The 57502-nt window shown below is 51.3% G+C and carries 57 protein-coding genes and 1 pseudogene (2 of these 58 only partly in view); 21 read left to right on the top strand and 37 right to left on the bottom strand.

The features are described from left to right. A protein-coding gene (locus tag Ga0123461_RS08215; RefSeq protein ID WP_100277890.1) for a POTRA domain-containing protein crosses the window boundary here: on the top strand, positions 1–1264 show its 3' portion. It extends 140 nt beyond the left edge of the window; 1264 of the gene's 1404 nt are visible here — the last part of the coding sequence; its start codon lies beyond the left edge, outside the window; its stop codon occupies positions 1262–1264. 24 nt (positions 1265–1288) lie between these two features. On the opposite strand, the gene Ga0123461_RS08220 is transcribed toward Ga0123461_RS08215, so the two are convergent. Beyond that, positions 1289–1831: an NAD(P)H-dependent oxidoreductase gene (locus tag Ga0123461_RS08220; RefSeq protein ID WP_100277891.1), complete on the bottom strand. Its 543-nt coding sequence runs from the start codon at positions 1829–1831 to the stop codon at positions 1289–1291. Between the two features lie 138 nt (positions 1832–1969). On the opposite strand from Ga0123461_RS08220, the gene acnA reads away from it, so the two are divergent. The 8 genes from acnA to Ga0123461_RS08260 all read left to right on the top strand — a co-directional run bounded on the left by acnA (position 1970) and on the right by Ga0123461_RS08260 (position 12730). After that, entirely contained in the window at positions 1970–4621 is a 2652-nt protein-coding gene (gene acnA, locus Ga0123461_RS08225; RefSeq protein ID WP_100277892.1) for an aconitate hydratase AcnA, read from the top strand. A 199-nt stretch (positions 4622–4820) separates the two neighbouring features. Further along, positions 4821–5264, top strand: a complete 444-nt coding sequence (locus Ga0123461_RS08230) for a FecR family protein (protein WP_100277893.1) — start codon at positions 4821–4823, stop codon at positions 5262–5264. A 2-nt stretch (positions 5265–5266) separates the two neighbouring features. Continuing rightward, positions 5267–6118: an OmpA family protein gene (locus tag Ga0123461_RS08235; protein WP_100277894.1), complete on the top strand. Its 852-nt coding sequence runs from the start codon at positions 5267–5269 to the stop codon at positions 6116–6118. Positions 6119–6202: 84 nt separating this feature from the next. Beyond that, complete coding sequence (locus Ga0123461_RS08240) at positions 6203–8137, top strand: CHASE2 domain-containing protein (protein WP_257790601.1); 1935 nt, start codon at positions 6203–6205, stop codon at positions 8135–8137. A 69-nt stretch (positions 8138–8206) separates the two neighbouring features. Then, positions 8207–10954: a DNA polymerase I gene (gene polA, locus Ga0123461_RS08245; protein WP_100277896.1), complete on the top strand. Its 2748-nt coding sequence runs from the start codon at positions 8207–8209 to the stop codon at positions 10952–10954. 11 nt (positions 10955–10965) lie between these two features. Next, the gene (locus Ga0123461_RS08250; RefSeq protein ID WP_157819288.1) at positions 10966–11604 is read left to right on the top strand and encodes a PDDEXK family nuclease; all 639 of its coding nucleotides are present in this window, start codon (positions 10966–10968) and stop codon (positions 11602–11604) included. 4 nt (positions 11605–11608) lie between these two features. Then, positions 11609–11953: a cupin domain-containing protein gene (locus Ga0123461_RS08255; protein ID WP_100277898.1), complete on the top strand. Its 345-nt coding sequence runs from the start codon at positions 11609–11611 to the stop codon at positions 11951–11953. An 87-nt stretch (positions 11954–12040) separates the two neighbouring features. Next, positions 12041–12730, top strand: a complete 690-nt coding sequence (locus Ga0123461_RS08260) for a histidine phosphatase family protein (RefSeq protein ID WP_100277899.1) — start codon at positions 12041–12043, stop codon at positions 12728–12730. Between the two features lie 138 nt (positions 12731–12868). Here Ga0123461_RS08260 and Ga0123461_RS12815 read toward each other — a convergent pair. The 4 genes and pseudogenes from Ga0123461_RS12815 to Ga0123461_RS08280 form a co-directional block, all read right to left on the bottom strand. Beyond that, positions 12869–13165: pseudogene (locus Ga0123461_RS12815) on the bottom strand (helix-turn-helix domain-containing protein); the annotation flags it as partial. A 90-nt stretch (positions 13166–13255) separates the two neighbouring features. Further along, positions 13256–14617, bottom strand: a complete 1362-nt coding sequence (locus tag Ga0123461_RS08270; protein WP_100277901.1) for an MFS transporter — start codon at positions 14615–14617, stop codon at positions 13256–13258. A gap of 18 nt (positions 14618–14635) precedes the next feature. Then, a complete protein-coding gene (locus Ga0123461_RS08275; protein WP_100277902.1) occupies positions 14636–15679 on the bottom strand; it encodes a COX15/CtaA family protein in 1044 nt (347 codons plus the stop codon). Beyond that, positions 15676–17052 (bottom strand): cbb3-type cytochrome c oxidase subunit I, encoded by a 1377-nt coding sequence (locus tag Ga0123461_RS08280; protein WP_100277903.1) that lies wholly within the window; start codon positions 17050–17052, stop codon positions 15676–15678. The genes Ga0123461_RS08275 and Ga0123461_RS08280 overlap by 4 nt, the downstream gene beginning before the upstream one ends. A 156-nt stretch (positions 17053–17208) precedes the next feature. On the opposite strand from Ga0123461_RS08280, the gene Ga0123461_RS08285 reads away from it, so the two are divergent. Together Ga0123461_RS08285 and Ga0123461_RS08290 are read left to right on the top strand one after the other, a co-directional pair. Further along, a complete protein-coding gene (locus Ga0123461_RS08285) occupies positions 17209–17796 on the top strand; it encodes a cytochrome b/b6 domain-containing protein (RefSeq protein ID WP_100277904.1) in 588 nt (195 codons plus the stop codon). A 56-nt stretch (positions 17797–17852) separates the two neighbouring features. Then, complete coding sequence (locus tag Ga0123461_RS08290; protein ID WP_100277905.1) at positions 17853–18893, top strand: PAS domain S-box protein; 1041 nt, start codon at positions 17853–17855, stop codon at positions 18891–18893. Here Ga0123461_RS08290 and Ga0123461_RS08295 read toward each other — a convergent pair. Then, positions 18890–19675: a cyclic nucleotide-binding domain-containing protein gene (locus Ga0123461_RS08295; RefSeq protein WP_157819289.1), complete on the bottom strand. Its 786-nt coding sequence runs from the start codon at positions 19673–19675 to the stop codon at positions 18890–18892. The genes Ga0123461_RS08290 and Ga0123461_RS08295 overlap by 4 nt on opposite strands. Before the next feature lie 58 nt (positions 19676–19733). Then, on the bottom strand, positions 19734–20288 hold the full coding sequence (locus Ga0123461_RS08300) for a cupredoxin domain-containing protein (protein ID WP_100277907.1): 555 nt from the start codon (positions 20286–20288) through the stop codon (positions 19734–19736). A gap of 157 nt (positions 20289–20445) precedes the next feature. Here Ga0123461_RS08300 and Ga0123461_RS08305 point away from each other — a divergent pair, with 157 nt between their 5' ends. Next, entirely contained in the window at positions 20446–21009 is a 564-nt protein-coding gene (locus Ga0123461_RS08305; protein ID WP_100277908.1) for a GyrI-like domain-containing protein, read from the top strand. A gap of 198 nt (positions 21010–21207) precedes the next feature. Here the strand turns inward: Ga0123461_RS08305 and Ga0123461_RS12695 are convergent, their stop codons facing one another. The 13 genes from Ga0123461_RS12695 to Ga0123461_RS08365 form a co-directional block, all read right to left on the bottom strand. Beyond that, positions 21208–21330: a hypothetical protein gene (locus tag Ga0123461_RS12695; protein ID WP_257790593.1), complete on the bottom strand. Its 123-nt coding sequence runs from the start codon at positions 21328–21330 to the stop codon at positions 21208–21210. 41 nt (positions 21331–21371) lie between these two features. Next, on the bottom strand, positions 21372–21932 hold the full coding sequence (locus tag Ga0123461_RS08310; RefSeq protein ID WP_100277909.1) for a tetratricopeptide repeat protein: 561 nt from the start codon (positions 21930–21932) through the stop codon (positions 21372–21374). 37 nt (positions 21933–21969) lie between these two features. Then, complete coding sequence (locus tag Ga0123461_RS08315; protein WP_157819290.1) at positions 21970–22557, bottom strand: SCO family protein; 588 nt, start codon at positions 22555–22557, stop codon at positions 21970–21972. A 69-nt stretch (positions 22558–22626) separates the two neighbouring features. After that, positions 22627–23517 (bottom strand): heme o synthase, encoded by an 891-nt coding sequence (gene cyoE, locus Ga0123461_RS08320; RefSeq protein WP_100277911.1) that lies wholly within the window; start codon positions 23515–23517, stop codon positions 22627–22629. A gap of 121 nt (positions 23518–23638) precedes the next feature. After that, positions 23639–25321, bottom strand: a complete 1683-nt coding sequence (locus Ga0123461_RS08325; RefSeq protein WP_100277912.1) for a cytochrome c oxidase subunit I — start codon at positions 25319–25321, stop codon at positions 23639–23641. Positions 25322–25348: 27 nt separating this feature from the next. Continuing rightward, positions 25349–26131 carry a cytochrome c oxidase subunit II gene (locus Ga0123461_RS08330; RefSeq protein ID WP_100277913.1) on the bottom strand — a complete coding sequence of 261 codons (783 nt, stop codon included), beginning with the start codon at positions 26129–26131 and terminating at the stop codon, positions 25349–25351. Continuing rightward, a complete protein-coding gene (locus Ga0123461_RS08335) occupies positions 26121–26996 on the bottom strand; it encodes an SCO family protein (protein ID WP_100277914.1) in 876 nt (291 codons plus the stop codon). The genes Ga0123461_RS08330 and Ga0123461_RS08335 overlap by 11 nt, the downstream gene beginning before the upstream one ends. Positions 26997–27023: 27 nt before the next feature. Continuing rightward, positions 27024–27782: a cytochrome c oxidase subunit 3 gene (locus Ga0123461_RS08340; protein WP_100277915.1), complete on the bottom strand. Its 759-nt coding sequence runs from the start codon at positions 27780–27782 to the stop codon at positions 27024–27026. Positions 27783–28135: 353 nt separating this feature from the next. After that, positions 28136–28507: a response regulator gene (locus tag Ga0123461_RS08345; RefSeq protein ID WP_157819291.1), complete on the bottom strand. Its 372-nt coding sequence runs from the start codon at positions 28505–28507 to the stop codon at positions 28136–28138. 122 nt (positions 28508–28629) lie between these two features. Beyond that, positions 28630–29151, bottom strand: coding sequence for an N-acetyltransferase (locus Ga0123461_RS08350; protein WP_100277917.1), 522 nt, complete (start codon positions 29149–29151; stop codon positions 28630–28632). Beyond that, the gene (locus tag Ga0123461_RS08355) at positions 29148–30818 is read right to left on the bottom strand and encodes a DNA repair protein RecN (protein ID WP_100277918.1); all 1671 of its coding nucleotides are present in this window, start codon (positions 30816–30818) and stop codon (positions 29148–29150) included. The genes Ga0123461_RS08350 and Ga0123461_RS08355 overlap by 4 nt, the downstream gene beginning before the upstream one ends. Next, the gene (locus tag Ga0123461_RS08360) at positions 30818–31687 is read right to left on the bottom strand and encodes an NAD(+)/NADH kinase (protein WP_100277919.1); all 870 of its coding nucleotides are present in this window, start codon (positions 31685–31687) and stop codon (positions 30818–30820) included. The genes Ga0123461_RS08355 and Ga0123461_RS08360 overlap by 1 nt, the downstream gene beginning before the upstream one ends. Next, positions 31684–31968, bottom strand: a complete 285-nt coding sequence (locus tag Ga0123461_RS08365) for a hypothetical protein (RefSeq protein ID WP_100277920.1) — start codon at positions 31966–31968, stop codon at positions 31684–31686. Before Ga0123461_RS08365 ends, Ga0123461_RS08360 begins: the two co-directional genes overlap by 4 nt. Positions 31969–32230: 262 nt before the next feature. Here Ga0123461_RS08365 and Ga0123461_RS12480 point away from each other — a divergent pair, with 262 nt between their 5' ends. The 3 genes from Ga0123461_RS12480 (at position 32231) to Ga0123461_RS08375 (ending at position 35167) form a co-directional block, all read left to right on the top strand. Beyond that, positions 32231–32404: a hypothetical protein gene (locus Ga0123461_RS12480; RefSeq protein WP_198507037.1), complete on the top strand. Its 174-nt coding sequence runs from the start codon at positions 32231–32233 to the stop codon at positions 32402–32404. Positions 32405–32585: 181 nt separating this feature from the next. Beyond that, the gene (locus Ga0123461_RS08370; protein WP_100277921.1) at positions 32586–33167 is read left to right on the top strand and encodes a urate hydroxylase PuuD; all 582 of its coding nucleotides are present in this window, start codon (positions 32586–32588) and stop codon (positions 33165–33167) included. Positions 33168–33517: 350 nt separating this feature from the next. Then, positions 33518–35167, top strand: a complete 1650-nt coding sequence (locus Ga0123461_RS08375) for a sensor domain-containing protein (RefSeq protein ID WP_232710100.1) — start codon at positions 33518–33520, stop codon at positions 35165–35167. Here Ga0123461_RS08375 and Ga0123461_RS08380 read toward each other — a convergent pair. Beyond that, on the bottom strand, positions 35156–35599 hold the full coding sequence (locus Ga0123461_RS08380) for a hypothetical protein (protein WP_100277922.1): 444 nt from the start codon (positions 35597–35599) through the stop codon (positions 35156–35158). The genes Ga0123461_RS08375 and Ga0123461_RS08380 overlap by 12 nt on opposite strands. Positions 35600–35881: 282 nt before the next feature. Between Ga0123461_RS08380 and Ga0123461_RS08385 the strand changes: the two genes are divergently transcribed. From Ga0123461_RS08385 to Ga0123461_RS08395, 3 genes are all read left to right on the top strand, one after another. Beyond that, the gene (locus Ga0123461_RS08385; protein WP_232710101.1) at positions 35882–37258 is read left to right on the top strand and encodes a YihY family inner membrane protein; all 1377 of its coding nucleotides are present in this window, start codon (positions 35882–35884) and stop codon (positions 37256–37258) included. Then, positions 37255–38382 (top strand): M24 family metallopeptidase, encoded by a 1128-nt coding sequence (locus tag Ga0123461_RS08390; protein WP_100277923.1) that lies wholly within the window; start codon positions 37255–37257, stop codon positions 38380–38382. Before Ga0123461_RS08385 ends, Ga0123461_RS08390 begins: the two co-directional genes overlap by 4 nt. A 326-nt stretch (positions 38383–38708) precedes the next feature. Continuing rightward, on the top strand, positions 38709–39182 hold the full coding sequence (locus Ga0123461_RS08395) for a PilZ domain-containing protein (RefSeq protein ID WP_100277924.1): 474 nt from the start codon (positions 38709–38711) through the stop codon (positions 39180–39182). A 91-nt stretch (positions 39183–39273) separates the two neighbouring features. Here the strand turns inward: Ga0123461_RS08395 and Ga0123461_RS08400 are convergent, their stop codons facing one another. From Ga0123461_RS08400 to dnaX, 9 genes are read right to left on the bottom strand one after another with little or no spacing between them, the layout of a single operon-like run. Further along, positions 39274–40200 carry a lysylphosphatidylglycerol synthase transmembrane domain-containing protein gene (locus Ga0123461_RS08400; protein ID WP_100277925.1) on the bottom strand — a complete coding sequence of 309 codons (927 nt, stop codon included), beginning with the start codon at positions 40198–40200 and terminating at the stop codon, positions 39274–39276. A 32-nt stretch (positions 40201–40232) separates the two neighbouring features. After that, positions 40233–41180 carry a glycosyltransferase family 2 protein gene (locus Ga0123461_RS08405; protein WP_198507038.1) on the bottom strand — a complete coding sequence of 316 codons (948 nt, stop codon included), beginning with the start codon at positions 41178–41180 and terminating at the stop codon, positions 40233–40235. Next, positions 41168–42838 carry an ArnT family glycosyltransferase gene (locus tag Ga0123461_RS08410; protein WP_100277926.1) on the bottom strand — a complete coding sequence of 557 codons (1671 nt, stop codon included), beginning with the start codon at positions 42836–42838 and terminating at the stop codon, positions 41168–41170. Before Ga0123461_RS08410 ends, Ga0123461_RS08405 begins: the two co-directional genes overlap by 13 nt. A gap of 6 nt (positions 42839–42844) precedes the next feature. After that, on the bottom strand, positions 42845–43150 hold the full coding sequence (locus tag Ga0123461_RS08415) for a YggT family protein (protein WP_100277927.1): 306 nt from the start codon (positions 43148–43150) through the stop codon (positions 42845–42847). After that, complete coding sequence (gene proC, locus Ga0123461_RS08420; RefSeq protein ID WP_100278756.1) at positions 43150–43953, bottom strand: pyrroline-5-carboxylate reductase; 804 nt, start codon at positions 43951–43953, stop codon at positions 43150–43152. The genes Ga0123461_RS08415 and proC overlap by 1 nt, the downstream gene beginning before the upstream one ends. A 25-nt stretch (positions 43954–43978) precedes the next feature. After that, on the bottom strand, positions 43979–44608 hold the full coding sequence (locus tag Ga0123461_RS08425; protein ID WP_100277928.1) for a YggS family pyridoxal phosphate-dependent enzyme: 630 nt from the start codon (positions 44606–44608) through the stop codon (positions 43979–43981). Between the two features lie 3 nt (positions 44609–44611). Beyond that, complete coding sequence (gene recR, locus Ga0123461_RS08430; protein WP_232710102.1) at positions 44612–45214, bottom strand: recombination mediator RecR; 603 nt, start codon at positions 45212–45214, stop codon at positions 44612–44614. 40 nt (positions 45215–45254) lie between these two features. After that, positions 45255–45569 carry a YbaB/EbfC family nucleoid-associated protein gene (locus Ga0123461_RS08435; RefSeq protein ID WP_100277929.1) on the bottom strand — a complete coding sequence of 105 codons (315 nt, stop codon included), beginning with the start codon at positions 45567–45569 and terminating at the stop codon, positions 45255–45257. Positions 45570–45620: 51 nt separating this feature from the next. Continuing rightward, positions 45621–47312, bottom strand: coding sequence for a DNA polymerase III subunit gamma/tau (gene dnaX / locus Ga0123461_RS08440; RefSeq protein ID WP_100277930.1), 1692 nt, complete (start codon positions 47310–47312; stop codon positions 45621–45623). Between the two features lie 155 nt (positions 47313–47467). On the opposite strand from dnaX, the gene Ga0123461_RS08445 reads away from it, so the two are divergent. After that, on the top strand, positions 47468–47974 hold the full coding sequence (locus Ga0123461_RS08445; protein WP_198507039.1) for an FKBP-type peptidyl-prolyl cis-trans isomerase: 507 nt from the start codon (positions 47468–47470) through the stop codon (positions 47972–47974). Positions 47975–48049: 75 nt separating this feature from the next. Here Ga0123461_RS08445 and dksA read toward each other — a convergent pair whose 3' ends face one another. Then, entirely contained in the window at positions 48050–48421 is a 372-nt protein-coding gene (dksA, locus tag Ga0123461_RS08450) for an RNA polymerase-binding protein DksA (RefSeq protein WP_100277932.1), read from the bottom strand. Between the two features lie 207 nt (positions 48422–48628). On the opposite strand from dksA, the gene Ga0123461_RS08455 reads away from it, so the two are divergent. Then, positions 48629–49693 (top strand): NAD(P)/FAD-dependent oxidoreductase, encoded by a 1065-nt coding sequence (locus Ga0123461_RS08455; protein WP_157819292.1) that lies wholly within the window; start codon positions 48629–48631, stop codon positions 49691–49693. Next, positions 49686–50261 carry a tRNA 5-(aminomethyl)-2-thiouridylate-methyltransferase MnmM gene (mnmM, locus tag Ga0123461_RS08460; protein WP_100277934.1) on the top strand — a complete coding sequence of 192 codons (576 nt, stop codon included), beginning with the start codon at positions 49686–49688 and terminating at the stop codon, positions 50259–50261. Before Ga0123461_RS08455 ends, mnmM begins: the two co-directional genes overlap by 8 nt. Before the next feature lie 84 nt (positions 50262–50345). Here the strand turns inward: mnmM and galU are convergent, their stop codons facing one another. The 6 genes from galU to lipB all read right to left on the bottom strand — a co-directional run. Continuing rightward, positions 50346–51170, bottom strand: coding sequence for a UTP--glucose-1-phosphate uridylyltransferase GalU (gene galU, locus Ga0123461_RS08465; protein WP_100277935.1), 825 nt, complete (start codon positions 51168–51170; stop codon positions 50346–50348). Positions 51171–51191: 21 nt separating this feature from the next. Continuing rightward, positions 51192–53147, bottom strand: coding sequence for an amylosucrase (locus tag Ga0123461_RS08470; protein ID WP_100277936.1), 1956 nt, complete (start codon positions 53145–53147; stop codon positions 51192–51194). Further along, on the bottom strand, positions 53140–54048 hold the full coding sequence (locus Ga0123461_RS08475; RefSeq protein ID WP_100277937.1) for a PfkB family carbohydrate kinase: 909 nt from the start codon (positions 54046–54048) through the stop codon (positions 53140–53142). Before Ga0123461_RS08475 ends, Ga0123461_RS08470 begins: the two co-directional genes overlap by 8 nt. Then, positions 54041–54871 carry an HAD-IIB family hydrolase gene (locus tag Ga0123461_RS08480; protein ID WP_198507040.1) on the bottom strand — a complete coding sequence of 277 codons (831 nt, stop codon included), beginning with the start codon at positions 54869–54871 and terminating at the stop codon, positions 54041–54043. The genes Ga0123461_RS08475 and Ga0123461_RS08480 overlap by 8 nt, the downstream gene beginning before the upstream one ends. Beyond that, positions 54868–57018, bottom strand: a complete 2151-nt coding sequence (locus tag Ga0123461_RS08485) for an HAD-IIB family hydrolase (protein WP_100277939.1) — start codon at positions 57016–57018, stop codon at positions 54868–54870. Before Ga0123461_RS08485 ends, Ga0123461_RS08480 begins: the two co-directional genes overlap by 4 nt. Before the next feature lie 250 nt (positions 57019–57268). Next, on the bottom strand, positions 57269–57502 hold the 3' end of the coding sequence (gene lipB / locus Ga0123461_RS08495; RefSeq protein ID WP_100277941.1) for a lipoyl(octanoyl) transferase LipB. The gene runs 378 nt beyond the window's last position; only the last 234 of its 612 coding nucleotides appear in the window; its start codon lies beyond the right edge, outside the window — the gene reads right to left on this strand; it ends in the stop codon at positions 57269–57271.

Genomic DNA, 57502 nt, shown 5'->3' on the forward strand with positions numbered 1-57502 from the left:
CAGTGCATCGATATCCGAAGCTGCCGCTGATGAGACTGCTTCGACAGATACTCCAGTAACAGAAGAGAGCCAGCCGGCCACTGATGTGCCACAAAACGAAGTAGTGGTAGCACCAGCAGCTGAAAACGAGGCTGCTGCTGTTGTAGAAGAAGCGAAAAACGATGGCACCTTCAGCATCGCAACATATGAGATCGAAGGTAACCTGCTGGTTCCAACCGAGACGATTGAGAAAAAACTGCAGCAATATATTGGTGAAAATAAAAGCCGTAATGACCTGTTCAGAATCAGGAATGCGGTTATCAAAATCTATCGTAAAGCCAGGCTGAAGGGGGTTTCGGTCTCTATACCCACCGCTGCTGAAGGGGGCGTGGTTCTTGTGAAGATCTTCGAGGATGATATTCCCGGCGTCTATCCCCAGCAGAGCAAAAAACCTGCAAAGGTGGATCCTGCAACTGCAGGCTCGGCAGATGTAGCGCTAGACTCCACAACCGCTCCTGCTCAGGCACCAGAAAGCGCTTCTCTCGAAGCTGAGGCGCAACTGCCTGAGATTGCAAAAACGGAAGTCGCAGAGGAGGCCCCAGCAAAGACAGTCGCTGTGCAAGCGCCTGATGTCGCAACCACCTTGCAACAGGACGAAACGGCAGAAGCAACTGCTCAAACTGAAAGCAAGCCTATTCAGCCCGAAACTGTTGCAAGCAATACAGAGTCCGCCACAGCGGAAGCGCCCGTCCGGAAGGCAGCAGAGCAGAAACCAACAACCCCTGTCGCGCCTAAGAAGGCAGAAAAACGCATCAAAAAAGCAGCCAAACCAACAGTGAAAGAAGCAGCAGTCGCGACCAAAAAGCCAACCATTGCGAAAGTTACTGCGAAAGAAAAGAAATCTGTTGCCAAAAAACATGCTGAGCAGGCATCAGCAAAACATGTGAGCCCCCCCAAGAAGGCTGTAAAGGCCAAACAGAAGGCGCCAGTTGAAACGGCAAAGGCATCTGCCTCTACTCAAGCTATAGATACAACAGAAGGAGCGTTTAATATCGAAAGCTTTGAGGTATACGGCAACTCTCTGGTCACAACAGCGGAGATCCAGAAGCTGCTCGCTGCCTATACCGGAAGCGATAAATCCTACGCCGACCTGATCAGCGCCAAACAGGGCATTACAAAGCTCTATCGTGCCAAAGGATACAAAATGGTGGCTGTTGGCATGCCTGCCAGAGTCTTCGGAGAGACAATCCCCGTGCGCATCTACGAGGCGAAGGGAAAGCGTTAAACGTTCCGCCTTCCGGCGAAAAAATTAATCGATCAGTTTACCAGCGATCTCTGCCAGATGCGCACCGTAGCTGCGCGCTGCAGCAAGTGCTCCCTCGGAGACCGAGCCCGGCATACCCTCGTGATTACCACTACGCCCGTATGGCCCCCACTGCAGTCCACCATCGGCATAACCGGGCAGTGACTTGGGGAATCCGACCGTAACAAGCCCCTGCTCAAGAAAATGCGAATGCAGAGAAATCATCGTGGTTTCAACGCCGCCACCTGCGCCACCAAAACCGCCGCCGGTCGCAAAAACGCCGCCCACCTTGCCTTCCAGACCACCCTCCATCCAGAGTTTTCCGGCCTGGTCGATCAGCTGTTTCATCTGCCATGCCATCGACCCCATGTGCACAGGTGTGCCGAACACGATCACATCAGCAGCAAGCAGATCATCCAGTGATGTGTTTTCCGCCACCTGCAATTTTACTGAAACAGCAGGGTTGGCAACCTTCAAACCTGCGGCGATGGCATCAGCCATCTTTTTCGTATTCCCGTAATCGGAATGATAGGCAATCAGTACGTCCACGCTCCCCTCCAGCATCTCTGCGATGCGGGCATTGTCACCGATTGCAGCGAAAATACCAATCCACTTTAGAAATTGGTCAACTAAGGCTATATTGCGCCCTCTTTTTCGAGTGACGCGATCAACCTTCAGGAGAGCCCCGTGAGCAATAGCTTTAATGCAAGACAGACACTTCAGGTCGGCGACAAGACCTACACCTACTACCGACTGGATGCCGCAGGCGATGTAAGCCGCCTGCCCTATTCGATGAAAGTACTGCTGGAGAACCAGTTGCGCCGCGAGGATGGCCTGAACGTCACCGCTGATGACATCAACTTTCTGGTCAACTGGGATGAGAAGGCTGAGCCCAATCACGAGATCGCCTACATGCCTGCACGAGTGCTGATGCAGGATTTCACCGGTGTTCCTGCTGTGGTTGACCTTGCTGCGATGCGCGATGCCATGGCTGCCCTTGGTGGCGACACCCGCAAGATTGAGCCCCTTGCTCCTGCCGAACTGGTGATCGATCACTCAGTCCAAGTGGATAATTTTGGCGCTGCGGATTCCGCTGCAAAAAACACCGAGATTGAGTTCCAGCGTAACCGCGAACGTTACAACTTCCTCAAATGGGGACAGAATGCCTTTGAAACATTCAAGGCTGTGCCACCGGGCTGCGGCATTGTACATCAGGTAAACCTCGAGTTCCTAGCACGTACTGTGTTCGTCAATGATGAGGGCGTAGCCTATCCGGACACACTGGTCGGCACCGATTCACATACCACCATGATCAATGGCCTTGGCGTGCTCGGCTGGGGTGTTGGTGGCATCGAAGCCGAAGCGGCCATGCTTGGTCAGCCGGTCTCCATGCTGGTGCCTAAGGTGGTTGGTTTCAAACTGACCGGCCAGCTTCCGGAAGGTGCAACGGCTACCGACCTGGTACTCACCATTGTTGAGATGCTGCGTAAACACGGCGTGGTAGGAAAATTCGTAGAATTCTTCGGTGAAGGGCTTGATAGCCTGCCGCTGGCAGATCGCGCCACCATCGCCAACATGGCGCCTGAATATGGTGCAACCTGCGGCATCTTCCCGATTGATGAAGAGACCCTGAACTACCTGCGCCTCTCCAATCGTCCGGAGGAGAATATCGCACTGGTTAAAGCCTATGCCAAAGCGCAGGGCATGTTCCGCGAAGCAGGTAGCCCAGAAGCAACCTACAGCGAGAGCCTCGGCCTTGATATGTCCACCGTTGTGCCGTCACTGGCAGGCCATAAACGTCCGCAGGATCGTATCGCACTGACCGAATCAAAAGCGATTTACCAGAAGACAGTGGAAGCGGTGAAAGCAGAGGCGGGCATCAGCACCAAAGCTGTAAACACAGTCATTAACGGTAAAGAGGTCACCATCGATGACGGCGCAGTGGTTATTGCCGCCATCACCTCCTGCACCAACACCTCTAATCCATCGGTGATGCTGGGTGCCGGCCTTGTCGCCAGAAAAGCGGTGGCTCTTGGCCTGACTGCAGCACCATGGGTAAAAACCTCTCTCGGCCCCGGCTCGCTCGTAGTCACCGAATATCTCGATAAAGCCGGCCTTTCGGACGACCTGAATGCGCTCGGTTTTAACACCGTCGGCTACGGCTGCACCACCTGCATCGGCAACTCCGGCCCACTGCCTGCAGCGGTTTCCGCAGCCATTGCCGAAGGTGATCTGGCTGTAACCTCGGTACTCTCAGGCAACCGCAACTTCGAAGGCCGGGTACATGCAGAGGTTCGCATGAACTACCTGGCAAGCCCGCCACTGGTGGTGGCCTATGCGATAGCCGGCACAATGAATATCGATCTCTATAACGACCCGATCGGGCAGGACAAGGATGGCAACAACGTCTTCCTGAAAGATATCTGGCCGACCCAGAAGGAGGTGGCCGATGTGGTCGCATCCTGTGTGACCGCAGAGCAGTTCGAGGCCTCTTACGGCAACGTCTATGCAGGTGATGCCAACTGGCAGAACCTTGAAGCCCCGACCGGTGACCGCTTTGCCTGGGATGCTGACTCCACCTACATCCAGCATCCACCCTATTTCGAAGGCATGACCTTCGATCTTGATCCGATCACCGACATCAAGGGTGCACGCGTACTGGCACTGCTGGGCGATTCAGTCACCACCGACCACATCTCACCAGCAGGCGCGATCAAGGCTGACTCTCCGGCCGGTCGATTCCTGCAGGAGCGCGGCGTTGAAGCCAAAGACTTCAACTCCTACGGCTCACGTCGTGGTAACCACGAGATCATGATGCGCGGCACCTTCGCCAACATCCGTCTGCGCAACAAGCTGGCACCTGGAACTGAGGGTGGCGTCACTATCCATCAGCCATCAGGTCTGCAGATGAGTATCTATGACGCAGCCATGATGTATAAGGATGAGGGTGTTGCGAGCATCATTCTGGCAGGTAAAGAGTACGGTTCCGGCTCCTCACGCGACTGGGCAGCCAAAGGGCCGCGTCTGCAGGGTGTTCAGGCTGTGATTGCCGAGACCTACGAGCGCATCCACCGCTCCAACCTGGTCGGCATGGGTATTCTTCCACTGCAGTTTAAAGCGGGTGAATCTGCTGAATCGCTGGGACTGACCGGTCAGGAGTCATATGACTTCTCAGGTCTCGGTGATGGCTCCGCCAAAGAGTTGAGTGTCACGGCAACTGCAACGGATGGTTCGATCAAGTCCTTCACGGTCGATGTCCGCATCGATACACCGAAGGAGGTCGAGTATTACCAGCATGGCGGCATTCTGCAGTACGTGCTGCGCCAGCTCGCCAGCTGATTCGAAACAGCAACCTAGACTGAGCAAGAACCCTGCTGAAAAGCGGGGTTCTTTTGTTTGTGGCTCTATCGCCATCAGCAGGCCTCTGCTCCGGACCGGCAGAACAGCGATCTAAATTGTATCTTCCTGAATAACCATCTATATTAAGAACATGGTCGCGTAATGCTTGGGGAAACGTTCTTAAGCTTGGAGGGGCAGCATGGTAAAAAACGGAATAATGGGATTAATGATGGCAATCATCAGTTTTTCCTGCACTGCAATTGCTCAGGATACCCATGTAGCCATTATCAAAAATGTTTCAGGCAGTGTTGACGTATTGCGCAAAGATGAAAAACTTTCGGCCATCCCCGGCATGCAGCTGGTGCGCTCGGACAAAATCATTTCAGGTCAGGAGTCTCAGGCTGGTATCGTCTTTATAGACGGGACACTGATCACTGTTGGTTCATCCACTGAAATAGAGGTCAGGAAATATCTGTTTGAGCCCAAAAAGGCGAAATATGATTTCGCACTTTATGTTAAGAAGGGAGAGGCAATCTACTCTTCCGGAAAGCTTGGCAAACTGGCACCGGATGCAGTGAACCTGGAAACCCCCAGAGCAACCGTTGGAATCCGAGGCACCCGTTTCATCGTTAAGGTGGATTAATTATGGGTACCTGTTTAAGAGCTCTGGTCGCAATGGCTTCCCTGATGCTGGTAGCCTGTGCCTCTTCGCCGCTTTCAGTTGAAGATGACAAATTCTCTGCAGCACGAACTGCCATAGAACAGGCCAGGATGGCCAAGGCCGAGCGGTGTGCGCCGAAGCTTTTAGCGATGGCCGAGTCCAGACTGTACTGGGCGGCCCACGAACTGAGGGAACCTCAGATTAACCGTAGTCATCAGGCTGAGGTTGCCGCCCTGACAGCTCAGGCAGAGGATTATGCTAGGCAGGCTCGGGAACTGGCTTTTGAGAATTGCAGAGAGATAACAACTGTGATCTTAATACCGGATGAAGATGGAAACGTAGGGGCTATCTCGGTAAATGCAGGCGGCAAATCACAAACCGTCGATCAGGCTTTTCACGCCAGCTCAGTGATGGGCAGCGGATCAGCGCCCGGGCCGGTCATGGCTATGGATGAAGAACAGGTGAAAAAACAGTTTTCGGCGATCCTCAAGGCACAGCCACCAAAGCCTGCTCGCTTTATCCTCTATTTCGTTTCCGGAACCAGTGAGCTGACTGAAGAGTCCATAGCCCTGATTCCGCAGGTGCTCAAAGCATCAAAAGAGCGCGAGCCTGCTGAGGTAAGTATAGTCGGCCACTCGGACTCCACAGGTTCGGAAAAATTAAACTTGCGAATCTCATCAGCACGGGCAAAGGCTGTGGAGGCGCTGTTAAGGGCGTCCGACTCAGCTCCTGGTTCGATCTATCTGAGATTTCACGGTGAGAATGATCCGCTTATCCCTACCCCTGATAATGTTCCGGAGCCCAGAAACCGACGGGTCGAGATCATGGTTCTCTAGGTTACGGGCAAAGCTTTGCACGCACTCTCCTTTATAAACAAGCTCTCGATAAAATGGATAGCCCTGATTCTGCTGACCGGGATTTTGGTCTCATCCGCAATAGGCGCTCTTGGCTATTCAGGCTTCTCGATCATCAATCATGTTAACAACATGTTTTATGATGCCTATCAGAAAAACTCAAGCTCGGGCGCGGCATCATCAAAAACAGTTATTGTTGATATCGATGATGTCAGTCTGGAGGCTGTCGGGCAGTGGCCATGGCCCCGCTACAGGGTGGCTTCACTAATCCATGCCGTTGCCCAAATGCAACCTGCGGCGATTGGCTTGGATATCATCTTCGCCGAGCCTGATCGAACGGCTTTAATAAACATCCAGAAAGCCTTTATGGATGACTTCAATCTGGACATCAGCCTTGCCGGCGTGCCTGCCGCGCTGACCGACAACGATGGGTACCTTGGCTCTGTCCTGTCGGAAACAGGTGTGGTCGGGGCGAAATATTTTTATTTTGATCATAGCAGCAGCGTTGAGATATCCGGCAGCTCTGCATTTGAGATCATCGGAAAGACCGATCTGTTAACACTGCACGATGCGCCAGGCATGCTGGACAACACATACAAAATAGCCTCGCAGTTGAAATATGCAGGTTTCCTCAACAATCAGCCTGACAATGACGGCATGCTAAGAAAGCTGCCCCTTTTGATTCAGTATAAAGGCATCATCTACCCCCACCTGTCGCTGGCTACATTTATGCGGTCGCAGGGAGAAAACAGCGCAACTATTGAAGAGGGTGAATACGGCCCGGTGATCCGAGTCGGGAGGCATTACATCCCTGTTTCAAAAAAAGGGTTTGCGCAGTTGCGATTTAACGGGCCATCCCACCTCTATCATTCTGTTTCTGCCGTAGATATTTTAAACGGCACGGTCAGCGAAGATAACATTCGTGATAAGGTGGTCTTTGTAGGTTCATCGGCAGCGGGGCTGAAGGACCTCTACCATACGGTTTTTGATGCCCAGTTTCCCGGTGTAAAAACGCATGCTGTGATGGTCGAAAACATCAATGATGGCAATGTCATCATCGATCCGACATGGGGCAGAACCACTATCTTTGCCCTCTGCGTATTGACAGGTATTTTCATCTCTCTGCTGTTTATTTTCGTGCACAGCGCTTTTCTTGTCTTTGCCATTACGACGCTGTGGATTGCCTTTATGCTGATCGGAAGTTTTATCGCATTTGAATATACCGGCATATTTCTGGCTACCGGCACCCCTGCTGCTATTGCACTCATACTCTTCTCGATATTTGTGATCACACGCTTTGCGATTGAAAAAAGGCACTCCCACATCTGGTTCCGGCAGCTGGCTAATGCTCGGCAGGTAACCATGGAGTCCATGGCCGCAGTAGCAGAGTCACGCGACCCCGAGACCGGAGCACATATCAAACGCACACAGCATTATGTTAAGGCCATTGCCGATGAGCTAGTGCAGTCCGGTTTTTTCTCGGAAACCCTGACGCCTGACTTTATTGACCTTCTTTTTGTTTCCGCACCGCTGCATGACCTTGGCAAGGTTGGTGTCCCTGATAACATCCTGATGAAAGCGGGCAAACTGACCGATGAAGAGTTTGTGTTGATGAAAAAACATGCGGAGTACGGCAAAAAGATTATTTACAGCACGGCAGAAAAGATTGAAGGCAATAATTTCCTCATGCTTGCAGGAGAGATTGCTTCAACGCATCATGAAAAATGGGATGGCAGCGGTTACCCTAATGGACTGGCCGCTGAAGATATTCCGCTCTCAGGCAGGATCATGGCTGTTGCCGATGTATACGATGCCCTGATCAGCAAACGCTGCTACAAACCCCCTTTCTCACATGAGAAAGCATGCGGAATTTTGCGCGAGGGAAGAGGTAGCTCCTTTGATACCGTTGTACTCGATGCATTTTTCAACATAGAGGAGCGTATCAAAGAGATCGCTGCCAGCTTTTCCGATGATAATGAAATGGTACTTGGTGACAGGTGATGGATGCTCGGGGAAGGTTATAAGCAAAACACAAATTGACCGTAGCAATTTGAAAGGCAGGCTGTGTGGATGCCCCATTTAGTTCTGATCGACGGACCCAATTACGTATTCCGCGCCTTTCATGCGGTGCGCCATAACCTTACCAACTCCAAAGGTGAACCGACCAATGCCGTATTCGGTTATGTGCAGATGCTGCGCAGCATCCTTAAGGACCTTGGCCCCACCCATGTAGCGGTCGCTTTCGACCCCAAGGGCGGCACCTTCCGCAATGAGATGTACAAGGAGTACAAAGCACACCGGCCACCGATGCCTGAGGAACTGGCCTCTCAATGGCCGTGGGTTCACGATGTTACCGATGCCTTCAAACTTAACCGTATCTGCATCCAGAATTACGAGGCGGATGATGTGATTGCCACGCTGGCCAAACAGGCGGAGACCAGAGGCTGGGATGTCACCATTGTATCCACAGACAAGGATCTGATGCAGCTGGTCAGCGATAAGGTGTGGATGCTTGATACCATGAAGCGGGTGGAGTACGGCGCTGATGAGGTGAAGGAGAAATGGGGCGTTGGCCCTGATCGCATTCAGGACCTGCTGGCACTGGCCGGTGACTCGGCAGATAACATTCCGGGCATTCCGGGCATAGGCCCGAAAACAGCAGTGCAACTGCTGGAAGCATACGGGGACCTGGAAGGTGTGCTCACCCATGCGCCTGAAATAAAACAGAACAAACGTCGTGAAAACCTGATCGAATTTGCAGAGGATGCGCGTCTCTCTTACCGGCTGGTCGCACTCGATTATGAAACACCAGTTGGCGTGGAGCTGGATGACCTGGAAGTGGATGGGCCTGATCGAGAACGCCTTAATGAGCTATTCACCCGACTTGAATTCCGCCGCCTTATCGCTGAATTCAGTGATGATGAACAGGCACCTGCTGCCACAGCGCCACAAGCTGCAGCTGTGGAAGAGGCAAGACCGGAAGTCGACAACAGTCCGCGCGAAGATCGTCTGGTTAATGACGAGGCATCCCTGACTGCGCTGTTAGAGGCACTGAACAGTGCCAAATTGATCGCCATGGACACAGAAACCACATCCCTTGCCACCCACGATGCCGAACTTGTCGGCCTCTCGTTTGCCGTCAGAGCAGGGGAAGCGTGGTATCTGCCGGTCGGCCACCGTGCAGCAGACCTGCTGGAGCCGGCACCGGTCCAGCTGTCACTGGATCTGGCACTTAAAACCCTGAGGCCGATTCTTGAGGATGCCAGCAAAGCCAAATGCGGCCATAACCTGAAATACGACGCGCAGGTGCTGCGCCGGGCAGGCATTGAGCTGGCTGGCATCAAGGCCGATTCGATGCTGCTCGCCTACTGCCTCTACCCTGCCAAATACCCGCCGAAGATGGATAGTGTCGCAGAGGATTATCTGGGACACACCTGTATCAGTTACGCGGATGTTGTAGGAAAAGGAGCCAAACAGGTCTGCTTTGATCAGGTGCCATTGGCAACAGCCATTCCCTATGCCTGCGAAGATGCCGAGATCGCATTCAGGCTAACCGGGCTACTGAGAGAGCGGCTGGAAAAAGAGTCGCGCCTGAACCGACATGATGAGATTGAATTGCCGCTCTCGTTTGCGCTGGCAGATATGGAGTGGCGTGGCACACGCATCGATGCGGTCAAACTTGCCGAACTCTCGACCCGTTTCGGAGATCGCATCAACGAACTGCAAACTGAAATCCATGCCGCTGCAGGCGAGGAATTCAACATCCAGTCACCCAAACAGCTGGGTGAACTTCTGTTCGACAAACTCGGCATTGCCGGTGGCAAGAAAACCAAGTCGGGCCAGTGGGCCACAGGTCAGGAGGTGCTGGAAGGACTTGCTGACGAACATGAGGTGCCGCGCCTGATTCTTGAAGTGCGCCAGCTCTCCAAACTCAAATCGACTTACTCCGATGCCCTGCCAAAACTGATACATCGTGATACGGGCCGTGTTCACACCTCATTTAATCAGGCGATCACTACCACAGGCCGCCTCTCCTCTTCCGATCCGAATCTACAGAATATCCCCATCCGCAGTAGTGAGGGGCGTGAAATTCGCAAAGCCTTTATTGCTGAGGCTGGCAACGTGCTGATTGCGGCCGACTACTCACAGATCGAACTCAGGCTGATGGCCCACTACTCCGAAGATGTAGCCCTGTGCCAAGCTTTTGAAAACGGCGAAGATATCCATGCAGCAACCGCAGCTGCTGTGAATGGTGTTGATCTGGATGAGGTAACCGGTGAGATGCGCAGGCGCGCCAAGGTGATCAACTTCGGTATCCTCTATGGCATGAGCGCCTTTGGCCTGGCTAAACAGCTTGGCATCAGCCGTAGCGAGTCCCAAGCCTTCATTGAAACCTATTTTGAGCGTTACCCAACCGTACGTGCCTTTATGGATAACACATTGGAGCGGGCACGTGAGCTGGGCTATGTCGAGACGCTGCTCGGCCACCGTGTCTATGTGCCTGAAATTACGAGCAAAAATGGCATGCGTCGTGCCTATGCGGAACGCACAGCGATCAATGCACCACTGCAGGGCTCGGCCGCTGACATTATCAAGGTAGCGATGATTCACCTGCATCGGCGCCTGCATGAAGAGCTGCCGCAAGCAACGATTACGCTGCAGGTTCATGATGAGTTGATTGTTGAGGCACCAGCTGCGCAGGCTGAAAAAGCGGCGATAATCATGAAAGAGACAATGGAGTCTGCCGTCCAGCTGCATGTGCCGCTGATTGTGGATATTGGCATGGGCAGCAACTGGTTCGATGCCCATCAACTTTAAGGAGTGATATTTTGCTAAGCCCTCTAGCCTGGATCGCCATCATCCTCACGCTGATTGTCGCCGTCGTGGTGATCAAACTACTGGAAAAGCGGCGCAAAGTGGCACCCCAGGATGAACAGCCCATCATTCAGCCTACCGTGGTTCAGCTCAGCATTGTTGAACAGTGCTGTCTGCAGACCCTGCAGCAGGTGGCAGGAGCCGAGTTTGATATCCGTAATAAGGTTGCGCTTAACAGACTCTCAAGCAGTGATGCAGGAAACAGCAATCAGGTATTGGATTTTGCCCTGTTCAGCAAAAAGAGCGGCAAACCAGCATGCGTGATTCAACTCAAATCGCCTGCAGGTAATGAAGCAAGCGCCATGGAGCAGGCTCTTGAACAGGCCAATATCGCTCTGTACCGGCTACCACGCAGAAGCAGCTACTCCATTACCGACATGCGTGACCTACTTCATGCACACATTGAAGCACCACCGCCATCGCCAGACGAAATGCTTGCCACGCTCTCAATGAGAGCCTTCCGCCTGTGTAAGAAGTGCCATTCAGAAATGGCACTGAAACGGGCCAACAACGGCCCGCACAAGGGGATGCTATTCTGGGTGTGTGAGGGGTATCCCGATAAATGCTCCGGTGTCGAGCTCTACAGCGAGTAACGTAATGAGAAGGGACAACATCTTTTCGACCATTCCTACCGGACTTACCGGGGAGCTAACCGAGCTCATCGCCCATAACAGAAGCGTTCGAATCGAGCGCATCATTTCAAAGGGGCACAAGTCCGCAGATGGATTCTGGTACGATCAGAACGAAGATGAGTGGGTGACCATTCTCAAAGGGGCAGCACGGCTGCAGCTTGAGAATAATGCCGAAGAGGTAGCCCTATCACCCGGCGATCACATGCTGATCCCGGCACACACAAAGCACCGTGTCCGCTGGACCGCCCCCGATGAGGAGACAATCTGGCTGGCCATCTTTTCATCAGAACCGCTATCCGATGGGGAGTAGTGAGGAAAATTTGCACTTTTTTTGCAGAGCTGGTTTCAGCAGGGTAACCTTACTGAAAAAGTAACGACGGCAGATTGAGGAGAACCGATGATTTCCAGAATAGCTATCATGATTGTGCTTATCAGCAGCCTCTTCTCCATTCCGGCTTATGCCGGGGATTTCTCTCCGCTGAATATCTATTTCGCCCGCCACGGTGAAACGCTGGGTAATCTCACCCACAAACACACCCACTTCAATGACCGCACATTCTCTGATGATGGGGTCCGGCAGGTTGAAGAGCTGACCGCCAAGCTAGGTGAGATCAAGTTCGATCATATTCTGGTTAGCCCGGTATACCGGGCCATGAACACTGTTTTTCCCTATCTCAGAAAGCACAATCTGAAAGCGGAGATCTGGCCCGAACTGGCCGAATGCTGCTGGCAGAAAGAGCGGAACGGCAAGGCATCACACCTCTCCAGAGGAAGCAGCATCAAGGTGGAGGCGGATATGCAGCCCTACTTCATCTTTGCTGACAAATCTGACTCTCGTGAGTTCAAGGCACGCGATTATGCCGATGGTATATTTATGGTCACCACTGCCTTTGAACGGGTTGTAAAAAATTACAGCGGTAGCGGTAAAGCCATCCTGATAGTCGGCCACTACCACTCCGGCGGACGCCTGATTGAGCTATTGCAGCGCCTCTATCCAGAAGGGAACAACAAATTATCGAACGGAAAAATCACCCAGCTTCAGGAAAACCCGGATGGCAGCTTCAACCTGATCGCCAGCAATTACTGAGTCAGTCATGGGTGAAGCCACAGCGCTAAAACTGCTGCTAGCCTGCAGCATCTGTCTGGGTTTAATTACCGGCGCTGTTTTTTTATTCCAGTGGCTCGCTCGACTGGCACGATAGGAATTCAAGCCACCGTTACGCTAAATCTCTCGGCAGATGGTCGAGGGTGGACGGTCTAAGCGAGATGCAATCCAGCGCATCGATTGCTTGGCAGCAATGCCTCTAGATATTTCTTCTCGTTCAGAAAGGCTTAGAGCTATAGTTGCTCGTCGCCGTGGTGTAGGTCGAATACCGCCTGTCGGTGACAGTTGCCCATAAATTGAGGAAGAGCCTCTATCAAAGACTTGGCCGATAGCTTTTAATGACTCCCCACGCTTCCAGCGATCCCATATCTCGGACTTCTGTTCAGGGGTATATTTTATTCTGGTTCTGTAACTCATATCCAACACTCCATCTGTTCATTCTAGACTAAGTGTTGCATCCACCGGTTGAGATCACCGCCGGAGGCGGACATTCGAAATCTGGTATTATTAGTTAGATCCCCCTCCAACTAAGGCCATCAACTGCTGTTGATCGAACTTCTTTTTATCCACTTTAAGGTAGGCCACGCCATCTTCCAGAATCACTTTGGCTTCGTGTACGCCATCGAGCTGTTTGATCTTCTCTGCAAGCTGATCTGCTTCAGCTTCATCAGCCACATTCACCTGCATCATGAATGAGGAGAGGTAGGCAGGAACCTTCATACCCAGTGAAAGCAGCAGCCAGCCAAGGGCCGCGATAGCGCAGGCGTAAAATACGGCCTGAATACCGAATTCGCCGGAGAGCCAGCCACCCCCTGCCCCGCCGACAAAAGCACCGAGGAATTGGGAGGTTGAGTAGACACCCATGGCTGTACCCTTACTCTCTACAGGAGCCATGCGCGAGATCAGGGAGGGTAGGCTCGCCTCCAGCACATTGAAGGCGATGAAGAAGAGCAGCAGGCCAATACCCACTGCTATAAGCGAACGCTGATCAGTTCCCAGCATCACCTCGGAAACCATCATCAGAAGAATTGAACCGATGAATACCTGCTTCATCTTCTGCTTCTTCTCGGCAATCATCACCAGTGGTGCCATGCCAAGCACGGATAACATCAATACAGGCAGATAGAACCACGCATGCTCATCCGTCGGCAGTCCAAGCTTGTCCCTGAGAACGAAGGGAAGTGCGCTGAACATCGCCATCATGATGCCGTGTTGAATCAAAATTCCGACATCGAGCCGGAACAGCTGGGCATCGAAAAATATCTGTTTGAGCTGGGCGGGAACGGTCTCCACCTCGCGGTGAAAATTCAGGTGTAGAGGGTCGGGAACGAGAAGATAGAGGATAGCAATACCGGCTGCTGCCAGCACAGCTGTCATCCAGAAGATGCCATCGACACCAATGCCGGCGTTGAGAAGCGGACCGATCATCAGTGCCAGCGTGAACGACATGCCGATGGAGACACCCATGATAGCCATCGCCTTGGTGCGCTCCTCCTCCTTAGTCAGGTCAGCCATCAGCGCCATCATTGCCGCGGCGATGGCACCTGAGCCCTGAATGGCTCGGCCGATGATCACGCCCCATATTGAGTCTGACATCGCAGCAATCACACTGCCGATGGCAAACAGTAACAATCCAAGGGTAATGATCGGCTTGCGACCAAAACGATCGGAGAGCATGCCGAAGGGAATCTGGAAGATCGCCATGGTCAGCCCGTAAACACCAAGGGCCAGACCAATCAGCATCGGGGTTACCCCTTCCAGTCCTTCCGCATATAGCGAAAAAACCGGCAGGATCATAAACAGTCCCAGCATGCGCAGGCCATAGATACCTGCCAGCGAAAAAACGCTGCGACGCTCGAAGCTATTCATGAACAGGGCTGGCTGAAGCTATTTGTTTTCAGTGGTCTGCAGCATTCGCAGGGTAAACAGCGTGAAGGCGAAGAGCAGCATCGCACCACCCTGATGTGCAACACCGAGATGCAGCTGTACCACGGAAAGCAAGGTTGCCACACCGAGGCAGAACTGGATCACAACCATGCCCAGCATCAGGTGCATGCCAAGCTTCGCAGGCCCGACCAGCTCAAACCTTCTGGAGTAGAGAAATGTACCGATCACCAGCAGCAGTACTGTTTCAGCCAGCATACGGTGGTTGAACTGAACCGCTGCAATATTCTCAAACCAGTTCAGGTAATAGGGCTGCAACATGCCGTAACCTTCAGGTATAAAGCTACCGCCCATCAATGGGAAGGTGTTGTAGGCAAAACCAGCCTTCAGGCCCGCCACAAAGCCTCCTGCAGCCACTGTAATGGCAATCAGCAGGGTAATCCCAGCTACAATCTTAAATAGCGGTCTAACGTCATATAGCGAAGGTTCACGCTTGGGAAAGAGGAGCCCCGCAGCCACCCAGAGGATATAGGCAAAGATCGCGAATGCCGCCATCAGATGCGCAGTCAGGCGATACTGGCTCACATGCGTCTGATCGAAACCACTGCTCACCATGTACCAGCCCAGCACGCCCTGCATACCACCAAGCAGGAACATGATGACCAGTTGCGGGCGAAGCGGTTTGCTGATCTTTCCTGCAAACAGGAAGTAGAGGAATGGCAACAGGAAGAAGATGCCGATCATCCGGCCCCATACACGGTGGATGTACTCAAGCATGAAGATGCCCTTATATCCTTCCAGATCCATATCCGGATTCAGTTCGGTAAACTCAGGGATAAGCTTGTAGTGCTTGAACGACTCCAGCCAGGCGGATTCGCTCATCGGTGGAATCCAGCCCATCAGTGGATCCCATGTCATCATGGAGAGCCCAGAGTGGGTCAATCTTGTTGCACCACCAATCACCAGCATAATGAAAATCGCAGCGCAGACGAAAAGTAGCCAGTAGGCGATCTGTCTGTCGTACTTTACCTGATCGACTGTACTCATGACTGCTCCGCTCCATTAACAAGTTTATTGCGCCCTTTGAGCATCACAGGCAGCACAACGATGGCAAACAGAAGGCCACTAAGAACAGCAATCACGCCACCAATACCCACCAGATCCTGTGGCGTAATCATAGTCTGCAAGCCGATATCCTGAGTGGTTCCAACCACCTTACGTTTCATGCCGTGACCACCCCCCCAGGCAAGGCCGACGATATGCATGATCTGACCCACAGCATAGGCATAAACCTGAATTCGGGCCCATTTCAGGTTTGGCGTAGCAAAACCAAATTGCGGCAGCCAGTAATAGGTCATCGCCATAAAGGCCATGGTTACAGCCACAATGGAACCATGGTAATGCGCGGTAATCAGGGTGCTGCTTTCACCAATAAAAAGCCCCAGCACACCACCCATGCCAAACAGGATGATAGAGAAGATAAGTGCAGCATAGAGGTGGCGTGACTCCTTATCCGCAGCAGGCTGGGTAAGCAGTGCCCAGACTACAGGCAGACCGATCAGTAGTGGCGCAACACCATTACCATCACGCATCAGCCATACATACCAGTTCATGAATTCCGGGCCACCGACATCAAAACTCAAAAAAGGCCAGGGCATCATCAATACCGGAGCAATACCGACAGCAAATGCAGCCATAAGATAGGCTGGTTTAGCATTGATCTTCAGTCCACAGGCCTGAGCGACCCAGAGCCAGCTTACGCAAAGCAGTGCGGTATGGGCAAACTGAAGAACATGGCCGCCTGCCCAGTAGAGACTCTCGTAATAAGAGCGACCACCACTGGTAAGCGGACTGTCAAGAAAAGTCCAGACCAGTGCAATCAGTGCAATCAGGGTGGCAATTGCTGCGGTAAGCGTACCGAAACGAATTGTACCTTCTCCAGTTGCCTGTCGCGATTTAGTACATTCAAGCGACCAGAGGCTGCGCAGCACCAGCAGAAGAACACCACCACCAAAAACTATCATTCCCTTGATAAACATACGATTTTCAAGCATCGGAACATAGTTGTTGGTTAAAGGATTGGCATCACCGGTCAGCGGAGAGACCCCAATCACAATACCACCAAATACAACCAGGATCAGAGAGAGCCAACCGGTCATGACCTGTCTGTTACTGGTGTTTAACGTCCAGAAGACACCGGCAATGGCAATCAGCCACCACAACACGGTGAAATCCACATGCAGCACCAGTGCAGTATAAAAGAAGTCCTTCCAGGGCATCTCATAGGTGGTCCTAGCCAGCGCCAGAAGCAGCGGATAGATGCCGGATGCCAGTAGAAAACCAACCGCAACATAGAGCCAGCCAACGGCCAGCTTACTCTGGTCAGATTCAGTAATGGGAAGGGAGAACTTAGTCGTCATTGGGAATCCTGTTCAACTTTATTGACTACAGTACATTTTTGGGCGCGGATCCTAACACTGGGGGCCATCGGGCGCAGCAGATTTATCGGTTCATGGCGAAGTAAAACCACATTATTTATCGCTTTGCAATTGTCCCGGATAATGTAAAGAGTTGGGATGATGAAACATGAAAAAAGCATACGTATTATCCACCTTCTCCTGATGTTCACCGTGCTTGGCCAGCTACTGACTGAGCAGTTCATGAAGGTTCCAAAACCGGGGGAACAGTTTGAAGCATTTGCCCTCTTTCTTTTCTCAATTCATCAGCTTATTGGCTTTGCTGTCATGATTATAGCCATCACCTACCTGATGGTGGTTATGGACAATCTGGCACACCGGAATCGTCTATTCCCGTGGCTGGACGGGACATTGCGAGCCTCCCTGATATCAGAGGCCAAACGGGATATCCCGGGGTGGTTCAAAGGCAATCTCCCGCCCCCTGACCAGGCTCACCTGATTGCCGGTACAGTGCATGGGCTGGGGCTGATGCTGGCGACAGGAATGGGAATGACCGGCGTGATCATCTATCTCGGCATGAAACATGATGGAAGCATGGGTGCAGGGATTCACACCCTCAGGGAGATCCACGAACTTCTCGGAACAGTGATGTGGATATTTGTCATCGGCCATATTCTCATGGCAATCATGCACCAGACCAAAGGCCACCGTGTTCTGCAGGATATGTTTACCAGCAGCAGAGAATAAAGCCCGGTTAACTTTTGACTCTTTGAAAGCTATCATGCATTGATAAAGGAGCATCAATGAGAAAACTATTTTCCAACTGGATGAATCTGGGCAGCCATGCAGGAGCCATGCTGATGGCTCCCTCTATTCTGGCCATTGGCATCATGGCCTTCAGTTATTTCTCATGGAACAGGCAGATGATTGAAGAGGCACCCATGCTTGATGTGGTCATGGAGATCAAGGTGGAGCTGGAACGCACCCATATGCATCTTCATGAATTCGAACGTGGCCTGATCATCATGCGTGACATCAAAGATCCGGTTGCCCTTGATGAAGTCCATGACCAGGTCATTTTCAATGTTGACCACACCATCGAATCACTAGGTAACCTGAACACCCATATTGGCCAGCTGCTTTCTGGCACAAGCAGCATGGGTGATGTGACCCTCAGCCACCTCCAGGTGAAAAAGAGTAGCGATGCAGAACTGAATTGGCGCCTTGAAGCCCTGCAGGCAGCGATTATAACACTTAGCGATTATATGCTTCCCAGAATAAAAGGTGATAACTACCAGACGTTCATCTATGACTCGGAAAACGACATGATGTTTGATGTTGCTCTGGAGTTTGCGCAAGCCGCTGATGACCGCGTGCATGAAATCATTGGGGAAAGACTGACGATGCAGCGCAGGGTTTTCCTGCTCTCTATGGTTTTCTTTGCCCTGATGACCGTATTCTTCTTTACGAAATGGAAAAAACTGAAAGACAGACATAACAGCTCATTGGCCAACCTCTACCTGACACTGCAAGCCACCGAACAATCAGATGATGTCGTCATTATTGCCGATTCCAATGGCGTAATCGACTATGTAAACCAGCGTTTTGTTGAAATAACAGGGTATAGCAGTGATGAAATCATGTCACAAAAGCTATCTGTGCTGGATGATGGGACCATAATGGGTGATGGCCTGCCAGATATTCAGCTGAAGAAAAAGTGGCAACGTGAGATCAGTTGCAAAGACAAGCATGGCAAGAACTACCGTTCACTCACGACAATTTCTGCGATTGTGGATCGCTCTGACAACGTTGCATTCTGTGAAGTCAGGCAGAAGGTTCTTTAATCTTCCTTTTCATACTTGCTGGCGATCTGCATACCGATTTCACGCAGCTGCTCGGCAAACTTCGGGTATGCCTCAGCCGTTTCTGAAATCAAATCAATCGGAAAAGCAAAAGCCAGCACATCACTTTTTGCAATCACATCGGCAACGGGCAGGCTTAAACCAGCAGCAGACACCTCACCAAAGATATTGCCTGCCTGTAGCTTTTCGATGAATTCACCATTCCTGATCACTTCCACTTCACCCTTGGCCAGAAGAAACAGGTAGTAGTTAAACTCGCCATGTTTAATCAATGCAGCTCCGGGTTCGACCTCCATGACAACCGACTTCTCAGCCAGATGTATCCGAGCCTCCTCAGGCAGTGAATGGAAAAACGTATGTCCTGAAACAAGCTTATGCAGTTCATCCATAGAGGTTTCAGCCCGAACAATCCTCATCCATTTTGTGTCTTCAAAGCGCACAAGAGAAGCGCTGTGGGTTGCCCCCTCCATAATAAGGAATACGGCTACAGCAAGGTATAGTGAGTCAATTAACGTACCGAACAGCAGCGCGAATACAAAAATACTAATCCAGCGCAGAATATTGGAATCGGCCTCGTGCTTCAGGTAGGTGAAAAACATGCCGCCAGCCGGAATGAAAATAAGGGCTGCAAATGCCAGCTCCAAATTATAACCGAGGTCATAGGCACCGAGCGCGGTAAAAGCTCCGCTCAAGACCAGCTTGATAAACAGCTTCCAGTCATGCTTGGAGGCACCTGATACATGTTCCTTTGAAAGTAGATCCATCATGGCAACCTAACCTCGCCTGATACAACTGTCATGACAGTGAGCCCTAGCACAACCATTACTGGCCGGGATGAACTGGCACAGCGGGGACTGGAGTATCAACGACAATGATTTTTCCTATCATGGATGCATGTCCACTGCCGCAGAACTCTCCGCAGAGCAGATCAAATGTACCCGCCTTAATTGGCGCGAATTCGATGGTCTTGAATTCACCGACCTTGATCCTGTTCATCAATTTCAGTTCACGAACGACGATTGCATGACGCATATCCAACGTGGCCAGGTGCAGGCGATAGGTAACCCCCTTATCAAGCTCCAGGGTGAACTTGCCCCAATCATAATTCTGGGCCAACAGGTAGATATCTGAGTCTGCCGGTGGATGAACCACAGGCAACTCACCTTCAACACGCACGGTGTACTTCTCCACCATCTGTTTTACCTTGTCCTGAAAGCCGACCAGATCTTCACGGGTGATCTTCTCTTTGGTGACCTTAATGTCCGGCTGCTGGGCCTTCATGTTCATAAATACCGGAACAACAATTGCCACAGCAAATACAACCGTCACCAACAGCAGCTTATAATTAAGACCTTTCTTTACGGGTTGCTCGCTCATTAAAAATCCTTTCGAAATCGCCCATATGGACTATTTAAAACAGTTATGTGATGTAAGAGAAGTACAAACCGATGATTCTTTACCGATGCGTACTTCCTACATAACATACGCAACTCTACAGTGTCTGACCCATATTCAAAACAGGACGTGACTTCGCATGGCAGAAACAACCCAGAACTCTCAAATATCCCCTAAGATGCTGATTCTGGCATTGATTGCCCTGGTAATCACTCTGGGCGGTGGCGCTTCTGTCATGCTCTACCTCGGTGCATTTAAAGACCCTGAAGTCTATCGCTCAGTAACGCAGGAATATCACTTCGCATACATCAACCATAAAGGAGCCTACACCAATATCGACCCAATCCTAGAAGAGGTAGCCAGGAACCTGAAAGAAGCAAACATCGAGACTGTAACTGCATGCGCCCTTTTCATGGATAGTGTGTCGGAGGTTGAGGAGGCCGATCGTCAGAGTAAAATCGGTTATCTGATCAAACGTAATGATTACATCCCCGCGCCTCTGGAACAGATGACTATCCCCTCTCGCGAGGTTGTCGTGGCCACATTTGAAGGTGGAACACTGCTTGGGTCGCATAAGGCATACTCAGCCATGCGGGATTGGTCGCGGGCCAACGGCTATCAGCTCTCACTTCCTGCCTTTGAAATCTACCACCCCGACAGCAAAGTGGAATATCAGCTGCCGATTCACAAGAAGCAGTACTAACTGCTCCCTTATACCCTCATATAAACATCAATCTTGCGTGCAGAGAAGTTCTGCCTCTGCTGAGTCAAAGCTACTCTCATTGACCCACCATCCTCGCCTGTAAGGCACATGAAGAGGTAATTATAGCATCTGATTAGCCAGCACAGGAATCAGCACATAGGAGCCCAGACTGCCTATGTGCGCATGAATTCTCTGCAATCAACCCGGAATATGGGAAATCAGATAGTAGAGGAACCAGCCGAAAACCACAGCTGTCAGTAACAGGCCAGTCAATACCTTCTTCTTCTCTTTGGCCTTCTCTTCTTTACTCAGGTCGTTCATTTTCAAATCTCCTATAAATCACATCATCCTGAAATGGTTACTCAGTGAAGCTGTATGCGTTCAATCTTCATATCATGCGGTATTTTACTGTACAACTCTTGGGAAAGCAGCTTTGCATCACCAATTTCATCCGTTGTCAGGCGGGGTGATACCGCCCTCAGGCGCTTCTCTGCATAGCGTTCACCCAGCGTGGTTGCGACCCAGAACCATGCCATCGCTTTAACATGGTCAACTGCAACCCCATCACCATGAACATACATCTCGCCAAGGTGATACATCGCCTTAGGGTGTCCACCCATGGAGGCTTTTTCCAGCCACTCAAAAGACTTGCCGAAATCCTGTGCCACACCACCTTCGCCGCGTGCGTAATACAGACCAATAAAATATTGAGCAGGCCTGTTTCCCTGTTCAGCAGCCTGCAAGAACAGCTCAGCTGCTTTACTGTGGTCACCAGTGCTTGCCAATTGAAGAGCCTTATCAGCGACGATCTCTGCAGGGTCGCTTATGCCTGTCACTGGCAGGGGTGAATTGCTCGATGGGGCATCAGATCCACATGAAATAAGTCCCACACAGACAAACATGAGTGCAATCTTTTTTAACATAATTTCTCCATGGATCGGTGCAAGATGTCAGAAGCAGTTAATGGGCTACGTCAGAATTAAGCCACTTACGAAGGGCAATAGCAATATCATCAGGCGCAGTATGGTGGCTCATGATATCAAGAAGCTCACCTTCGCTGTTAATCATAAACAGCATACTGGTATGAATCACTTCATAGCGACCAGTCTCAGCATCTCCACCCTGCTTAAAGAACTCCGCATCATAAGCCGCTGTGGTCTGCTTAATCTGGTCAGATGTTCCGGTGAGGCCGATGATGCTGGGATGAAAGAAGGCCACATATTTAGCCAGATGTTCGGCTGTATCTCGATCCGGGTCTACCGTGACAAACAGAACCTGAATTTGATCAGACAGAGAGCCGAGTGACTTCAGAGCCATAGCTACATTGTTCATTGTAGCAGGACAGATATCAGGACAGTGCGTATAGCCGAAGAAGAGCAGCACAGTTTTACCCTTGAAATCATGTAGAGATACAGGGCCAAGTACCGACTGAAGTGTAAAATCTTTCGCATTATGTGGCTCTGAACTACACGAAGAGAGCAGCATCAACATAAATAGAAAAGCAGTAAGAAGAGCTGTTGGTCGCTTAAAAATCAGTAAATTATCCACGCAGAAAATACTATCACAACAGGATTAGAGTGGGAGAGGTTTATGAAACCTCCGTCAGGACAATTCTAGTCAGATAGAGTCGAATATCATGATTCCGAAAAGTAGAATCAGATAAACAATAGAAAAGGCGAAAACGCGCATGTCACAATCCCGATCAGAGCGGTAGAAGCGGACGGCCATAAACAGGAAAATAGCGCTGAGAACAACTGAAGCGGCCAGGTAAATAGAACCAGAGATATCAAACAGCCACGGCATCATCGCAACAGGAACCAGTGCAATCGTATAAAGAAGAATCCGCAGCTTGGTGGCTTGAACTCCGCAGGCAACCGGAATTACAGGTACGTTAGCACGCGCATAATCTTCGCGGTATTTCAGTGCCAGAGCCAGAGCGTGTGGCTGCTGCCATACAACCATGATAGCAAATAGGATCCAGGCGGCTGCGCCAAGTTCATTGGTGACAGCGGCATAACCAACCATCGGAGGCACAGCACCAGCGATACCACCAAACTGGTTGGCCCATGGCGTCCTGCGCTTCATCCACATGGTGTAAACACCAACATAACCCACCACTCCGACGCTTGTGACAATAGCAGTCAGTGGGTTAACAACCCATGCCATCAGAGCCAGAGAAGGTATTGTAAGAAGAAGTGAAACAATGAGCACACGATTCGCAGAAACAGCACCAGCAGCAAGGGCGCGATTACTAGTCCGCTTCATCAACTGATCAATATCGCGATCGTAATGGTTATTGAGCATGCAGGAGCCCGCTGTGGCCAGCCCCAGAGTCAGGAAGGTCCAGCCAATCAGATGCCAGTGCGGCATAATACCATGGTTACCAAAATAGATGCCGGTCAGGGCAGCTACCAGCGTAAGACCAACGATGCCCGGTTTGGACAGCGCAATGTAATCCGAAATAACGGAACGGGCGGAGACCTGCTGTTCTGCTAATGAATGACTCATTGGTATTTAAACCCTCTCTACGTCTGTTTAAACCTGATAAGCAAGCCGTTGCCGACGAGCTTACCGCGTTTAAGCAAATGAAAAGTGGCCTCCCGAAGGAGGCCACCGCTCATCTTTCTACTTAGTGATGCCCACCAGTATGGCCAGGATGCGGCTCAAACTCAGGCTTAGGATTGTCGATGAAGTTGTATGGATGCCAACCTTCAGGACAAATCACAGGAGTCGGGAAGTTACCCTGACCTGGAATAATTGCAGTAGCAGTGAATTCCAGAGACTCTGAACCCCATGGGTTCGCATTGGTGCACTTCTCGCCAGCAATTGCACCATGCAGCCATACCACGATCATCAGCAGTGCGCTTACGAAGGTGATGTAGAGGCCGATGGTAGACCAGTGCTGTGCAGAAACGATGGTCGCATTATCAGCAAACATCTGGTAGTCCATGTAACGACGTGGCATGCCTTCCATACCTGCGAAGTACAGTGGACCCATCACGATGTTCATGCCGATGAAGAAGCCAACAGCAGTCAGCTTAGTCATGAAGGTGTTGCACATACGTCCGGTCAGTTTAGGGAACCAGAAGAATACGCCAGCGAAGATCGCCATACCGCCGGATACTGCCATCACATAGTGGAAGTGAGACATGATCACGTAGGAATCGGAGATACCATAATCGATAGCAGAGAGTGCGTTTGGAATACCGGTCAATGCGCCGATGATCAGCATGAAGAATGCGCCAACTGCCCAGTACATTGGACCAGTGTAGCGGATTGCGCCACGGTACATGGTACCAGTCAGTGACAGCATCAACAGGCCGAATGGCAGTGAAATCAGCAGTGTGGTGAACGTCTGCAGCAGACGAAGCCAGTCAGGAAGACCTGCAACGTACGCGTGATGTACCCAAACGTCAGAAGATACTGGAATGAACGCGATAACGGACCAAACAGTAGCTTTGTAGTTGAATACGTCGTTACGAGCAGATACTGCGAAGATTTCAAACAGAATACCCATGAACGGCAGCAGAATCACGTATACAGCTGGATGTGAGTAGAACCAGAAAAGGTTCTGATACAGCAGTACGTCGCCACCAACTTCAGGATTGTAGAAACCAAAGCCGAGGTATTTGTCCAAGCTCAGAAGCAGTACAGATGCAGCCAGTACTGGTACGAAGATCAGCTGAATAACGTTTGCAGTGAATACACACCATACAGTCAAAGGCATCTGGAACCAGCCCATGCCCTTGCAGCGCATGAATGCAACAGTACAAGCCAGGTTAACAGCACCGAATACAGAAGACATACCGAGGATAACAACTACTGAAGAGTACAGTGCAGTGTTACCAACAGCGTCAGTCAGTGAGTAAGGCGGGTAGCCTGTCCACATACCGTTATATGAATCTGGAATCACCAGGTTCATCAGTGCAAGCAGGATACCAGACCACAGCAGCCATACTGACATTGCGTTAACACGTGGGAACGCCATGTCCTTGCCGCCAACCATGATAGGCACAGCCCAGTTAGCTACGAAGCCCAACAGGGCAGGAATCTGGAAGCCCAGAATCATTACGGCACCGTGCATTGTCAGCCACAGGTTGTAGATATCACCATTGTCGGTGATGTCCGGACCTACGGAGCCAAGCTCGAGACGCATTGCGGATGCAGCAAGACCTGCTACAACGAATGATGCAATCGCACCAATCAGGTACCATACACCGATGACCTTATGGTCAAGGGTGAACACCCATTCTTTTACTGTTTTTGGCTGACCCGGTTTACCGTCCGGCTCATGTCCCATAAAACCACTCATAAGTTTTCCTCCTCTATTATTTTAAAATTAAATCTTGTCAGCGGTAGTAGCAGCTGATGCAACACCGGTTACAGATGGTACAGATGCAGCCTGCTCAGCTACGTACGCGTCGTAGTCAGCTTCAGAAAGCGCTTTAACTGTGCCATACATGCCTGAGTGCATGGTACCGCAGTACTCACGACAGGTAACAACAGACTCGCCCTCTTCATTAGGCATGAACCACTCCCAGGTAATACGACCTGGCATCAGATCCTCTGTTACACGGTAACGGTTCATGTAGTGAGAGTGCAGTACATCGTCAGAAACCATGCGCAGTACGACAGGGGTACCAACCTTAACAACCAGTTCGTTGTCAGTGTCGATGCCATTGGCGTCTACATAGTTCCAGTTCCACATAGAACCAGTAACCTTCACTTCCACAGCGTTGGTTGGAACATTGCGCATGTGGTTGTGCAGGTCAAAACCCTTCACGTAGAGGAAGAGGTCATCGCCCAGGAACAGCATACAAGGGATAACAACCCAGCCGAGTTTAGCCTGAGGGCTGAGCTGAGGCAGTTTGCCGCGCTCGCCGTGGCCTTTGCGTACATAGATAACCATGAATGCAATAGTAATAATAGCGAAGACAACACCGAGAATGGTGATATCCCACATGGTTTCATGCCAAACTTCGTCCCAGTGCTCGTGCGGAGTCCAGCCGTTGTAGTCAGCACGTGTTGCTGGTGCTGCTTGGAATGCATGCGCGAGTGACGGAATCAAAGGCAGTGCAAGCATTGCCCCCATCACTTTGTGCATAAGTGATTTAACTTTCATGTTTTACCCTCCTAAATTTCATATACGAAAAACTTCCAACAATCAGTGTCAGCCCGAAGATCAGTGCGCCAGCGGCGACGAAGAGCGGAATGTTGATTGAGTATTTACCATCTTTATAGTTATAGCTGTAACAGGCACCAACAACGAAATCGATCACGTTGGCGGCAGCGATCTCGCCACCCTTTGCCTTGGTAATGGCCAGCTCCATATCCGTCGGAGTAATCGTACCGCCATACAGGTAACGTGTTACCCGTCCTTTCGGTGACAGCATGATATATACATTCGGATGCAGGAACATGGCATCACGCGGCGACCAGAAGAACTTAAAACCCATGGAACCCGTAAGCTTCAGGATATCTTCCTTTTTCAGCATGGTGGTCATCTTCCAACCGTCTGGCAAACCATCAGCAAACCCGGCCTCTTTCATGAAGTTCGCAAGTGTTGCAGGCGTATCGTTCTGGTCGAAGGAAACGGTAAGAACATTGTAGTCCTGACCAATCTTCCAGCGCTCCACACCCTTCAGTGTCTCGGCAAGATTTTTATTAATTACCGAACAGGCTCCGTCGCAGGTGTAGTAGCTGAATGCCAACACCAGCGGCTTACCCGTCATCGAACCAAGCTTAAAGTCTGCTCCGGTCTCATCCTGCAGGACAAAATCGTAATCAGCCTTTTCACCCAAGTATTTCATCTCTTCAATCTTGAGTATGCTTGGATCAACCACTGAGGTCTTGGTGACATTACCGTAAGCGGCATGCGCACCATTTGCGAACCCCAACATCACAACAGCGGAAACCGCCATGGCTGCAGCCAGCTTGCGCAGACTGGACCATGACGATTTCACTGAGTGTGAGGAGGTTTGTTTCAATTTATTACAGCCTATATCTACGCGTGCTTACCAGAAATAAACCTGGAGCAGCACCCATACGCCAAGAACGTTCACGAAGTGAACATACATGGACATCGCACGGGTGTATGAGAAGCTCAGGCGGCCTTTAAAGGCAGATGGAACACAGGTCAGCATGACCAGGATACCCATCACCAGATGTGCAAAGTGAATACCGGTAAAACCGTACAGTGCAGTTGCGAATGCATTTACGCCAATGGTAAAGCCCTGAGCCTGAAGTTCAGACCAGCCAGCAATAGTCATATACATAAATACAACCCAGATCGCAACGGAGATCAGAGTAAACGTTGCGAAGCCGGAAGCATCACCGTTGAGCTCTTTCTTACGAGCAATACCAATTGTAAAGCTGGACAGGATCAGGATCAGTGTAGAAATCACCGCTCCGTTCGCACCCAGATCAGCAGGTGTACCTTCTGGTGGCCAAACAGGTGCGCCCAGACGGGCAACCCAGTAACCAGCAAGAACGCCACCGATAGTCATGATTTCAGTACCGATGAACATGAACATGGCCGATGGTGACCAGTTTTCGTCGTCAATTACGCCGATGGTTTCAGCTGCCCAGCCAAGACCACCCATAATGGTCATGCCGGCACCTACTGCCAGGACAACTAGTGCAACAGTTTGCATTTCATAAACAAACTGCGCCATAAACGCCAATGGTAAGAACAGACCTGCACCGAAACCTACAAGTAACGGATTAGGACTGGTATGCCAATGGGCCGTATAATGTTTTATTTCTTCACTCATTTATACCCTCCTCGTGTTGTTAAGCCAAAGCTTAAGTTACATGCCTCACATAATAGTCGTAACATAAGTGGTCGGCATTCTGCATATCTGAAATGGGCATATCAAGCACAATTTTAAATAAAATTTAATCTTAATTAATGTTGACTTCATCAGAAAAAATCGCCATGCAACCCGCATTTCCAGGATGAACGCAATAAACATGTGGGAATCCAGACAGTTACCGAAATCGCCTCACTCACAGAGCAACGGCTAAGATAGCAACTGGAGCGCTGCACAGCGCAGTGAATGATAATTAGTGAACGAAATTTAACTCCGCAACTGCGCGTTTTGCGCACAAAGAAACCACCTCGGACTCAGCAGGAGGCTCCCATAGCTCTGAGTTTTCTACCAATAGCCTCACTGTCATATGGCTTTATAATGTACTCATCAGCTCCCTCTGCCAGCATTTTCAACATGGAGGGCATATCAGCCTCTTTACCGACAGCCACCACCTTTGGAGCGGTCGAATCCGGATACATCGCTTTTACTTCAGCAATAAAACCACAGCCATTCACAACTGACTTTCTAGATCTGAGCATCACCAAACCGATACCGGGCCTTTTGCCGATCATCTGAAGCGCATGTTCAGCACTGATCGCTTCAACAGGAGTACATCCAAAATGCGCAATGATTCTGGCTAACGAAACCCTTGATTTTTCGAGGTCATCTATAATCAACACTTCCATACTCATCCATCTCCCATACCCCTTCATCTCCATCAATTCAGAAAGAGATTTATGGCAAAAAACTGAATCACACTATCCACCTGGCCATCAGACAATCCCTTGCAGCCACCGGGCACGAGCAGTCAAAGGTTGTCTATTTCGATAATCGGCACGACTGCCATGGGCCGGATAGGGGTGTCTGAGAGCGTCTTCTCAACAGCAATCTCATCACAGTCGGCAAAACGGGCGCAGTGCACACATACCGTCCATACCTTATGAGGCAAGCTCTCCTTGGAAACAATGCGGTATCCGAGCTTCTGAAAAAAACCGGTGACATAGGTCAACGCAAACAGTTTGGCCACACCGAGACTTGCCGCCCACTGCTCACAACCTTCCACCAGAAGGCGTCCTACCCCGTGCTTCTGGTATTCAGGGGAAACCACCAGCGAACGCACCTCCGCAAGGTTTTCACCATAGATGTGCACACAGACTACACCGGCCAGATCCTCATCGTATTCGGCCACGAGGAACTCCTGCAGATGCTGAAAAACATTATCTTTGTCGCGCTCCAGAATAATGTTCTTTTCAGCAAACGGTTTGAGTAAGCGGAGAATCGCCTCGACATCCCCTGCAGCAGCACTGCGCACGCGGACAGTGTGACTCATTGAGACCTTACCACCCTGCCGCGATCAAGCATGGTTTCAGCATGACGGCATGACTCTTCATCCAGCCCTCCCAGCATGCGGGCAATCTCCTGCATCCGCTGATCAGCATTCACCTGATTCAGCGTGGTTAATGTCCGCCCTTCGTGCTCGTATTTGCTGATCACAACCTGATGATCCGCACAGGAAGCAACCTGTGGCAGGTGAGATATGACCAGCACCTGCCTTTCGCCCCCCATTAACGCCAGCAACTCACCCACACACCATGCTGTTTCGCCACCGATTCCGGTATCAACTTCATCAAACACTGCGATATGGGGCATTTGTGACAGGGCCCCACACCCTTTCAATGCCAGAACAAGTCTGGAAAGCTCACCACCGGAAGCAACAACCGAGAGTTCACGCCATGGTTCGCCCGGATTGGACATCACCTGCATAGTCACACTATCCCAGCCATTGGCACCCCATGCGGTCTGGTCTTGCCTTTCAGAAACATCAAAACGAATCTGCATACCACCAAGGGACAACCGGTCCATAAATGGTCTCAGCGCACCACTAAGTTCCTCACCACACTTCTTTCGAGCTTCTGTTAACCTGCCGGCAACCTCAGAGAATCGACCTTCCGCCGCTTCCAGAGCCTTGGCTAACGACGCCTCATCCCAGCCAGCCGTGTCGAGGGCAGACAACCGCTCTGCCCACTCATCAATAAGCAGAAGCAATCCATCTTCATCCCTGTCATGACGGCGCATAGCATCATGTAGCTGTATCAGGCGCTCTTCTTGAAAACGCAACAGCTGCTCATCAAACGGCTCTTCCAGCACGGTGCGCAACTCAGGTGTCAACTCACCCAGCAAGGCATCCATCTGCTCGATTAACTCACCACTCGCTTTCAAGCCATCATGGTAGGATGATGCCACCCCAATAATATGGCCGGCTCTGGCAATCAACTCACGCGCACTGGGCTCTGCCTCATCCAGCAGCATCAGCGCTTCTGAGGCTGACTGCTGGATCTGGGCATGGTGACGCCCCGACTCCACTTCAGCCTGTAGCAGATCAGACAACCCCGGTTCAACATCCAGGGACTGTAAGCGAGCCAGCTCCTCACGCATCCACGTTGCCTGCTGCTCAGTCTCACCACGTTCGGATTTCAGGGCATCAAGGGATCCCCTGACCTGTCGCCACTGCCTAAACGCCTCGCCGACAGCACTCCTGTCCTCAATATTGATCCGTGCGTCCAGCAGCGCACACTGAAATCCCGGCTGCATCAATATTTGATGCTCATGCTGCCCGTGCAGATCAAGGCAGATTTGTCCTAATTTTTGCAGCACCTTTAAAGCGACAGGAGTTCCATTGATATATGCACGCGATCGGCCATCCTGCCCGATCACCCTTCTCAGGATTAACTCATCCTCAAGCTCAATATCCTGTTCAGTAAGCAGCCCTGCGATTCTTGAATCGTCACCATCCCAGATGGCGACCACCTCCGCCCGTTCGGCGCCGTGACGTACCCATTCAGCACTGGCCCGTGCGCCAAAAGCCGCTCCAAGCGCATCCACCAGCATCGACTTTCCCGCACCTGTCTCACCGGTAAAAACAGTCATGCCAGGTGCCAGCTCAAGCTGGGCCTTCTCAATCAATGCAAATTGTTTAACCGTTAGCGATGTGAGCATCAGGTAGCTTCGACCTGCCCGGCCCATTTTAGTTTGGTTCTAAGTACTTCGTAGTAGTGACGATCCGGGAGGTAGACCAGTGAGATGGATCCGTTCTTCCTCACCACTACACGGTCACCCTGCTCCAACTGCAGAAGCTCTATACCATCAAGGTTAAGTAAGGCCCCACCCTCCGAAGATTCAACTAGACGCAACTCGATCTGCTCATCGGCAGGAATCACTACAGGGCGATTGGAGAGCGTATGCGGACAGACAGGCACCACACTGATCGCATCTACCGCAGGATGTAGAATCGGCCCGCCAGCAGAAAGCGCATAGGCAGTTGATCCCGCAGGCGTGGCAAGAATCAACCCATCACCACGCATTTTGAACACGAAACGATCATGGATATACATCTCAAACCCGATCATTTTACCTCTGCGCTCAAGCACGACATCGTTCATGGCGCAGCCACCGGCCAGCCTCTCCTCACCCCGCCACACCTCAGCATCAAGGCTAAAGTGACGCTTAGTCTTCAGGTTACCGGCAAGAATGTTCTCCACCACATTAAACATGTTACCAACGGGAGTGTCGGTCAGGAAACCGAGCCGCCCCAAGTTGATGCCGAGAATAGGTGTATCCGATCCAATGAAATCGCGTGCGGCATGCAACAGAGTTCCGTCACCGCCAAGCACAATCATCAGCTCCACTTTCTCAGCCATTTCAGAAACCGGCAACCGTTCACAACCGCTGGGGCACCCCATGCAGGACTCCAGCTTATGATCCACATAAACCGTGCATTGACGTTCGATCAGCCAGCCCTGCAGCTCGCAGAGAAGTGCACAAGCACGTGCATCATTGGGCTTGATGCTGATGCCTATACGATTCACTTAGGCGCCGCCCCACTCCAGCCATCTGGTTGAAGGTGGCACTGGAAGCACTGGCCGCTCTGGATGTGCCCTTTCGGCTGGGGGCGCACCCCCTCCTGTCCGTGGCAAGTCAAACACTGCGCCTTTGAAGAAGACGTCCGATGTGTCGAATCACTCGGAACAGGTGTGGTTTTGCGTTCGCCACTGCCCAACACCAGCGTCAAGACCACTGCAGCCACGACACCGAGAAACAGCATGTCTCTTTTACCAGGTTTCCAAGCATTCTTTTGCTGATTCGCCATTCCAACTCCCTGTGGAAGCACCGATTTGTACTGTGTTAGACGCTAAGGCAACACGATAGCAATACTTAACCATCTGCAACAGCGATTCCACCAACAATTTTACCCCGTCACAACCAGTTCGATCCCCGAGCTCAATCGCCGCAAAATTGAAAGGGACAAAAAAACAGTAGCATCAACTTTTTATTTATAGCCCATACTGCTAGGCTATCGCATATAGTGCACGTTAATGCACAGACCAAAGTTTTTAAGTAGAGGATATGACATGAACGTTGATCAACATTTGAAAGTCGCACAGTGGCACATCGAACAGGCCCGTCTGCACGCTACATCACAGCATAGCTGTGGCTGCCCTGCCAACGAGCACTACCAGAAAATCATCGATGAAGTTGAAAATGGCAAGGTTGAAGAGGAACTGGTCTGCTCGACTGAAAAGTAACCCGTCATTTCTAGAGTATCGAAAAGCCGCCTGAAAAGGCGGCTTTTTTTTGCCTTGGCAACAGGATGAAAACAAACCCGCACTTTCCATGTTGATTACCCGAGTAAAACAATCGGGTATTGTTCGTGTCTCATGTCAATTATTTTAGTTAACTGGCATACCACTATCCTCTGGAGATCAAATGAAAATCTTACAAAACCACAAATTAACCATCATTGCAGGTGTGCTTCTCACCCTCATTCTGGTGGCTATCGGCATCAAGAGTACGATTGCTGGCGGCGGCGCATATGATGGCCTAGATCCATTCGGCTTGGCCCGATACGGTCATATTTTGGCTGGCATCACCTGGATCGGACTGCTCTATTATTTCAATTTTGTACAAGTACCCTCACTGGGTGCTGTTACTGCAGAAACAAAGACGGAGCTGTTCAAACAGGGAAGTATCGTTCGACGTGCGCTGTGGTGGTTCCGTTGGAGCGCGCTGTTCACCGTTCTCTTCGGACTTGCACTGTATCACAACCTTGGTACGGCCGCCGGATGGGATATCCGCATCGGCGCAGCCTTCGGCATCATCATGTGGTTCAATGTCTGGTTCATTATCTGGCCTGCCCAGAAAAAGGTGATCGGCATCGTCAACGCAGATCCCGATGAAAAAGTAGCGGCTGGTAAACGTGCCCTGATCGCATCGCGCATCAATACAATGTTTTCCCTTCCCATGCTCTTCTTTATGACATCGAGCGCCCACTTCCCGATCTTCAACTGATCGGATACGCTACAACTAGCAAGAGCCTCTGATTTATCAGAGGCTCTTTTTTTGTAATTACGGTGCAACTGCACCATAGCCTCCAGCTCCAAAATAGAGATCACGGATAAATATCACTGCCAGCTTGAGGCCCCTCGCCCTGCATATGGCTGATCAAAATCACCTCTTCAAACCATTCCCGGTCGCCTTGTTATTCCGCGAACATGGGTTAAACTAGTAAAAGTTCATACTCTATGTTTCCAATATATTGCTGAGTCGATATGACCTGCTCAAGAATCAGCAACACCAACCGATAGTAAGGGTATCGATATGATTAACACCACAAGGCAAAGGAAGGAGTAACAGCCGGCATGAGCATTGATCACTCATCAATTTCAGGTGCTGTTATGGTCACCGACTCAGAGCAGCGAATTGTTCGCATCAATTCTGCATTCAGCGCCTTAACCGGTTATTCACATGAGAGTATATGCGGGCAACTCTCCAGTCAGCTGTATGCAAAGCCACAGCAAGTGACATTTATAGAGAGTTCAGAACTGGATATTATGGAGCATAAAGGTATCTGGACATCCCATATAAGCATCAAGAAAGAAAATGGTGATATAATCAAAGGCTTCCAGACCACAATTTCTGCTACAGACAATCAGGATAAAATCTCTCACTACATTCATATTGTGGAGCCACTGGAAACAGAGAAGGAAGCGAACTCCTACGATCAAAATACGCAACTGCCAAACCGCCATCTGTTTAAGGGAATTCTGGCGCAGGAGCAGGAGAATGCTAAAAGGAAGGGTTTCCAGCTGGGCGTGCTTTTGATCGACATCGATCACTTCAAGCTCATCAATGACTCCTTGGGTTATACCAAAGGCGATGAGTTACTGCGCATGGTTGCTGAACGGCTGGAAAGCCAGCTGCGGGGCAACGATATGATTGCCAGCTTTGGAAGCAATCAGTTTGCCGTACTGCTACCCGATCTGGCCCATCCGGAAGATGCAAGCATCGTCACCCTGAAACTGATGAGATCTCTCGAACCCGCTTTCGATCTCGACGGCCAGGAGGTTTTCATTACAACCAGCACTGGAATTGTCATCTTCCCTGGCGATGGCGAGGACAGCGAATCACTGTTACAGAATGCAGAAAAATCGATGTACAACGTCAAGAGCGAGGGGCGAAATGGCTATCAGTTTTTCAAGCCATCGATCCAGAGCTCTGCCATCAACCGGTTAAGCATGGAAAGTGAGATGAGGAAAGCGATCGAACGCGAAGAGTTCGTCCTCCACTACCAGCCACAGGTTGATACTGAAACGGGCAGAGTGCTTGGTATGGAGGCGCTGATCCGCTGGCAACATCCGGATAAAGGTATGGTACCACCCTTCCATTTCATTCCATTGGCCGAAGATACCGGCATGATTGGCCCGATAGGCGAATGGGTGATGCATGAAGCATGCCGCCAGAACAAGGCGTGGCAAGATACGGGACTAACCGGGCTGAAGGTTGCAGTCAATCTCTCGGCACGCCAGTTCTCCGATAGGCAGCTGCTCGGAAAAGTCGACAAGGTACTGGATCAAACCGGACTACACTCAAGTTTTCTAGAGATGGAAATCACCGAAAGCATTATCATGAATGATATTGAAAGCACCATTAGCCAAATGGAACACCTTTCGGAGATGGGGCTGGATCTGGCTATTGATGACTTTGGCACTGGTTATTCATCGCTCAATTACTTGAAACGTTTTCCTATTAATAAACTCAAAATTGACAAATCCTTTATCGATGATGTGATCAAAAGTACGAATGATGCAAAGATCGTTGCGGCCATTATCGGGTTGTCACATAACCTTAGCCTGAAGGTGATCTGTGAGGGTGTTGAAGATTCCGATCAGCACAACTGGCTGCGGAAACACAAGTGCAATGAAATTCAAGGGTACTACTTCAGCAAACCTCTAGCTGCCGGTGAATTTGAGCGCTTTGTCCGCGAAAACACCTCTACCTTAAAGCTCTAACCCTCTGGTACGATAGGCTTCTTCACTGATCTCTGCCTGAATCTTGTCTTGAATCGGCTCAACCTCCATCCACTGCAAAGCTTCGCCCATGGAGTAAAAAACCCGTGAATCGTCCCTGATTCGGGAAGCAATAGCGGCATACATGCGGGCAAGGCCATATATATGCTCACTGGCAACAACTATCGCCCCCTTTCCATGAACCACTCTTGAGCTACCCTCTTCCAGTTCAGCACTTGTTAGCAAGCCTCGCCCAGAGAGTTCACTGACGTCGTTGATATAGCGACAGTCTGCCACTTCACGCACGCCCTCAATGCCACTGTATTCGCTATTCATTTCAAGCACGTGATTGCTCAGCTCACTGTTGGTTAATTTTCCATAAATCAGTGTGAGCACAAAGTTCTGATCTTCAAAATAGATGCGTTCAATCGGCATACAGCTCCCCCGAAGTGATTACCCGGCAGAGACTTGGTTCGTTCCTTAGTCTCCTAGCGTTAGACTTGCTTATAGTTATTATAATAGCACTCATTGGAGAAAGGGACAGGTCGGAACATGTGTTTCCTTAACTCGACCTATTCTCAGCGTCGCCCCCTCCTAGTTCATACAGGAGTTCACTCTGCCATCAGGCTGACCGAAGCTATCTATCCATCTTCCCCCTTTTATTCTCTTTGCAGTTCACTAAGATAGTGAACTGAGCAGCAACGCCAAGGAGTGACTATGGCCGGTTCCAAAAAACCGACAATCGCACAGCAGCTTTCCAAACTTCTGGAAATGGATGTGGCCGATATAGCCAGCCTTCCTTCACTCTATCGCCATGCCACCCACCTGTTTCGTTTCGCCTACCGGGTGGTCATGCGCTTTATAGATGATCGCTGCATCCAGAGAGCCTCGGCCCTCGCTTACGCATCCCTGCTGGCCATCGTACCAATGGTTGCGCTCGGCTTTTCCGTATTCACCAGCTTTCAGGCCTTTGATGCCATGGCTGGCAGTGTCAGTGACTCACTCCTGAGTTACCTGCTACCCACCAGCCAGAAGGCGGTACAGGATTATCTCGGCACTGTGGCTGACAAAACCACTGCCATCTCCGTATTCGGTGTCATCGGCCTGCTCTTCACCGCAACAGCGTTGCTGAACACTATTGAGGAGGCCTTTAACGACATCTGGCGCATCACGCGAGCACGTGCCTGGCTCTCCAAGTTCATCACCTTCTGGGCTACACTGACCCTTGCCCCGATTCTGATCGGTGCATCCATCACCATCACCTCCTACTTCACCGCACTACCGGTGATCAAAGAGGTGGCCGAGGGTGCATCCTACATCAGTGAGGCCCCATTCCTTGTGCCCTGGTTAATGTCCTCACTGGCTATGGCAACGTTGTATAGCGTACTGCCAAACACATCAGTTCCATTCCGTTATGCAGCAGTCGGCGGCTTGGTTGCAGGCGCTCTGTTTGAATGGGCCAAATTCGGCTTTGCCTTTTATGTTACCGAAGTGGCCAACTACGAACGCTTGTACGGAGCGCTTTCTACCCTGCCGATCTTCCTGATCTGGATCTACCTGATCTGGGTCATCGTATTGCTCGGCTCTGAAATTGCTTTCTGCATGCAGCACCCGGAGCAGTCACACAGGCAGACCAGCAGTTTTCAGAAGCCTGGCATCCGGCAATTCTATTCGCATCTGATATTACTGCGTTCAGCTCAGGCCCTGCATCAAGGAAATACGCTGAACATGGATGACCTGATTGATGATACCGGTCTTCCCAGCAATATTCTGCAGGAGTGGCTTGACCAACTCTGCAATATCAAGCTGTTACGTTACACCGAGTCCAGCGATGAAGAGCCCGGCTGGGTTCCCGGTTTTGATGCCGAACAGATGAGCCTGTATGAAATATTCGTTCGCCTGAATGAAACACCAATGGAGGTCCCGGAAGAGTGGCAGGGAACCTCAATTGGAAGGCAGCTTGCAGGGCTCTACTTCCGCCTGGGGCGCGAACGTTCTGGCCTGCTTAAAAGCATGAACATCAGAGAGATTATGGAGAAGGAGCAGGAAAGGGATGACGCCAGGGAAGAAGTTCTGAAAGAATACGACACATGACTAAAGCCCGACTCATCATTGCAGATTCAGAACACAATGCAGACATGCTCTATGCCAGCGGCATCTTCGTACCCGATGCATTTATAGCGATTGAGGTCAAAGGCACGTGGCATGGCCTCTTCTCCCCGCTTGAGGTGGATCGTGCTCGCAAAAACTCGAAGTTCGCCCATGTGCATCTCGACTCCCCGTTGAGAGCAGCAGCAGAAAATTCAGGCCGCAGTGGACTGGCTTCTGTAGCCGCCGCCTTTCTTGAAAACCGCGCCATCAAAAATGTAGAGGTGCCGGACCACTTCCCGTTTGCTTATGCCGAGCAACTTAAATCATGGGGTTTTGAAATCAGCGCCAGCGAAGGAGCCTTCTTTCCGACACGAGTCATCAAAACAGAACAAGAGATTAAATACCTTGCCCATGCGGAGAAACTGACCAGACAAGCCATGATACAGGCGGAAGGTTATCTGGCCGCATGCGATATCGGTGATGATGGTATCCTGCGTGATGGTAAATCCTGCAAAAAGGTAAAAGCAGCCGATGTGCGTCGTGCCATTGAAACCTTCCTGATTGGAAACGGTGCCATGCCCGCCCACACCATTGTCGCCTGCGGAAAAGAGGGGGCTGACCCCCACAACATCGGCAGCGGCCTCATCCGCGCCCATCAGCCGATCATTATTGATATCTTCCCGCGTGTACTTGCGACCGGCTACTGGGGTGATATGACGCGCACCTACGTCAAAGGTAAAGCCACAGCAGAGGTCAAAAAAATCTATAACACCGTGTCTGCAGGGCAGGATATCGGCCTTTCGATGGTCAAAGATGGAGCTGATGGCACACTCATTCACCAGGCCATCACCCATCATTTTGAAAGCCAAGGTTACCCGACCAAAATGGTGCGTGGTAAGCAGACCGGATTCTTCCACGGTACCGGCCACGGCGTCGGCCTGCAGATTCACGAAGCCCCGGGCATCTCCACCCGACCAGTCATCTTAAAATCCGGACAGGTCGTTACAGTAGAACCCGGTCTCTACTACCCGGGACTGGGTGGTGTCCGCATCGAGGATATGGTTGTTGTCCGCGATAACGGCTGTGACAACCTCACCCGCCACAAGCGAAAACTCGAGATCGAATAACCCATGTAGCGTTGCGACAACAGCAAAGAGTGGCCTTTCAAACACACCGTTTCACCCAAACCTTCGGCTCAGATTGAATCGATATATGACTACCCAGACACTCAATGTAACAGTGTTTAAGAAAATCAGGGCGATTCACCCAAAAACTTATTTTTAATCTATAATAGAACTGCAAGCATTCTCTAGTGATATCGTTAGCGATGTGGTTGGCTTCAAAAGATAAACTCTCAAGGAGGGTCGGCTATCAGAACAACAGGTATACATATCTGTTTTAATCACCCCGCCAGTGTGAGAAATACTCATCCCATAAGCTTCAGGAGAACGCAATGGGATTCCTGAACAGGCAGGCTTTCCTGCTGGGCAATCTGGTCGACGACCTTTTCCCTTCTGCCAAAAAGGCTGGTGCAAAAATAGTTATCAGCCACAGTGGTGATACTGATGAATTTCCCCCGGATAGTGAGAGGCGCAAACATGTGCGTTTCCCGGTTTGCTTGGCGGTGCGCCATGGAAAGGAACAGCCGCAGATGATTCAGGACTTTGTGCTCAATGCTAGCGAAGGTGGCGTATTTATTCAGTGCGATGCCCCCTACCCACCAGAGACAATCATCACGCTCCACTTTTACGTTCCTCCGGATGAGAGGCTGCTTGCTAAATTCAGTGCTGAAGTCACTGACATAAGCGACGGATCGGAGTACGCGGTTGGCATGCATGTAAAGTTTTTCCATTACAGTGATGATGACATGGATCGTTTCATGTCCTTTCTGGAAGAGGGTCGACACCTACTGGATATTAAAACCTAATCTTCCAAAGATCGCCAATTTGTAAGAAGCCCCCTGTTCCGCCAAACCCCTATGGGAAGCTGTAGCAGAATATGTGAGTGACAGTCATGGATCAGAGTAAGCTTTGCGATTGATTCTTTTGCAGGATTTTCGTGCCACCGAGCCGCCAGAGAACGATGCCACCGGGGATGGCTGCTATGATTAGAACAACCACCCAGAGCGCAGCCATCGCACCTGCGGCTTCTGATGAAGCACCAAACCAGACGGCAATACCAACATAACCAGCCTCACGAATACCAAAGCCGTTAAATGAGAGCGGCAGAGCCGATGCCAGCGCAATCAGGCAAACCATGAAGCCGTAGACAAACCAGGAAAGCTCCAGCCCCACTGCAAGCCCTAGAAACACATGTGCCTGCACAACCAGCACCTGAAAAACCAACGACACTGGAAGGCTTTTCCACCATGCACTGGAGAATTCACCACTTGTTAGTGGCAATGATTTCCACCCTGAGAGTTTTCCCTGCCACGCTGACTGCTGAAGTTTGGGCCACCACAGTTTGGTCGTAATTAAGACGATAAAACCGAACAGCAGGCCTGCATTCCAGAGCCACATCCACAACGAAGGCACATCAAGAAAAAACATGCAGAAGGAGACAACCAGCGCTAGGCCGGCAACACCGTTCAGGCGCTCAAGGATGACACTGGCGGCAGCAGGCCAGCCTGCATTCTCGCGCCCCTTTGCCAGCAGATAACCGCGCGCTACATCGCCGCCGATAATTGATGGCAGGAAGAGGCTTAAAAACATGCCGAGGAAATAGAGCTGAATCTTTCTGGAGATCAGTACTGAAAGCCCCAATCCACGGGCCAGCCATGCCCAGCGAATGGCGGAGAAAACTTGTCCGATGATCAGGCAGAGGCAGGCAGCAATCACCAGTGACCAGTCGGCCGTTTTAAGCAACTCACCGATGGCGGCAAGGTCGAGTGACCATACCAGATAAGCCAGCAACAAAGCCGAAAGGAGCAATTTAATCCAAAGCATCAACTTATCGCCCGAAGTAGCTAAACAACCTGCTACTCGTCCTCGCTCCTAACGCTGTAATGACGACGTCCGGTTGCTTCGTAGTAGGTGCGCGCCTGCATCTCAAGCATCAGACCGATACCAAACAGCAGGATACCTGTAACAATCAGCAGTGACCCCAGTTGCAACATCGGCCTTGCCGCCAGATCAGCGCCGAAAATAATCTTATCCATGGTCAGCCAGAGATCGATAAACAGCCCGGATGCAAGTGAGATAAGGCCTGCCGGACCGAACAGCTGCAATGGTCTGTCGGTAAAACGCTGGAAAAATAGAATCAGCAGAAGATCCACCACCACGCGAACCGTGCGCCCGATGCCGTATTTACTCTCCCCAAACTGCCGTGGCCTGTGGGTCACCACCTCTTCACCGAGCTTGGCACCATACTGGCTCGCCAGTGCTGGCAAAAAGCGGTGCTGTTCACCGTAAATGCGCAGGTTCTTTGCCACATCCACGCGCATCAGTTTCATCGGGCAACCGTAATCGTGCATGCGCACATTTGTGGAGCGTCGAATCAGCGCGTTGGCAATCTTGGACGGAAAATTACGCGATAGGCTGGCGTCCTGCCTGTCCTTGCGCCAACCATTGACCATATCTAGCTTGTCCATCTTCAGACGGGCCAGAAGCTTGGGGATATCGGCCGGGTCGGTCTGCAGATCGCCATCCATGTAGACCACATACTGACCGCGAGCCCGCTCAAAGCCTGCGCTCATGGCGGCGGTCTGGCCGTAGTTGCGACGCAACTGCACCAGCACAACACGTTCATCCGTCGCACGTGCTTTTTTCACAGCTTCAACGGTACCGTCATCAGATCCATCATCGACCAGAATCAGCTCATAATCGAAATCGCAATCACTCAGCTTTGCAGCCACCTCGGCCACCAGCAGCGGAACATTATCCTCTTCGCGGTAAACCGGCACGACAATCGAAATCATTTCCGCCATGGTATCTCCTCTCCTTCAACAACCGGCTCCAGACTCACCAGCAGCAGCCACCTGCGCGCATACATGCCGTAAAGGCGAGCATGCACGACAAGATAGGGCATAATCTCTTGTGGCAACAGTTCCAGTGCTTGTTGGGTCATCACAACCCCCCTGCCCCGGGTCAGCCATGCCCCGACTTCATCCACACTTGCCAGCACCGGCAGGCGACCGCCGTGATAGTAGAGCAGGGATGGCTGGAAATATTGGAATGTCGCCAGGCTCTCACCATCAAAACCCGCCGCATCAGCTTTGGCTGCCAATGTTTTACTGACCTTATGATGTTCAATATTTGGCAGCGACCAGCCGGTGAGCAGCAGGATAGAGAACAGCATTGCAGCTGCCAGTGGCACCCACAGCTCGCCTCGCTTGTTAACAAGCCACCAGCCAGAGGCAAGCACAACCGGAAGCAGCGCCAAGGTATAATAACCCTCCCCTGGCCACATCTTCTCAAGCGCAACGCCACCGCCAACAACCAGAGCTAGCGCGATGGCCAACGCACCCCAGGCAAGCCAGAGGCGCGCCCGTTTGCGAAGCTTGTCTGAGGTTTCCGCCCAGCCAAAGGCCATCAGCATAGCTGCAGCGGGAAACAGTGGCAGTACATAGTTGGGCAGCTGGGTTCGTGCGATACTGAAAAAGAGAATATAGACGCCGATCCAGCAGAGCATAAAGAGGCGAACCGGGTCCCTGCGCAGTGCCTCAATCCGCCACGTCCCAAATGCAATCATAGCGGCCAGCAAACCGCTCCACGGAAACCAACCAAGCAGAACTGTAAAAACATAGAGCCCAGGGAAACCTTTATGCCCCTGCAGGGGATCGGTAAATCGCTCGATGTTGTGACGGAAGATAAAACCCTCCAGCCAGACACCATCAGTCAGCACGCCCACCGCAAGGTACCAGGGAGCAGCCACAAGCAGAGCCACTGCCACCCCTTTGAACGGGCGAAACAGATGCCAGTTTTTCCAATCATTCATCAGTGTCAGGAAGGAGGCCATGATCAGCAGCGGCATCAGCCCCGCAACCGGCCCCTTGGCTAGAATACCTAACCCGATCGCCACATAGGCCGCAATCAGCAGCTTTGGCATACCTGCAGCAGGATTCTGTTTCTGCTCAAGGTAAACGATCAGCAATGCCGGCAGCGTAAAGCCGAGGGAGAGCATCAACAGCGGATCGGGAACGGCTGCGCGTGCGATAACAGAAATATGAAGCGCCGTTGCAAAGAATCCTGCTGCCATCAGCGGGATAATCTCGTGCTCGATCTTTCTGACATGGAAGCCTGCAGCCGTGATAAGCCTGCGGCTCATAAACCAGACCACCACCACCAGAGAGGTCATCGCCATGGCCGATGGCAGGCGCGCCGTCCACTCATTGACCCCAAACAACGCATTAAGCGGAATCATCAGCCAGTAGATCAGGATCGGTTTATCAAAGCGGTAGTCGCCGTTGAACATCGGCACCCACCAGTTACCGTCCAGCCACATCTCACTCGCACAGACTGCATTATTCGGTTCATCGACGTCCCACAGCGTATGGCCACCAAGGAAGGCGAAGAAATTGACTGCGCAGATGAGCAACAGCCAGAAAAGTGGCTGCTGCAGGAACGATTCGTGTTTGAGGGTCAAGGCGTATTAGCCGCCCTGAATCATCTGATGGGCAAGCCGCTCGAGCGTAGCAACGAGGAAGTTATTCAGAAACATGATAATCAGTAGCACGATCAGTGGAGAGAGATCGATACCGCCAATATACGGTACTCTTTTCCGAACCTGAAAAAGCATGGGTTCAGAAAACTGGTTAATGATCCGGACAATCGGGTTGTAGGGATCGGGTGAAACCCATGAGAGAACTGCACGGGCAATCACCACAATCATCGCAAGTGTAAGAACCACATCCAAAACTGTTGCCAATGCCTGCAAAAAATAGCCAAATACATACATTATCCTGCTAACTCCTCTGATCGCTTGCTCGCAGCGATCACACCCTTACGCACCGCATCGGGAAGTCCCATCTCATACATCATATCCAGCGCTGCCTGTGTCGTGCCACCGGGACTGGTCACCTGATGTCTGAGCTCTGCTGCAGTTCGATCACTCTCCACCAGCATCTTGCCGGCGCCAAGCGCAGTCTGTGCAGCCAGCTTGGCAGCCAGATCTGCAGGCAAGCCCAGCTTTTCACCAGTCGCCTGCAGCACCTCGGCCAGCAGGAAGAAATAGGCTGGACCACTGCCGGAGAGTGCAGTCACGGCATGCATCTGCCCCTCTCTCTCCACCCGTACTGACTCACCACAGGCATTAAGAAGGTATTCAGTACGCACCTTATGTATCTCACCTGCATCGCTGAACAGCACCGACATACCGGCTGCCACCAGTGCAGGCGTATTGGGCATCACGCGTACAATATTGGCAGCTTCCCCCAGCCACTCATGCATAGCTGCCGTGCTTACACCGGCTGCAATACTGATGACACTGGCATCGGTTTTCAGATGAACATTTAAGCCTGCAACAGCGGCCTTCATCTGCTGCGGCTTCATTGCCAACACCAGCAGGTCAGCACGCTTTGTGGCCACCACATTATCCTCGACGCTAATCACCTGGTAACTGGTCGTCAGAAACTCGCGGCGCGCCGGCTGCGGATCGGCTACAATAATATGCTCGCCTGCATGGCCTGCACGACGCAAGCCTGCGATCAATGCCTCGGCCATATTGCCGCCGCCGATAAACCCTATTGTTAAATTCTGCATGGTCATTCCTCAGATCCTGTATCTCTCATCTGGAGCCAAACAGCGTCGAGCCCAGTCGCACAATCGTTGCACCCTCTTCCACAGCAATCCGATAATCATTGCTCATGCCCATACACAACTCGGCAAAGCTCCCACCGAAGAGATTATCCCGCAAGCATCTCAAATTCTGAAATGCCTGTCGTACATTGTTATCCCTCGGGGCCATGCCCATCAGACCTGCCAGCTTGAGCCCATCAATACGGGAAAGCGCATCGGCCAATTCACCGACCGCATCAGTAGCTACCCCACGCTGCGCCGGATTGTTGGAAACATTCACCTGAATCAGAACGGGAAGCTCTCTACCCTCCACATATCGCGCCACAGCAGCGGCAGTCTCGATATCGTCGCAGCTGTGCCACATAGCAGCATGACGGCCAATATATTTAGCTTTATTCTTCTGCAGCGGTCCAATCATATGCCAGTTGCATTCAGGCCACTGCTCAGCGCGATCACGCAGTGACTGGGGGCGCGATTCGCCAAAGTCTGTCTCCCCTGCCCCAATCAGCTCCTGTACCTGGTCATCCGGCGCATACTTGCTGACCGCAAGCAATTTCACCTCGCCAAGTTCAGAGGTCAGCTCTTTCCAGCGTTGAATCAGCTCTGGTTCGTTAGACATCTGTTAGAGAGAAGCGCTGTCCCATGAGATGCGCTGATCCAGCGCCCTGCTCAGGGTATGTTCGTCCAGATATTCCAACTCACCGCCCTCTGGAACACCGCGCGCAATACGGGATATAACAAGCCCTGCATCGCGGTAACGGCGGGCAAAATAGTGGGCTGTGGCTTCGCCATCCACCGTGGCACTGGTGGCAAGAATCAGCTCTTTGAGGCCCGCCTTCACACGTGCATCCAGTGCAGCCAGGTTTAACTGCTCGGGGCCAACACCATCAACCGGACTCAAACGACCGTGCAAGACATGATAATGGCCACGATAACTGTGACTGCGTTCCATCATCAGCACATCCACCGGCTGTTCAACAAGACATACCGTCCGGGCCTCTCGCTTAGGGTCATCGCAATACTGGCAAAAGCCCTGCTCGGCAAAACAGCCGCACACTTCACAAAAACCGACTAGTTCATGCAGCGATTTCAGGGAAGCGGCAAGCGCTGCCGTCTCTCCGGCAGGTCGTGAGAGCAGATTAAGCCCCAGACGCAAGGCTGTTTTCGGACCCACGCCAGGCAGTGTCGAAAGCATCTCGACCACTCTACCCAGAGGGGCAGGCATACCCGGAAAATGTATCAACTCAACACCAGCCTGTTTGAAATTATAGTGAGAAACCTGGAGGCAATGGCATTCCCGCCATTAATCCCTGCTGCTTCTGCTTGGCAACTTCCTCCACTTTCTGAGCTGCATTATTGAATGCAGCCACCATCAGGTCTTCGATCAGATCCTTGTCCTGCTCCTCCCAGAGCGAAGGGTCGATCGTAATGCGTCGCACCATGCGGTCGCCACCCATCTGAACCTGCACCATGCCACCGCCAGCTTCGCCGCTGATCTCCATTGCAGCCAGCTCTTCCTGCATGACCTTCATGTTATCCTGCATCTTTTTCGCCTGCTGCATCATTTTAGCAATATTCATCTGACACTTCTCCGTTCAATTCAAAAATTAGAAAATAAGGCCTGCGACTGTTTAGGCAGTTTCGTCAGGCTGCACTCCGGCAGGTAGAACCCTGACCAGCTGCGCATCCATCTCACGCATCAGCGCGTGAATATGCGGGTCATCTTCAGCAGCCTTACGCAGTCGTGCGGTTTCAGCTCTGGCCTGACGATCACGTTCCTGCGAAAGCGACTCACCCTGGTGATCTTTCTGTGATTCCCAGAACACCTCTCGCCCCAGCCATTCAGCAAATGCGAGCCGATCAGGAGTAGCAAGCGCACGCTCCTGATGTTTATCCAGCGCCAGCCTCACTTTACTGCCGAACTCGACACAGACCACATGATCGAGCATGGCTGCCACCCCAGGCTTGACCTCATGGAAAGCATCAACCACCTGCTGCCAGTCATTAAACTTTTTCCCGGCCGATTGATCCTGCAATGGCAGGTCGGGCTCTGGTCTCTCTACTTCCACTTCAACGGCAGCCGGCTGAACCGCCACCGGCTCCTCATCTTCCTGCACTGCTTCGAACATCATATGTGCTCTTTCTGTCTCAGCAGGCAGAGCTGTCGACAGCGGCTTTTCTGATTCGGCTTTTTGCTGTTTCGGCAATGGCTCAACGATCACCTCAGTAACCGGCGAGATACTGTTCAGGCCGCAAAGGCGCATCAATACCATTTCAGAACCCATGCGTTCATCCACAACCGCCAGGTCACGAATGCCACTGAGCAGCACCTGATAACGCAGATCCAGTGCCTGTAGTTCCAACACCCCTGCATGCCGCTCAAGCCAGTCGCGATAGCCGGCATCCACCTCTTCACCAAGCAGGCTGATATCCACTTTAAGGCACGACAGTTGATGCCACAAACGACTCAGTTCAAGAAGCAGTGTCCGTGGCCCATGGCCGCGACTTACTGCAGCGCGCAACACCTCAATAGCCGCTGAAGCATCGCCTGCAAACAGGGTTTGAGAAAGCCTGCATACCAGCTCCGAACCCACCAGGCCGAGGGCAGACTGAACATCAGCGATGGAGAGCTTCTCACTGCTATATGCAAGCACACGCTCTGCCAGTGAAAGGGCGTCGCGGACACTGCCGTCAGCGGCCGTGGCGATCGCTGCAAGGGCATTCTGGTCCGCCATAATCTTTTCAGATGCGAAGACATGCTCAAGATAAGCAGCAATCTCACCCTGACCGAGCCTGCGCAGGTCAAAGCGCTGGCAGCGTGATCGCACTGTGATCGGCAGCTTATCCGACTCAGTGGTTGCCAGAATAAACAGCACCCGTTCTGGCGGCTCTTCCAGTGTTTTAAGCAGCGCATTGAAGGCGCTCTTGGAAAGCATGTGTGCCTCATCAATAATATAGACCTTGCATTTCAAGGTGCTCGGTGGATAGCGCACACCATCGAGAATCTCGCGCACATCATCTACGCCTGTATGGCTGGCAGCGTCCATCTCCTGCACATCCAGATTGGAACCATCAGAAATACCCTGACATGAGACGCAACTACCGCACGGCTCGCCAGCAACAGGGTTTTCGCAATTAACAGCCATCGCCATTAACCGGGCAATCGTAGTTTTACCAACCCCGCGAATCCCGCACAACAGATAGGCATGGGCAAGGTTGCCACTGGAAAGTGCATTCTTCAGAGTACGCACGACGACATCCTGACCGACAAGATCGGAAAACTTTTGCGGTCGCCAGCGGCGTGCCAGTACAAGATAGGACATGAGGGCACTCTACGGCTTGCTTACCGCTCTGCAATGGCTGTTAAGGCGCAGATGCTCTTCGAATAGACATGTTTATTGCTGCATGATCAATAAACCCATTGACACTAGGGTTTATTACTTTAGCATTTGCTAATATTACTGACAGGGGTATGAATATGAAATTTAACAGCGCCAATCGACCAACACTCTTTTTTATCGCATTTGTAGCCCTGCTCACCCTTGCTGGCTGTGGCAGTTCCGAACAGGAAACCAAGGCAGAAGGTGTGGCGGCTGAAAACTTTGCGCGAGGCAAGGCATTCCTTGAAGAAAACGCAACCAAAGAGGGCGTTATCACACTGCCAAGCGGCATACAGTACAAAGTCATCAGCGATAACCCAGAGGGGAAAATTCCAAAGCTGACAGACAGCGTACATATTCACATTCGTACGTTACTTGTCGATGGCACTGTTATCACCAACACCTACCCATCTGGTAAAGCAGCAGAGATTTACATCAAGAACACGTTAGGAGGCTGGAAAAAGGTATTGACGAAAATGAGTGTTGGCAGCAAATGGATTGCTTATATCCCACCCCACATGGCATTCAGCAGCCGGGGCAGCGAGTATGTTGGTCCGAATGAAACGCTGATCTGCGAGATCGAACTGGTAGATATTATCTGGTAACCAGAACAACTCAGGCAACAACGAAAAAAGCCCGCTATTAAGCGGGCTTTTTTAATACATCTTATATTAAATCAATCAGTCGAGGCGAGTACGCTCTTCCTGCTCCTGAGCAGTTTTGCACTCGATGCAAAGCGTAGTCACCGGACGCGCATGCAGGCGCTTAACACTGATGTCCCCGCCGCACGATTCACACTCACCAAACTCGCCGTCATGAATACGGGTGATCGCCTGATCAATCTTCTTGATCAACTTGCGCTCACGATCCTTGATACGCAGATCGAAATTACGGTCGGTTTCCATAGTGGCCTGATCAGTCGGATCAGGAAAAGCGGTCTGCTCCTGCCCGGTCATGGACTGCACATTGTCGCTCTGCCCGATTTCAAGCTCACCTTTCCACTCAGTCAGTTGCGTTTCAAATTCAGCCAATTGTTTCTTGGTCAGTGCCATTCTAATTCCTCCAGCAAAAGGAAAACTCCAAAGAGGGTTTTCCAAAAGGGCGCGAAAGATAGCTATTCTTTCTAATGGTGTAAATAAAGCCTGCCCATAACTAGATTATAGCAACAATTCCTCTGAATGACGACCTTAAACTGCTGCTCACTACCCTCGTACAATTATGATTCTGACATACTCACCGATTCGACCTATCATGCCGCCATGCCCGTTAACTACAGCACGATCGATACACTGATCATCGGCCAGGGGTTGGCCGGTTCGATACTTGCATGGCAACTGATGAAATCCGGCCAAAAGACCATGGTAATCTCCGATGATGCACCACCATCAGCATCACGTGTGGCTGCAGGGTTGTTCAATCCGGTAACAGGAAAACGGCTGGTACTACAAACGCATGCAGAGACCATTATTCCTGCTGCAAAAGAGCTTTATCGTGAGCTGGAAGCGCACTTCGACCAACGTTTTTTTCATGAGAAATCGATGTTACGGGTTATCAAGGATGCGAAGGAGCACAAATCATTTGAAAAACGGTCGAAAGATCCGGCCTACGCCCAGTATCTGGGCGAGATTTGTGATCCGCCTGCTTCTCTGATCAGTTCAAATGAAGTTTTCGAACAACACAGTACGGGTTACCTTGATACCAACAGGCTGCTCGACTGCTTAAGGGACTATTTTATTGCACAGGAGAGCTATCGGTCAGCCCTGTGCAATTATAATGATCTTACAATAACAGATAAAACCATCTCGTGGAGCGGAATTAAAACCCAGCGGATCATCTTCTGCGAAGGCTTTATGGGCAAAAATAACCCATGGTTTAACTGGCTCCCCTTCCAGCCTGCAAAAGGAGAGATCCTTAGCTTGAGAACCGATCACTCCTTACCTGATCAGATCATCAACGGAGGCAAATGGCTGCTGCCGGTTCATGATGGCAGTTATAAAACAGGCGCTACCTACGACCACGATCTCTCCTCCATAACGCCTAGCGAGGCAGGCAAGGCTGAACTGATTGATGGCATGCAAAAGCTTTTTAGTTCAGCGATCGAATTCGAACTACTGGATCATAAAGCAGGTGTACGCCCCAACACTCTAGATAAGCAGCCCTTTATCGGACTTCATCCCAGGCAGCCAGAAATAGGTATTTTCAACGGCTTCGGCTCCAAAGGTTCGATGCTGATCCCCTACTACAGCAAAGCTTTTGCGATGCATCTGATCGATGGTTCGCCAATACCAGTAGAAGCGGATATCTGCAGGATTCAACATGGCTAGAGTCTCTTTGACCGGTCAGGTGCATAAAAGCCTGCTTGCCCGCATAAAAGATGGTGCAACCTGCATTGATGCCACAGCAGGCAACGGTTTTGACACCCTGTTTCTCGCCTCCCATACTGGAGAGGCGGGCCACACTTACGCTTTCGACATCCAGCAGCAGGCCATCGACAATACAAAAAAACGACTGGCTGAAGCTGACCTTCTGGACCGGGTGACATTAATCCATGCTGGCCATGAATCCATGCTGGAGCATGTACCTGAAACTGATCATGGCAAGGTTGATATCATCGTCTTCAATCTCGGATACCTGCCCAGAACAGATAAGTCCGTAATCACGCATGAGCCCACAACACTGCAGGCGCTTAACAGCTCCCTAAAACTGCTCTCCAGCCGCGGCCACATCTCCATTCTCGCTTACCCCGGTCATCCCGGTGGTCGAGAAGAGGCCGAAGCTGTCAAAACCTGGGCGAAACATCTTCCTGCAACATTTGATGCACGAATTCATGAGCCGGAAAACAGTGGTGGCTCATCTCCAGAGTGGATTGAAATCAACGCTATTGCTAAATGACCATTTCGCATGCCGACTCAACCGATCATTCAGTTTTGAAGCCTGAACTAATAGCTATATCGCCCTCAACGCTTTCTGAATGAACTATTCGCTCTCTTTCAGCCGGTCGTAAAAGAAATTAGTAGCGGCTACAAAACCATCAATACTGCCACAGTCGAAACGCCTGCCATTGAACCGATAGGCGATCACGTTCCCCTGTGACGCCTGTGCCTGAAGTGCATCGGTAATCTGCACTTCACCACCCGCACCCGGCGGAGTGTTCCTTATAATGTCGAAAATGTCGGGCGTGAGGATATAACGCCCGATAATAGCAAGGTTCGATGGCGCATCTTTAGGATCAGGCTTCTCTACCATCGTTTCGACACGAGTATGCCGCTCATCAATTTGCTGCCCACTGACAATACCGTACTTGTTCACCTCCTCATGAGGCACCTCCTCCACGGCAACAACACTGCACTGGTACTTCTCATATACCTTCAGCATCTGCGACATGATCCCCTCCTCTCCGACACAAAGGTCATCGGCAAGAATCACACCAAAGGGGTCATTTCCAATAATGGTGCTTCCGGTAAGAATGGCATCTCCCAGTCCGCGCATATGAACCTGTCGAGTATAGGAGTAGGTACACTCATTAATGAGACCACGGATCGATTCAAGTCGTTCCTCACGACTTGTGCCTTTGAGCTGATCCTCCAGTTCATAGACGATGTCAAAATGATCCTCAATGGCGCGTTTATTTCGACCTGTCACCATGGCGATATCCATCATTCCAGCCTCAGCAGCCTCCTCGACACCATATTGGATCAGAGGTTTGGTCAGGATCGGCAGCATCTCCTTAGGTTGCGCTTTGGTTGCCGGTAAGAACCGTGTACCGTAACCGGCCACGGGGAATAGACATTTCTTAATCATGCATTTCTTCTCCTATACTCATTACTCGCTCAACCAGTAGAATCCGTAGCCCGGAATGGCCAGCTGGTCATTGAAAACCGGTGGGGATTCACCACTGCAGAGGTCCCTGATGTTATCGTGCTTGAAATGGCCCATTCGACGCAGCTGCTCCAGATCGAGATATTGCGGCATGGCATCGAAATTTCCGACCACAACCACGCCCGAGGTGCTATATCGGTGATCGAAATGGGCATAGGCCAGAAGATGGGCATTGCCCAAATCGAGCATTTCGCGGTTGTTGAAATCGGCAAAGGAGGGAATCTCCTTGCGCACAGCAATCAACTTCTTCAATGCCGTGAATATCCGGTACTCAATCGAACCAGGCTGACTTCTGAGCTCCGCCTTCTGCCAATCAATCACCGGACGGTGAATCCATCGACTATCGTTTAGTTTGCTCTCATCCTGCTGGTAATCGTAATTGTTCAATGTACCAAGCTCATCGCCATAGTAGAGCAGTGGAATACCACCGAAGGAAAGGATCATCGCATTAAGCAGCAGGATGATATTAATGGCGCTATCGATGGCATGTTCGTCACCCGACTCCAGTGCGCTCTCCAGCCCGGCTAGTGAAGCGAGCGTCCCTGAGATACGGGCATCCCCAGTCTTTTCATTGGCCGCAAAGGGGCGCCCGCGGGCAGGAGAGTCCTCATATTTGCCGGTAAAGTAGTCAACCAGAAAACGTCGATGCGCTGCCGGTTCGTAACCGGCAAGTCGGATATCGTTATCATCAAATCCCAGTCCGATATCGTCATGACACCGGATATAGTTCAGCCATGTGGCTCGCTCCAGCTTGTCCGGAAGACTCTTGATGCCGCGATAGAGCAGTTCCGCCTTTCTGGTGGCAACCGCATCCCAGAGCAAAGCCATAAACGTGGCGTTGTAGGCGATCTCACACTCTTTGGCATTGATCGCATCTTCACCGAAATATTTGGTAACCTCGACCGGAGCCACAATCGCCTCGGCGATGAATAGCACTCCCGGTGCGGTGACTTGGCAGCAGTCCTTGAGAAGCTGTAGAATTAGATGCGCCTCGCGCTCGTTCTGGCAGGTGCTGCCAATCTTCTTCCAGAGGAAAGCAACCGCATCAAGACGCAGAATATCGGCACCGTGATTGGCCCAGTAGAGAATGATGTCGATCATCTCGATGAGCACGGAAGGGTTACTGTAGTTGAGATCCCACTGATAATCATTAAATGATGTCATCACCCATTTGCCCATCGCCTCATCCCAGGTGAAGCTTCCTGGCGAGGTTTCAGGAAAGATTTCGGGCATCGTTTCCTCGAACATGTCCGGTATGTCGCGATTATCGAAGACGTAGTAGTACTCCTGATAACGTTTCTCACCACTGCGAGCGCGTTTAGCCCATTCATGTTCATCGGAGGTGTGATTAAGCACCACATCAAGGGTAAGAAGCATCTCACGCCTGTGCATCGAACCGGAGAGTGCATCGACATCCTCAAGAGAACCGATCCGTTCATCAATGCGGCGGAAATCACGAACGGCATAACCGCCATCACTCCTGCCCGGTGGGCAGTCAAGCACCGGCATCACATGCACCATATTGATGCCAAGTTCCTGTAAATAATGAAGCCTCTCCTTGAGCCCTTTCAGATCACCGGCAAAGCCATCACTGTAGAGTGCCATACCGACCCACTTCTGACTCAAAAACCAGTTATGATCACTTTCCCGCTCAAGGTCGGTCTCTCTCAGAGCATCAGAGCGAGCGATGTACTGATAGGCCAACGTCTCAACCAGCTTCTGCATCTGCTCCGTGAAATCGGCTCTACCACCATAAAGCTTCTCGAAGAGCGAGTGGATGGCATAAAAATTCGCACCCAGACGCGTATAGAAGTAGCGCATCTTCGGCTGTTTGATGATTTCCGGATCAAGCTTGATAAGAATTTCGTTCAGTAGGGAGTGTGAAACCTGCTCATACATCTTCGTGATCCTTTATGTCCCATTGTCGGATAAATTGTCGATAGAAGCCTCTATCCTGCGAGGTCGCCCCGCGGATGCTGACCACGGCGCTGGCAAATGCCTGAGCACGCTGCATGGTCAGTTCAAGCGGCCACTCAAGCAACTGCCCGGCAAGGAATACGCTACAGAATGCATCCCCTGCCCCAACCGTATCGACGACCTGAGAAGCCTTTTCCGGGACAACCGAACACCCCCTGCCATCAACCGCTGATATCGATGTTGCGCCGTTTTCACCGCCGGTCAAAACAATCTCTCTGGTAACTGCTGCTGAAAGTCGTGCGATTCTCCCGGCCTGATCGGCCTGCTCCGGATAGATCTCAAAGAGTTCATCTTCATTGAGTTTCACCCACTCTGCCCCCTGCACTAGGAAGAGAATATCTTCCCGCTTCCACCAGGGTGAACGCAGATTGATATCGACCATGCGAGCAGCCGTACAATCCTCTTTCAGTTTTTTCAGAGCATTCGCTGAAACTGCATGGCGCAACGCCAACGATCCGTGATAGAGCAGCCATGCGCCATCAAGCTGCGGCACCTTGGATGCATCGATATAATCGTAAGCAACACCATCGACGATCTCGTAAACGGGCTCACCATGATCAAACTGAACCTCGACAGTACCGGTCGGGTGATCGAAATCGACTTGAATACCGCTGCAATCCATACCCCAATCGAGCATGGCATGCTCAACCTTCTGTCCCAATGCATCATCACCGATACTGGAGATCATCAATGGCTTCAGCCCGAAGGCGTGAAGATGCCAGGCAACATTGAATGGCGCACCACCAAGAATAGCCGAGCCGTCGGGGAAATGGTCAAAAAGAACCTCACCGAAGATAAGTGGCCGCATCGCTACATTACTCATACGCACTGCTCTCGATGTCGGCCACCATATCAGGGTGAAAGTGAGCAACACCTTCAAGAATACCGGCACTGTAGTTTCCGTTCATGCCGAGAAAACCACCATGTGCCAGATACAGGGATGATGCTGTTTGGGTAGCCAACCGAACCTCATCGTCAGCGTTGGCCACCAGTACCGATGGTATGGAGCTGAGAAGCACATCAAGGTCGTTACCGCTATCGCCGGCAAAGATCGTCTCGGTCTCACCTATGCGTTCCTGCTGCATTAGAAAGCGGATAGCGTGCAGCTTGTTGGCACTAACAGGCAGTATGTCGATCAAACCAATATTCGCCAGCTCATCAATACTCCAGATAACATTGGCCTGAATCAGTTTTGCTCGCAGACGTAACTGAATCGCTTCAACAATCGAACCCCTGTCGGCTGTTAGGGAAAGGTAGAAACTGAGCTTGTGGACATTCTGCTTCTCAGACTCCTGCAACCTGAGGGCATTGATATCCGACAACATGCCTTGCAGCGCCTGACGATTCTGCCCCTGCCAGTCATCGGCAATCTCATCACTCCACGCCTGCCACACAGACCAGCCGTCAACTCCGGTTCGGTAAATTGTCGAACCGACATCGGCAATGACATAGTCCGGCACAGGCAGTTGATACTGATCAATAGCCTGTTCGATCAGCTGCCTGTGACGTCCTGAGACATAGGCCAGCGAAACCCCTTCATTACCGGCAAAGCGTGAGAAACATAGCCTCGCCCCATCAGATTCAGGTTGATGACCATTGGGGATCAATGTCCGATCCAGATCGGTACAGATGAGAATATTGCTCACGATGATGGCTGCCGATCTTTATTAAAAAAATCGAAATGGTTGATGGCCTCGATAATACCAGCCGCGTAGCTTTTTTCTGAAAAATAGATCCGGTCAGCCTCGGCCAACTCGGAGAGCTCTTCCTCATGACGATTGGCTACCACCACCCCAAGCATATTGCCGCGCATCATATCTTCGTCGGCTCCCGACCCACCTGCCACCAGCAGGTTCTCCAGAGGAATATCAAGCTGTTCTGCGGCCCAGCGCAAGGCATAGCCCTTGGAGGCGCGGTATGGCAGCACATCAAGAAACTGGCCATGCGAGAATATGACGTTCACCGTATGCTCATGCTGGGATAAAAATCGATTGATCTCCTGTACGTCTGGAGCCACGTCCGGGTCGATATAAAAACTGACCTTGAACGGCGTCTGAAACTTTTTCGGCTGCATCTCAAGGCCAGGAATCTCCTGCAGTAGTTCAACAAGGTCTCGCCGATGCCAGCGATGGTTGATATGCCGGTCCCAGACCGCGTCACGGGTGAGATTCGGTGCATAGTAAATTTCCGTACCCAGGCTGGTGATCAATAGATCGGGTTGAGGAATACGGTGCTTTCGCATTACGCTCAGTGCGCTTTCGAGATTGCGCCCAGTGGCAACGCCAAAACTGACCATCTTGCGGTGCTGTTTCAGCATGGCTGTGAATTCAGGAATAGCATCAGGTTCTCCCAGAAGATTCTGATCCAGATCAGTGATAATAGCCGCATTACGATAGAGTATCGGCCTGCGACTGAGCTCCATCCGTTTGACCGGTTCAGTCTGTTCAACCAGCGGTCGAATCACATCAAGATACTTCTCAACATGCGCTTTCCATGAATAGTGATGGGTAACCCCTTTAATGCCGTTTTCTGCATAGCGCTGCCAATCCTTTTCATCCTCCAGAGTTTCAATCAATGCGCCGGCGATCGCTTCTGTGTCGAGAGGATCAACAAGCAGGCCGTTCTCACAGTTACCGATAATATCTATCGGGCCACCATCCTCGGTGGCAACAAGTGGTACGCCACAGGCAGCAGCTTCGATCAGAGTCAGACCGAATGGTTCAGTTAGTGCCGGATTGATAAAAATGCCCTTGGAGAGGGCGGTCAGCCTGTAGAGCAGCGGCACCTCATCAGCTTTATGATGCTTGGGAAAAGCGACCTTGCCATAGAGGTCGTACTGGTCAATGGTCATCAGAATACTGGTTAGCACCTCCTGCGCCCCCGCATCCATATCACTGATATCGTCGCGGTTACCGGCAATAACTACCAGATTAGCCAGCTCTTGAAGTTGTGCTGACTGCCCATATGCCTCGACAAGGGTGGTGATGTTTTTTCGTGGGTCGGGTCTGGAGAGTGCAAGAATGATCGGCTTATCAGTATCAACCAGAAACCGATTAACTTCACTAGCAATAGCACTTTCACGCTCATCGCCGGCGGGAGGAAAGAACTTCTTAAGATCGGTGCCGGGTGGCACAACACGCATCTGATCCGGCTGGTAATAGTCGTAAAGGCCGTACTGCTCCTCAACCTCCTGATTGGTGCTGACCACAATCCTGGAGGCAGCCCCCAATGTCCGCTCTTCGGCATCAATGCGGCGACTCATGTTATAGGTTATCTCAATCTCGTCTCGTGTTGCCCCGCCGGCTAACAGCCGCTTGCGCTTACTGCGTCCCAGAGAGTGCCCCGTATGCACCAACGGAATCCCCAGAAGACTTGAAATCTGTGTGCCCACATGGCCGGCATCGGCATAGTGACTGTGAATAATATGGGGCAGACGTGGTTGCTCCCGCAGGTAGGCCAATGCATTGTCAGCAAAGGTTTCTAGGCTGTCCCATAGTTGCTCTTTAGGAATATATCCTTCTTCGCCGCACTCAATACGGGCAATCTGCGCCTTATCGGAGAGTGCCTCGAACGGCTCTCCGTAATCAGAGCTTAGCTGTGGATCGACCACCTTTCGCGTCAACAGGTCGACACGTTCCACCTCAGACCTCTCAGCCAGCGCCCTTGCCAGCTCAACCACATACTTGGTCTGGCCACCGGTATCGGCATCCCGCCCTAGTTCAAGATCCTCTCCACGAATAAGGCCATGAGGACTGATCAGCACAATATAGAGTTTGGTGAAAGAGGTGTTCATCGGTAATTAGACTCCGTTAACATTGACTTACCGATGAGTGCAACAGAAAGAAGGAACGGAAGGGCGAACTGCCGAAGCGCATCCCTTTCAACAGGCGCTACAATTGAGGAACGGCCTGCTACCTTTGTTTCCAATTTGTTTCCGGTAAGCATTGCTAGAGACAATAACAGTTCAATCAAATATTTCAAATTGACTATCTCATGGTCGGCTAGCCACTTTTGGTGGAAGCAGTCCTTTGGGGCGGGTATCTCTACAACAGTGGTTGCAAGTGAAACTGCCAGCGATCCGCCAGCTCGATTGGCGGCAGTGGCGCGGTGAAGTCGGAGATGCTGGCCACTCCGAGTTGAAGCCCACAGGGACTGATGGCAGCAAACCATTTGGGATCGACATTCACATTCAGAGCCATGCCGTGAAAGGCCACGCCGCGTGTTACACGCACACCGAGCGCTGCAATCTTGCCGCGTTCGGTCCAGACACCGGGAAA

Origin of the sequence: Mariprofundus aestuarium, assembly GCF_002795805.1 — a bacterium.
Classification (GTDB): Bacteria; Pseudomonadota; Zetaproteobacteria; order Mariprofundales; family Mariprofundaceae; genus Mariprofundus; species Mariprofundus aestuarium.

What these genes read in the sequence shown, in the direction of transcription:
- Ga0123461_RS08230 (WP_100277893.1), top strand. Translation starts at nt 4,821, where the DNA reads ATGGTAAAAAACGGAATAATGGGATTAATGATGGCAATCATCAGTTTT.
- Ga0123461_RS08235 (WP_100277894.1), top strand. Translation starts at nt 5,267, where the DNA reads ATGGGTACCTGTTTAAGAGCTCTGGTCGCAATGGCTTCCCTGATGCTG.
- polA (WP_100277896.1), top strand. Translation starts at nt 8,207, where the DNA reads ATGCCCCATTTAGTTCTGATCGACGGACCCAATTACGTATTCCGCGCC.
- Ga0123461_RS08255 (WP_100277898.1), top strand. Translation starts at nt 11,609, where the DNA reads ATGAGAAGGGACAACATCTTTTCGACCATTCCTACCGGACTTACCGGG.
- Ga0123461_RS08260 (WP_100277899.1), top strand. Translation starts at nt 12,041, where the DNA reads ATGATTTCCAGAATAGCTATCATGATTGTGCTTATCAGCAGCCTCTTC.
- Ga0123461_RS08270 (WP_100277901.1), bottom strand. Translation starts at nt 14,617, where the DNA reads ATGAATAGCTTCGAGCGTCGCAGCGTTTTTTCGCTGGCAGGTATCTAT.
- Ga0123461_RS08275 (WP_100277902.1), bottom strand. Translation starts at nt 15,679, where the DNA reads ATGAGTACAGTCGATCAGGTAAAGTACGACAGACAGATCGCCTACTGG.
- Ga0123461_RS08280 (WP_100277903.1), bottom strand. Translation starts at nt 17,052, where the DNA reads ATGACGACTAAGTTCTCCCTTCCCATTACTGAATCTGACCAGAGTAAG.
- Ga0123461_RS08285 (WP_100277904.1), top strand. Translation starts at nt 17,209, where the DNA reads ATGATGAAACATGAAAAAAGCATACGTATTATCCACCTTCTCCTGATG.
- Ga0123461_RS08290 (WP_100277905.1), top strand. Translation starts at nt 17,853, where the DNA reads ATGAGAAAACTATTTTCCAACTGGATGAATCTGGGCAGCCATGCAGGA.
- Ga0123461_RS08295 (WP_157819289.1), bottom strand. Translation starts at nt 19,675, where the DNA reads ATGGATCTACTTTCAAAGGAACATGTATCAGGTGCCTCCAAGCATGAC.
- Ga0123461_RS08300 (WP_100277907.1), bottom strand. Translation starts at nt 20,288, where the DNA reads ATGAGCGAGCAACCCGTAAAGAAAGGTCTTAATTATAAGCTGCTGTTG.
- Ga0123461_RS08305 (WP_100277908.1), top strand. Translation starts at nt 20,446, where the DNA reads ATGGCAGAAACAACCCAGAACTCTCAAATATCCCCTAAGATGCTGATT.
- Ga0123461_RS12695 (WP_257790593.1), bottom strand. Translation starts at nt 21,330, where the DNA reads ATGAACGACCTGAGTAAAGAAGAGAAGGCCAAAGAGAAGAAGAAGGTA.
- Ga0123461_RS08310 (WP_100277909.1), bottom strand. Translation starts at nt 21,932, where the DNA reads ATGTTAAAAAAGATTGCACTCATGTTTGTCTGTGTGGGACTTATTTCA.
- cyoE (WP_100277911.1), bottom strand. Translation starts at nt 23,517, where the DNA reads ATGAGTCATTCATTAGCAGAACAGCAGGTCTCCGCCCGTTCCGTTATT.
- Ga0123461_RS08325 (WP_100277912.1), bottom strand. Translation starts at nt 25,321, where the DNA reads ATGAGTGGTTTTATGGGACATGAGCCGGACGGTAAACCGGGTCAGCCA.
- Ga0123461_RS08330 (WP_100277913.1), bottom strand. Translation starts at nt 26,131, where the DNA reads ATGAAAGTTAAATCACTTATGCACAAAGTGATGGGGGCAATGCTTGCA.
- Ga0123461_RS08340 (WP_100277915.1), bottom strand. Translation starts at nt 27,782, where the DNA reads ATGAGTGAAGAAATAAAACATTATACGGCCCATTGGCATACCAGTCCT.
- Ga0123461_RS08345 (WP_157819291.1), bottom strand. Translation starts at nt 28,507, where the DNA reads ATGGAAGTGTTGATTATAGATGACCTCGAAAAATCAAGGGTTTCGTTA.
- Ga0123461_RS08350 (WP_100277917.1), bottom strand. Translation starts at nt 29,151, where the DNA reads ATGAGTCACACTGTCCGCGTGCGCAGTGCTGCTGCAGGGGATGTCGAG.
- Ga0123461_RS08355 (WP_100277918.1), bottom strand. Translation starts at nt 30,818, where the DNA reads ATGCTCACATCGCTAACGGTTAAACAATTTGCATTGATTGAGAAGGCC.
- Ga0123461_RS08365 (WP_100277920.1), bottom strand. Translation starts at nt 31,968, where the DNA reads ATGGCGAATCAGCAAAAGAATGCTTGGAAACCTGGTAAAAGAGACATG.
- Ga0123461_RS12480 (WP_198507037.1), top strand. Translation starts at nt 32,231, where the DNA reads ATGAACGTTGATCAACATTTGAAAGTCGCACAGTGGCACATCGAACAG.
- Ga0123461_RS08370 (WP_100277921.1), top strand. Translation starts at nt 32,586, where the DNA reads ATGAAAATCTTACAAAACCACAAATTAACCATCATTGCAGGTGTGCTT.
- Ga0123461_RS08375 (WP_232710100.1), top strand. Translation starts at nt 33,518, where the DNA reads ATGAGCATTGATCACTCATCAATTTCAGGTGCTGTTATGGTCACCGAC.
- Ga0123461_RS08380 (WP_100277922.1), bottom strand. Translation starts at nt 35,599, where the DNA reads ATGCCGATTGAACGCATCTATTTTGAAGATCAGAACTTTGTGCTCACA.
- Ga0123461_RS08385 (WP_232710101.1), top strand. Translation starts at nt 35,882, where the DNA reads ATGGCCGGTTCCAAAAAACCGACAATCGCACAGCAGCTTTCCAAACTT.
- Ga0123461_RS08390 (WP_100277923.1), top strand. Translation starts at nt 37,255, where the DNA reads ATGACTAAAGCCCGACTCATCATTGCAGATTCAGAACACAATGCAGAC.
- Ga0123461_RS08395 (WP_100277924.1), top strand. Translation starts at nt 38,709, where the DNA reads ATGGGATTCCTGAACAGGCAGGCTTTCCTGCTGGGCAATCTGGTCGAC.
- Ga0123461_RS08400 (WP_100277925.1), bottom strand. Translation starts at nt 40,200, where the DNA reads ATGCTTTGGATTAAATTGCTCCTTTCGGCTTTGTTGCTGGCTTATCTG.
- Ga0123461_RS08405 (WP_198507038.1), bottom strand. Translation starts at nt 41,180, where the DNA reads ATGGCGGAAATGATTTCGATTGTCGTGCCGGTTTACCGCGAAGAGGAT.
- Ga0123461_RS08415 (WP_100277927.1), bottom strand. Translation starts at nt 43,150, where the DNA reads ATGTATGTATTTGGCTATTTTTTGCAGGCATTGGCAACAGTTTTGGAT.
- proC (WP_100278756.1), bottom strand. Translation starts at nt 43,953, where the DNA reads ATGCAGAATTTAACAATAGGGTTTATCGGCGGCGGCAATATGGCCGAG.
- Ga0123461_RS08425 (WP_100277928.1), bottom strand. Translation starts at nt 44,608, where the DNA reads ATGTCTAACGAACCAGAGCTGATTCAACGCTGGAAAGAGCTGACCTCT.
- recR (WP_232710102.1), bottom strand. Translation starts at nt 45,214, where the DNA reads ATGCCTGCCCCTCTGGGTAGAGTGGTCGAGATGCTTTCGACACTGCCT.
- Ga0123461_RS08435 (WP_100277929.1), bottom strand. Translation starts at nt 45,569, where the DNA reads ATGAATATTGCTAAAATGATGCAGCAGGCGAAAAAGATGCAGGATAAC.
- dnaX (WP_100277930.1), bottom strand. Translation starts at nt 47,312, where the DNA reads ATGTCCTATCTTGTACTGGCACGCCGCTGGCGACCGCAAAAGTTTTCC.
- Ga0123461_RS08445 (WP_198507039.1), top strand. Translation starts at nt 47,468, where the DNA reads ATGAAATTTAACAGCGCCAATCGACCAACACTCTTTTTTATCGCATTT.
- dksA (WP_100277932.1), bottom strand. Translation starts at nt 48,421, where the DNA reads ATGGCACTGACCAAGAAACAATTGGCTGAATTTGAAACGCAACTGACT.
- Ga0123461_RS08455 (WP_157819292.1), top strand. Translation starts at nt 48,629, where the DNA reads ATGCCCGTTAACTACAGCACGATCGATACACTGATCATCGGCCAGGGG.
- mnmM (WP_100277934.1), top strand. Translation starts at nt 49,686, where the DNA reads ATGGCTAGAGTCTCTTTGACCGGTCAGGTGCATAAAAGCCTGCTTGCC.
- galU (WP_100277935.1), bottom strand. Translation starts at nt 51,170, where the DNA reads ATGATTAAGAAATGTCTATTCCCCGTGGCCGGTTACGGTACACGGTTC.
- Ga0123461_RS08470 (WP_100277936.1), bottom strand. Translation starts at nt 53,147, where the DNA reads ATGTATGAGCAGGTTTCACACTCCCTACTGAACGAAATTCTTATCAAG.
- Ga0123461_RS08475 (WP_100277937.1), bottom strand. Translation starts at nt 54,048, where the DNA reads ATGAGTAATGTAGCGATGCGGCCACTTATCTTCGGTGAGGTTCTTTTT.
- Ga0123461_RS08485 (WP_100277939.1), bottom strand. Translation starts at nt 57,018, where the DNA reads ATGAACACCTCTTTCACCAAACTCTATATTGTGCTGATCAGTCCTCAT.